The organism is Comamonas odontotermitis, from assembly GCF_014207855.1.
Lineage (GTDB): Bacteria > Pseudomonadota > Gammaproteobacteria > Burkholderiales > Burkholderiaceae_C > Comamonas > Comamonas odontotermitis_A.
On the sequence record NZ_JACHKZ010000011.1, the window covers coordinates 1 to 57,671 of the forward strand.

The window sequence follows — 57,671 nt, forward strand, 5'->3', positions numbered from 1 at the left end:
CACCGAGCTGGGCACGCCCCAAACGGTGGCCGTGGCATAACTACGTCTGGGGTTTGGGGAGACTCAGTCTCAAACCGATTTATGCAACAAAGCCTCTCCAGCTCTGCACGTATCCAGGCCTTAATTTGGGCATGCGGATCGCTGTGCGGCATATCGAGCAGCGCTGGCCTGCTGTCTTGTAGGTACTCATAGAACAGGCCAATTTGCTTGCGGGTGTCGTAGTACGGAAACCAGCCACCATTTAAATCCCGCATATTTTGCCGCCAGGTACGCCACAGCGCAATGACGGTTTTTTGCGTTCAGTATGTAGCATTGGATCTGGGTGCTGAAGTTTTTGCTTTGCGCCAATCCCATGGTGGCATGGGTTCAGAATCCTGCCAAAGGCCGAGTTTAGACAGGCGGGCGCCCTTCTCGATCTCGCGCAGCCCTTCATAGCCCTTGCCGTACTTTACAAAGTGCCAAGCCATGCTGTTGCCACTTGGTGATGACCTGCGTCTAGGTGTGAAGCTTTACAGCCAGCTGCTATGAAAAAAGCGAACCGAATGGTTCGCTTTTCTGTTGTGAGGGTGAGGGCAGGGTGATCCAGACTCAGGGCTTTTTCTTGCCCGTGTCCTTTTTGCCTGCCGCAGGCTTGGTCACCTCATCGACGATGGACTTGAACTGGTCGATGTCCTCGAAGCTGCGGTACACGCTGGCATAGCGGATATAGGCCACCTTGTCGAGCTTTTGCAGCTCGGCCATCACCAGCTCGCCGATCAGATGGGTCTGCACCTCACGGGCGCCCAGGCTGCGCAGCTTGTCTTCCACGTGTTCGAGCGCCATGTCCACCTTGTCGATGCTGACCGGGCGCTTGCGCAGCGCCAGGCTGAACGAGCCGCGCAGCCTGCTTCGGTCGTAATCGATACGGCGGCCGTCTTTCTTGACGATGGCCGGGAAGCTCACTTCCGGCCGCTCATAGGTGGTAAAGCGCTTCTCGCAATGCCCGCACTGGCGCCTGCGCCGAATGAAGCCACCGTCTTCTGCCACACGGGTCTCGACCACCTGGGTGTCGGGATGGTTGCAGAAGGGGCATTTCATAGGCGCTGGCGGTGCGTCAATCAGCGATACACGGGGAAGCGGGCGGTCAGCGCGTTCACCTTGGCGCGCACGGCGGCGATGTTGGCTTCGTCGCGTGGGTTGTCCAGCACGTCGGCGATCAGGTTGGCCGTGAGGCGCGCTTCCTCGTCCTTGAAGCCACGGGTCGTCATGGCAGGGGTGCCGATGCGCACGCCGCTGGTCACCATTGGCTTTTCAGGGTCATGGGGGATGGAGTTCTTGTTGATCGTCATGTGGGCAGCGCCCAGCACGGCTTCCGCTTCCTTGCCGGTGATGCCCTTGGCACGCAGATCGACCAGCATCACATGGCTTTGCGTGCCGCCCGAGACAATACGCAGGCCGCGTTGGGTCAGCGTTTCGGCCACGATGCGGGCGTTGGTCTTGACCTGCGCTGCATATTGCTTGAACTCGGGCTGCAGCGCTTCCTTGAAGGCCACGGCCTTGGCCGCGATCACGTGCATCAGAGGGCCGCCTTGCAGGCCGGGGAACACGGCGCTGTTGATGGCCTTTTCGTGCTCAGCCTTCATCAGGATCACGCCACCACGGGGGCCGCGCAGGCTCTTGTGGGTGGTGGTGGTCACCACATCGGCGTGCGGCACGGGGTTGGGGTACTCGCCAGCGGCAATCAGGCCGGCGTAGTGGGCCATGTCCACCATGAAGATGGCACCCACGTCCTTGGCCACCTTGGCAAAGCGGGCGAAATCGATGGCGAGCGAATAAGCAGAAGCACCGGCAATGATCAGCTTGGGCTTGGTCTCGTGCGCCTTCTTCTCCATGGCGTCGTAGTCCAGCTCTTCCTTGTCGTTCAGGCCGTAGGAGACGACGTTGAACCACTTGCCCGAGATATTGAGAGGCATGCCGTGCGTCAGATGGCCGCCTTCGGCCAGGCTCATGCCCATGATGGTGTCGCCAGGCTTGAGGAAGGCGAGGAACACGGCTTCATTGGCCGAAGCGCCGCAATGGGGCTGCACATTGGCAGCTTCTGCGCCAAACAGCTCCTTGACGCGGTCGATGGCCAGCTTCTCGGCAATGTCCACATACTCGCAGCCACCGTAGTAGCGCTTGCCGGGGTAGCCTTCTGCATACTTGTTGGTCAGTTGGGTGCCCTGGGCCCACATCACGGCAGGCGATGCATAGTTTTCGCTGGCGATCAGCTCGATATGCTGTTCTTGGCGCTGGTTTTCGGCCTGGATGGCCGCAAAGAGTTCGGCGTCGGTCTGTTCGACAAGAATGTTACGTTGGTACATGACGGTCGGTTGAGTCAGAAGTAACCCCCTGCCCGCCAGAAGCTGGCGGTAGAAAGCAAGGGCTGCCCAGGCGCACGGCTAACACGTGGCAAGACACAGGCGGTGATCGTGGCACCGTAGTTCCTCGCACGGTACGCTCCCCGGTGGTTGCTGCAGGACGGGCCTGCATTCCACGTCAACAATCTGGTTGCTCAGATGTCTATCGCCAGTCGCGTACCCGGCTAGTGTAGCCGAGGCTTGGCAGAAGGCTGTTGCTTCTACTGGACTAAGAACGTGTTTACGATCTCCTCGCGCCGCGACAGTGGCTTTGCGGGGCGCCCGGCTAGGGATGGGATGCTAGGCGTAATACCGCAGCAATAGCCCCGCTATTGCGAGGATTTGCAACGAAGCAGACCGCCCCTAGCCGGGCGCCCGCAAACCCACTGTCCCTACGGGTTGGAGTGAAATCGCCCGATTGCACTCCAACGCGGCTGCGTAGAGATCGTAAACACGTTCTATTGCCAGGGCAAAGAAAAAGCACCCCGCAGGGTGCTTGTCTGGTATCCCGGCAGGCGGGCAGCCGCTCTGCGGATCAGGAGCCCATGGACACGGTCGTGGATTCGGTCTTGGCGGGCTGCGCGACTGCTGCGCCGGACTTGTCCACCAGTGCTACGGTTGCAGTAGCGCCGTCTGCTGGTGCAGCGGGCTCTGAGGCCTTGTTTTGCACTGCAGGCATGGTGGTGGCCGGTACGCTGGCCTTGGCCGACAGCGATGGCTTGGCAGGAGGTTCTGCTGGGTTGCTGCGACCATTGGCCACTTGCTTGATGCGGAAATGCTCTGCCAGCACCTTGGCGGCGTACCCGCCGTCGTCCGGCAGGTTGGCGGCGCCTACATAGTATTTCAGGCCACCTTCGAGCGAGCCGGCGCGCTGGATGCATTCCTGCAGCACCTTCACACCTACGCGCAGGTTGGTCACCGGGTCAAAAGCGGCAAAGTGGCCGCCAAAGTGTTCGTACTTGTCGGTATGGATCTTGGTCATCACCTGCATCAGACCCTGGGCGCCCACCGAGCTTTGCGCGAAGGGGTTGAAGCTGGATTCCACGGCCATGATGGCCAGGATCAGCGTCGGGTCGAGCTTGGTTTCCTTGCCAACCTGGAAGGCTTCGGAGACCAGCACCGCCAGCGGTTCAGGCGCCACGCGGTATTTTTTGGCCAGCCAGTAGGCCACCGCTGCCTGGTTCTTGGGCAATTGCTGCGGGTTGGTGGCAGTCGCACGGTCCACCGCTGCGATGATGTTGGTGTCCGTGCCACCGGTGCTGTCGGCGGCTGCATCGCCAGCGTCGATCGCGCTTTCCTGGCGCGCCTGCAACCAGGTGCGCAGGTAATCTTCCCCTGCATTGCGCAAGTCTGCGCGCGAAAACAGGGTGAGCGCACAGAACGCCACCAACAAACCAACCAATGCCAAACTGTTGTGTGCCATGGCCACAATGCCATGGGCTAGGGTGCCGCCCAAAGAGCGCGCACCGGCAGCCACTTTCGCGGAAGCCGTCATACCAATGATTCCTTTCTCAATCCTGCCTGTCCCGATCACCGCCGTAGTGGGGTTGAAGACTGGCAGGTAGCGCAACACCGTCCTGTGCTGCACCCATCAGGCTGCCCGCTGCTTTGCGGGCGGCCCTTGTCGTTTCATGCACGCTGCTCGCGTGTCAGGGGCTACGATCAAAACACCAAGTGAGGTGTGACTAAAAATTCAGCAAAAAATGCAATGGGACGAATTCTAGAAGCTTGCTTAATAAACGGTCAATACTATAGAAGTCAGAAATAAGACAAAAAAGTAGTAAAAAAACGTGTATAGCGCTTCAGTGCCAGATTGCGGTGGGGTGCGTGAAGCAGAAAGGCGATGTACCCCTGCAACTTGGTAAAAACCCTGATTGTTCATCGCGCTCGATCCGAGCGATCTTCTGCTTCATATAGTTGCAATATATGGCAAGTGCCGAGCAGATAAATACGAAAAATCACCCATAACTCTGGTATTTCGATGAATGATCTTGGGTCGCATGCTATGAAGTTATGAGTTACCGGCCTGGCACTTCAGTAAGAATCGCCCCAAAGAAGACGACATGCATGGCTGCGCAAAAGCTGCCTGCCTGCTTCCGCACGGGAAGTTGCCGCTCGGGCTTGTGCGATCAGCCCAACGGCTACGCGCCAATACTTCTCGATGGCATTGGTCAATCACTCTGTATCCGCCAAAATTTCTTATAAAACCAGGGTAAAAATGCCTAATAACCTGTTGCATTCTCAGGTCTATACCTTGTTTTATATGGGTAAATATAAGGATGAGTGCAAGGAAAGCAAGATGCTCGGGAGCGAAAAGCCGGTTTTGGCGAGCAAACTGCCTTGTGTCTACTCTTCTTTCTGAGAAAAGAAGTGGCGGCTGTAGCGAAAGTGCCGCTGATGTAACAGTGGTAAATGGTTGGTCGCCGCAGGAAGCGGTCGCAGGTGGTCTGTGCCCGGAGTTGTACGAAGGGCTGGCAAGGCTTTCCCCAGGGCGATCCGGGTACTGTCTCTCTGATGTCTCTATATATATAAGAGCGGGAATGCATCCCCAGGGATGCACAGAAATGAGTTCCACCGCGTTTAACGATTGTGAAAAGGTGGCTTGGGCTGACGCTGATTCGCTGTGCTGCTATCTATTTAGACGCTTCTTTGGGCACAATGCAGGTGTCGACCCCTGATTGAGGACTTTCGCCGTGAGCGAACAACAAGAATCCCAAAAGAAAACGGGCGCAGGCCTGCGCTGGCTGCGCCGTCTGGCGTGGTGTGTGGTGGCGCTTCTGGCGCTATGGGCACTGTCATGGCTGGCCCTGCCATGGCTGTTGCGCACGCAGGGCGAAAAGATCGCCACTGAGAAGCTCGGGCGCGCAGTGCACATTGGCGCGGTAGAGTTCAAGCCCTGGTCGCTGGAGCTGACGGTGCGGGACCTGCAGATTGCGGGGCCCGCGCCAGACAGCGAGCCCCAGTTTGCCGTGGACCGCGTGTATGTCGATGCCGATATCCAATCGGTCTTGCGGCTGGCGCCCGTGCTAGATGCCATCCAGATCGACAGACCCGTGGTGCGCGTGGCGCAGACCGCGCCCGGCAAATTTGACTTTGACGACATCGTTGCCAGGCTGAAGAACCCGAACCCGCCGCCCGACGATGGCAAGACCGCGCACTTTGCGCTCTACAACATCGAGCTCAAGGACGGTCAGGTGCTGTTCCGCGATGACACCGTAGGCCAGACGCATGACCTGAGCGGCCTGCACCTGGGTATTCCATTCATCAGCAATCTGGAGTCCAAGCGTGAAATCAAGGTAGTGCCGCAGCTGTCCTTTGGCCTCAACGGCAGCCAGTTTGCCAGCCAGGCCGAATCGACGCCGTTTACCGATGACCGCAAGACCGACGCGAGTTTTGCGATCAAGGACCTGGATCTCAAGCCGTATCTGGGCTACATCCCGGCTTCCGTTCCGGTCAAGCTGGTATCCGGCGTGCTGAATGCCAATCTGAAGGTGGCTTTTGAACAGACGGACAAAGCAGCCGTCAAGCTGAGTGGCGATGTGCATGCCACAGGCGTGCAGGTGCATGACGCCAGCAACGACGAGTTGCTGGCCTGGATGCAATTGGACGTGCAACTGGCCGACGTGCAGCCGCTTGCCGGGCAGGTACACATCGCCCGGGTGGCGCTCGATGGCGCGCAACTGTCGCTCAAGCGCGGCAAGGACGGCAAGCTGCGCCTGCTGGACGCGCAAGGTGAGCCCCTGCAGGCCAAGACTGCGACAGCGGATGACACCAAAAATGCTACTGAAAGCATAGCTTCAAGTGAAGAACTGGCAGGTGATGAAGGCATCAAGGATGCCAAAAATTCTGCCCAAGAGCCTGCTGGCTCCGATGCTGTTGCCAGTGCTTCTGCCGCAGCGCCTGCGAAGACCGCCCCGGCAGCCAAGCCAGCCGCATCCCGCGGCGGCGCAGGCAAGCCAGCCTGGAATGTGGTGGTGGACGAGCTTGCGCTCAAGCAGGTGCAAGGCCTGTGGGTGGATGAGAGCGTGCCTGTGCCAGCGCGTGTCCAGCTCAATGATTTTGCGATGACGGCCAGCAAGTTTGCCTGGCCTTTCAAGGAGCCCTTTGCTTTCCAGGGCGAATCGGCCCTGTCTGGAGACAAAGGCGTTCCGTCCACGGGGCACATTGCCTTCAGCGGCAAGGCCACTGACCGGACTGCCGAGGTGGCGGTGAAGACCACCGCACTGCCGCTACAGTTGGGCGCGTCTTACCTGACCGGCGTGATCGAGCCGGGGGTGCAGGGCAGTATTGACAGCGAAATGCAGCTGCATTGGCTGGGCGAGGCTGTGGAACTGAAGCTGGCGCAGCTCACGGTATCGGACGTGGCGCTGCAATGCAACAGCAAGGTCAACTGCGCAGCACCCCATGGCTCGGCCGTAGGCCTGAAGGGCAAAGACAATTTGCTTGAACTGCAGCAAATTCTGGTGAAGGATGCCACGCTCGATACCGCCAGGCAGCAGGTGGTGGTGGGCGCAATCGAACTGCTCAAGCCCGCACTGGGCGTGTCGCGCGACAAGAGCGGGCGCATGATGTTTGAAGACTGGCTGCCTGCGACCAAGGCGGCAAAGGCAGAGAAGTCTGATAAATCTGAGAAAGAGGCGAAAAAACCTGGCAAGGACGCCTCGGCAGACAAACCCTGGGATGTGCAGCTCTCGCGCATTGCGGTCAAGGGCGCTAATGTGGCCTACCAGGACGAGTCCACCCCGCGCAAGGTAGCCGTGCGTCTGGCAGATTTTGATGTGGAACTGCGCGACTACGCGCCGCTGGCGACCAAAGCCAAGCCGTCACCACTGAAGGTGTCGGGCCGCATCGCCACGGGCCGCGCCGAGCCGGGCCGCCTGGTGTGGGATGGCAGCCTGGGCATGAGTCCGCTGTCGGCTGCAGGGCGCCTGAACCTGAGCCAGCTGCCGGTGCACGCCTTTGTTTCCTATGCCGAATCTGCGCTGCCGGTGCGGCTGATGCGGGCGGATGCCAGTTTCAAGGGCAGCATCGATTTTGTGCAATCACCCAAGGGGCCGGTGCTCAGCGTCAAGGGCGACGCCGGGCTGGATGATGTGCGCGTGCGGCCGCTGGCAGCTGCCAAAACGCTGAGAGCAGGCGATGATGCCGTCGATGCTATCGAAAAAGAAGCTTCTGTCGCAGATGGGGCGGGTGCCAAAGCGATAAAAACCTCTTCAAAATCAACGGGTGTCGCGGCGCGCAGCGGTCTGGGTTCCGGCCTGGTTGGCGCCAGCGACGACTTGCTCAACTGGAAGGTACTGAGCCTGCGCGGCCTGGATGTTCAGATGGCGCCAGGGCAGCGTATGAAGGTCAAGGTAGGCGAGACGGCCTTGTCCGATTTCTATGCGCGCCTGATTGTTCAGGAAAACGGCAAGCTCAACCTGCAAGACCTGGGCGGCAGCGAAGGTGCCACAGGTACGCCTGACGCTGCGGTTGCCAATGGCGCTGATCTCGGCAAGGATGCCAAGGAGCCCAATGCTGCAAAGGCGGCCAATGCGGTAGCACCGGCTGTGTCAACGCCAGCGGTACCTGCCGCGACCGGTCCCATCATCGACATGGGCCCCATCACGCTGGCCGGTGGCACCGTCAAGTTCAGCGACCACTTCATCAAGCCCAACTATTCGGCCGACCTGTCGGAGCTGGCGGGCCGCATGAGCGCCTTCTCGTCCGAGCCGGCTGCTGCTGGCGCGCCGCCCCAGCTGGCTGATCTGGAGCTGCGCGGCAAAGCCGAAGGCACGGCGTCGCTCGACATCACCGGCAAGCTCAATCCGCTGGCCAAGCCGCTGGCGCTCAATATCCATGGCAAGGTGCGCGATCTGGAACTGTCGCCGCTCTCGCCCTACAGCATCAAGTATGCGGGCCACGGCATCGAGCGCGGCAAGATGAGTGTGGACGTGCAATACGACGTGCAGCCTGACGGCCAGCTCTCGGCCACCAACAAGCTGGTACTGAACCAGTTGCAGTTTGGCGATGCGGTCGAGGGCGCGCCCGCGAGCCTGCCTGTCAAGCTGGCGGTGGCCCTGTTGGCTGACCGCAATGGTGTGATCGATCTGGATCTGCCGATCAACGGATCGCTCAACGACCCGCAGTTCAAGCTGGCACCCATCATCTTCAAGGTGATCGGCAACCTCATCATGAAGGCCGTCACATCGCCTTTTGCGCTGCTCTCGGGAGCCTTCAGCGGTGGTGCAGAAGCAAGTCAGGTGGCATTTGCACCCGGCAGCGCGGTGCTTGATGCTGCGAACAAGGCCAATCTGGACAAGATTGCCAAGGCCTTGCAGGACCGCCCGGCACTGCAGATGACCGTGACCGGCCAGGCAGACCTTGCCAAAGAGAAAGACGGCTGGCGCAAGGCGCGCATCGACGACATGGTGCTGGCGCAGAAGCGCCGCGCGGCCATCCGCGCCGGTGGCAAGGCCGACGAGGTGGCCTCCGTGAGCGCGGCAGAATATGCAGCCTTGCTCAAAGACGTGTACAAGCGCGCTGATATCAAGAAACCCCGCAACATGGTTGGCCTGGCCTCCGACATTCCGCAGGCCGAAATGGAAACCCTGCTCATGACCAGCGTGGATGTGCCTGACAGCGCCATGCGTGAGCTGGCACTGGCGCGCGGCGTGGCGGTGCGCGATTACCTCGCCGGGCAGGGCGTCAAGCTTGACCGCCTGTTTCTGGGCAATGTCAAGACGGAAGGCCAGGACAAGGACTGGACGCCGCGGGCCGAGCTGAGCCTGGCGCCCCGCTAAACCGCGGGCGGGCCGGACGGAGAGAGGGCGGGAGTGGCATCCCGCCCTTGTTTTTGCCCGGTCAGCAAAGGTAAAAGCGGTTTCTGCCTCCTGCTTGCTTGGAGACCTTGCCAAACCCGGTCAAAATAGGAGCCTGGCAGCGGGCGGAATGCCGTCGGCGCCTTTTTTATTTTGTGCCAATGGCTGCACTGTCCAAAATCGCAAAGCGCATTGGGGCAGTGCAGGCCGTATTTACACTGAGCTGAGCCATGTTTCCCTCCTTCCTCTCACGCAACAAGACGCCTGAAACTCCTGAACCCGCCCCAGCACCTGCCAAGGCTGCTGCTGCGCCGCATCCGCTCGACGGCCTGACGGGCGGCGCCTTTTCGGCGGCCACATCGGGCGAGCGTGCAGCCAAGGTGCGCGAATGGCTGGCCACCAACCCAGGCGCCGAGCAGTTGCAAGAGGTCTTCAAGGAACTGTCAGCCCGCGACAAAGGCGCTGCCAAGGCCATCCGTGAGCGCATTGAAGAACTGCGCCGTGCCAAGGGCCAGGAAGCCATTTCGGCCGAATGGGCGGACAAGGCTGGCAAGCTGCTGGCCGCATCCAAACTGAATATTGCCGATGCCCTTGCTTGGCAGCGTGATGCCGCCAAGGCGGGCGCTCCCTTGTCCAAGGAGCCCTTGACATCGCTCAAGGCCCAACTGGCCGAGCGCGTCAAGACCATCGAAGACCTGCAGCACCGCGTGCAAGTGCAGCGTGAGGCAGCGGTGCTGCTGGCCCAGCGTGTCGAAGTGCTGTCCACCAAGTCATACAAGGATGCACAGGCCGCCGACAGCGCACTCGCAGCCGATGTGCAGCACTGGCAGGATCAGGCGGCCTCTTTGGAGAGTGACGCCAGCTGGAGCAGCGTGGAAGCGCGCTACCCCACGATGCTGGAAACGTCCAAGAGCCAGTTGCTGGTGGTGTGGGAGGCTTTCCAGTCAGCGCTGCAGCAAACGCTCAAGGCTGCCGAAGACGCCCAGGCGCCATTGCCTGCTGTTCCCGTATGGGCAGATGAGCTGCGCGCTGCCCGCGGCCTGCCCACCGAGGCGGAGCTGGCGGCAGCCCGTGCTGCGGCCAAACCCGCAGGCAAGCCTGCCGCCGATCCGCAAGAGGCCAAGCGCGCCAAGCAGGCCGTGCAAGAGGCCCTGAAAAAGCTGCAGGAACAGACTGCGGAAGGCCATGGCAAGGGCGCATCGGGCGCGGCCCAGCAGTTGCGTGCCGTGCTCAAGCAGCACGGCAAGCAGATCGATGCCGAGCTGGAATCCCAGGTCAACGCAGCGCTGATTGCTGCTGGCGAGCTGGAAGGTTGGCAGCGCTGGAGTGCCGACAAAGTGCGCGAAGAACTGCTCGCCAAGGCCCAGGGCCTGCTGGCGCGTCCCGAAGGGCAGGAGCTGGGCGGCCGAAAGCTGCAGGAAGCCCTGCGCCAACTGCGTGAAGACTGGAAAAAGGCCGACCAGAGCGGCCCCACCAACCATGCGCTGTGGAAGAAATTCGACGACGCATGCAACGCTGCCTACAAGCATGTCGAGGTCTGGCTTGCCAAAGTGCGTGAAGAAGGTGCCCAGCACCGCGCTGAGCGCGAGGCGCTGATTGCCGAACTCAAGGCATGGACACAGGCCCACAATGCATCGACCGAGTGGAAGGCCATGCAGCGCGACCTGTTCCAGTTTGGCGACCGCTGGCGCGCCAGCGGACACGTGGGTGAAAAGGCCTATGCCGAACTGCAGGCCGCCTGGAAGGCTGCGCACCACGAAGCATCTGCACCTTTGCACACTGCGCAGAAAACCAGCATCGCCCGCCGCGAAGCCATGATTGCCCAGGCCACCGAACTGGCCGCCGCACCGCACCTGAACATTGACGCCGTGCGCGAACTGCAGCGCCAGTGGCAAACCGAGGCGCAGGGCGTGCCCATGGACCGCCGCCATGAACAGAAACTGTGGGATGCCTTCCGCAAGCCACTTGACGAGGCTTTTGCACGCAAGACGCAGCAACGCGAGCGTGTGGCGCAGCAACTGAGCGCCCGCGATCAGGCCGTGCTGGATGCCTCCAAGGCGTTGGAGGCGGCCAACCACAGCGGCGATGCGCAGCAGATCCAAAACGCCATTGAGGCCTTGCAACAGGCGCTCAAGGCCCAGCGAGAGCAGGCGCCGGCTACTTCCGAGGCAGTATCGGCGCCAGCAGCCGCACATGCACCCGTGGAGGCTGTTGCGGAAGAGGCAGCTCCGGCTGCCGAAGCGAGCGCAGCTGAATCCTCCGCGGCAGAAGAGGGTGCTGAGGCTGTGGAAGCCCCAGTGCCAGCGCCTGCGGCACCAGCCCCCAAGCCGGTCATTGCCCAGCGCAGCGGCGACGACCGCCCTGGCATGAAGCGCGATGCGCCCGTGGCTGCGGGCCGTGGCGGCAAGCCAGGTGACCGGCGCGACGGACGCGATGGGCGCGACAGCCGTGGCCCGCGTGGCGATCGCAATGAGCGCCGTGGTGATGACCGCTTTGGACGTGGCGACCGTTTTGACCGTGCACCACGAGAAGACCGTGGCCCACGCCTTGGCGACGCTGCTTTCCGTGCCCAGCGTGACGCACTCGACCACGCCCAGGCTGCACTGCGCAAGCTGGCAAGCCAGGCCCATGGCCAGGCGCTGACGCAGATGATGGAGGCCTGGAACAAGCGTGATGCTTCCTTGCTGCCGCCTGCCCAGGAGCTTGGCCGCATGGCGGGCACAGTGCGCGCCACCTGGGGCCAGGCCATTGCGGCCCCCGCCGCAGGTGATGCCCGCGAAGCGCTGCTGCGCCTGGAAATGGCTGCCGAAGTGCCAACGCCGGCTGACCACATCGATGCGCGCCGCGCACTGCAGCTGCAATTGCTCACGCGCCGCAATGACCCATCGCCGCAGGAAACCTGGCAGCAGGATGTGGCCAAGGTGTTGCAATCGGGCAGCGATGATGCATCTGCCCGTCGCCTGCAGAATGCGCTGAAATCGCTTCTGAAAAAGTAAGGCGGTCTAGCATCTGAGATGCACAAACGCCCCGCGCCACTGGCCGGGGCGTTTTTTCTTTGCCGTGGCGCCTGCGCAATGCGCTGCTGAAAAAGCCCTGGCCTGAAGAAGTGGTGGCCGTTAACTAGATACGGTGCCCTTGCGATGCTTGCTGCGGGGGTTGACTTTTTCGCTACTCCTTCAGACAAACATGGGCAGGGAAACGGGCAAACAAAAAGCCGCTGCACTTTCGTGCAACGGCTTGTGTGTTGGTGCCCAGGAGAAGACTCGAACTTCCACGATGTTACTCGCTAGTACCTGAAACTAGTGCGTCTACCAATTCCGCCACCTGGGCCTTCAGGATGGATGAATTATAGCGGCGCGCCGAGGGCGGTTTTGGGCAAAACCCAAACTATTTTTCAAAAAAGATAGCTGGTAGTGCTCGTGGGCCGTGCACCGCTGGCCGAAAAGACCAAAGCCACAAGCAGAAAAGCCGCTGCACGGTGTGTGCAGCGGCTTGCTGTTTGGTGCCCAGGAGAAGACTCGAACTTCCACGATGTTACTCGCTAGTACCTGAAACTAGTGCGTCTACCAATTCCGCCACCTGGGCTTTCAGGAAGGCTGAATTATAGAGTGATTTTTTTGGCTCGGCAGCCAAAGTCGAGAAATTAAGAAAGAGGGCTGCATGAGAGTGCCGGGTGCGCTTTGCGGGCTCTGGCAGGCAAAGAAAAAGCCGCTGCACTTGTGTGCAACGGCTTGTATGTTGGTGCCCAAGAGAAGACTCGAACTTCCACGGAGTTACCCGCTAGTACCTGAAACTAGTGCGTCTACCAATTCCGCCACCTGGGCTTGTGATTCAGAGCCGGGCTCTTCGTCAACTTTCCTGAAAACCGCTGTTTGTTTGGTAAGTGAAGACCGATATTTCACCGTTTTCACAAAACAAGTAAGTACTTGTCGTTAAACTTGGTGCCCAGGAGAGGACTCGAACCTCCACGGAGTTACCCGCTAGTACCTGAAACTAGTGCGTCTACCAATTCCGCCACCTGGGCATTTCAGGAAAGAATGCGATTGTATATCAAAAAAACGGCTGCCAACACAGGAGCAGATAATTTGTCAGAAGAAATTGAAGGTGTAGTCCAAGGCCACCGTGAAGGCCACGGCTTCGTGATCCGGGATGACAACGAGAGCGACATCTACATACCGGCCAACGAAATGCGCGCAGTACTGCACCGCGACAGGGTCCGCGCCCGTATCGTGCGCACCGATCGCAAAGGCCGTCCGGAAGGCCGCATTGTAGAAATCATCGAGCGTCCCCCGCATCCCATCATTGGCCGCCTGCTGCAGGAAAGCGGCGTGTGGCTGGTTGCCCCCGAGGACAAGCGCTACGGGCAGGACATTCTCGTCCCCGGCGGCGCCATCGGTGCTGCCAAGACGGGCCAGGTGGTGGTGGTCGAGCTGACCGAGCCACCTGCGCTATTCGGTCAGCCCGTGGGGCGCGTGGTGGAGGTGCTCGGCGAGATCGACGATCCCGGCATGGAGATTGAAATTGCCGTGCGCAAGTATGGCGTGCCCCATGAATTCTCGGACGAGTGCCTGGCCCTTTCCAAGAAGCTGCCCGACAAGGTGCGCGCCATGGATCGCAAGGATCGGGTCGATCTGACCGATATTCCGCTGGTGACCATTGATGGTGAAGACGCGCGCGATTTTGACGACGCGGTTTATTGCGAGCCGATGCGCATCGGCCGCACCAAGGGGTGGCGCCTTCTGGTGGCGATTGCCGATGTGAGCCACTATGTGCAAACCGGCAACGCCATTGATGTGGACGCCTACGACCGCGCCACCAGCGTGTATTTCCCGCGCCGTGTGATTCCGATGCTGCCCGAGAAGCTCAGCAACGGGCTGTGCTCGCTCAATCCAGATGTGGAGCGCCTGTGCATGGTGGCCGACATGGTGGTCACTGCCAGTGGCGATATCCATGCCTACCAGTTCTACCCGGCGGTGATGCACAGCCATGCGCGCTTTACCTATACCGAGGTGGCGGCCATTCTGGCCAACACGCGCGGGCAGGAAGCCATGAAGCGCCAGGAACGTGTGCCTGATCTGCTGAACCTGCACGACGTGTACAAGGCCTTGCTGGCTGCGCGCGGGCGCCGTGGCGCCGTGGATTTCGAGACGACGGAAACCCAGATCGTCTGCGATGAAAACGGCCGTATCGAAAAAATCGTGCCGCGCACGCGCACCGAGGCGCACCGCCTGATCGAAGAGGCCATGCTCGCGGCCAATGTCTGCGCGGCAGATTTCATTCAGGAGGGCGGCCAGCCGGGTCTGTTCCGCGTGCATGAAGGCCCGACGCCGGAAAAGCAAGACATCTTGCGTGGCTACCTCAAGGCCATGGGGGTGGGCATGTCGATCAGCGATGATCCGCAGCCCGCCGAATTTCAGGCCATTGCGCAGGCCACCAAAGACCGCCCGGACGCGCAACAGATCCACACCATGCTGCTGCGCTCGATGCAGCAGGCGATCTATACGCCGATCAACAGCGGCCACTTTGGCCTGGGGTACGAGGCGTACACACATTTCACCAGCCCCATTCGCCGCTATCCGGACCTGCTCGTGCACCGGGTCATCAAATCGATCCTGGCTGGCAAGCGCTACCAGTTGCCGGCGCTGCCGACGCCGGGCGAGGCCGAAGCCAAGCTGGCCAAGCGCCTGGCATCGCGGGTGGCAGCACCCACCAAGCAACTGGCGCAGCGCACGCAGCGCGTTTCGCGTGAAATGCAGGCCTGGGAGGCCGCGGGCCTGCACTGCAGTGCCAATGAACGCCGTGCCGATGAAGCCAGCCGCGATGTGGAAGCCTGGCTCAAGTGCAAGTACATGCGTGAGCACCTGGGCGAGGAATACAGCGGTGTAGTCTCGGCAGTCACCACGTTCGGCCTGTTCGTCACGTTGGACCAGTTGTATGTGGAAGGCTTGATTCACATCAGCGAACTGGGCGGCGACTACTTCCGGTTCGACGAAATGCGCCAGGAATTGCGCGGCGAGCGTACCGGCATTCGTTACACCATCGGCACGCGCCTGCAGATCCAGGTCAGCCGTGTGGATCTGGACGCCCGCAAGATCGACTTCCGCCTTGTGCACGAAGGTGAGGACGCGGCGGCTTCTGCACCGCGATCTGCCAAGTCCACCAAATCGGCCAAGGCGCGCCAGCGCAATGCAGCAGAGGAGCAGCCAGGCCGTGGCCCGCGCAGTGGCAGCGAGGAGGCCTACGCAGCCCAGCGCGCTGGTGTGAAACGGTCCAAGACCGCCTCGCGCGAAGCGGGTAATGCGCGCCGCAAGGAGCAGCGCAATGCTGGCGCCAAGCAGGCTGCCAAAAAAGCGGCTCGCAAAGGCAGGCGCTGATGTGCTGAGCGCCGCGTGCGCGCCACTATGATAAGAGCCAGGTCTCCTGCGGAAGGTGCCTGGCTTTTTTATTGCTTTTCTATTGAATGGACAACAACAAGGAGTACAAGAACATGACCAATCCAACCCGAAAGATTGCCGTGGTGACCGGTGCGGGCACCGGCATTGGCCGCGCTGCCGCACTGGCCTTGATGAATGACGGCTGGGCGGTGGTGCTGGCGGGCCGCCGCCCCGAACCGCTGCAGGAGGTGGCCAGCCATGCCAGTGACGCAGCGCAGGCGCTGGTGGTTCCGACCGATGTGGCAGACCCGGTGGCGGTAAAGGCTCTGTTTGACACTGCGGTAGAGCGCTTTGGCCGGGTGGACATGCTGTTCAACAATGCTGGTCGCGGCGCGCCTGCTGTGCCCATTGACGAGCTGCCCATCGAGACCTGGAACGATGTGGTGAATGTGAACCTGAACGGCATGTTCTACTGCCTGCAGCAGGCGTTCCGTGTGATGCGCCACCAGTCTCCCATGGGGGGGCGCATCATCAACAACGGCTCTATCTCGGCGCACACACCGCGCCCCATGTCGATTGCGTATACATCGACCAAGCATGCGGTGATGGGGCTGACCAAGACGGCGTCGCTCGATGGCCGCAAGTACAACATTGCCGTAGGCCAGATCGATGTGGGAAATGCCGGCACCGAACTAGCCATGCGCATGACGCAGGGCGTGATGCAGGCGCATGGCGAGGTAGCACCTGAGCCTTTGATGGATGTGGATGTGGTGGGGCAGTCCGTGCTGTACATGGCCAACCTGCCGCTGGAGTGCAATGTGCTTTTCCATACGGTCATGGCAACCAAGATGCCCTTTGTCGGGCGCGGTTGAGGGCCTGCTCAACAGAGGTTGATGTAACTCAAGCCTGGCGAGGCAGGGCTTCTGCCAGGCGAGATGCGGTCAGCGTGGGTTGTGCGCGGTGCTGCAAATCCCAGGTGTTTGCCACATGGCCGTGCAGCCACACGGCGTTCAGAACACGTTGCCAGGTCTGGGTCCACAAAGGGGGGTGGGCGGCCTGTGCTTCGCTTGGCAGGCTGGCAAGATGCGCGGCGATGCAGCCGGCCAGCACATCGCCAGTGCCGCCAATGGACAGCCGTGCATTGCCGCTGTGGTTGATGGCGCAGCTACCATCCGGTGCGGCAATCACCGTGCCGCTTCCCTTGAGCGCCACGATGCATTGCAATTGCTGTGCGGCCTGCCGCGCGGCGCTGATGCGGTCGGCCTGGATCGCGGCTGTCGTGCAGGCCAGCAGCCGTGCCAGTTCCAGTGGGTGGGGCGTCAGGACGGTAGCGCCATGGGTTGCACGCTCTGCCAGGGCCTGTTTCAGCGCAGGGGCGGCGGCAATGGCGTTGAGCGCGTCGGCGTCCAGTACCAACGGCCCGCTGCGTGCGAGAACCTGCAGCAGCACGGCTGCAATGGCGGTGCCGCCGCCACAACCGCAGACCAGGGCGCCACGCTGGGCCAGTAGATCACTCAGGCCGCGCACCATGATGTCGGGTGCCAAAGGGCTTGGCCGGGCGCCCGTGCTGCCGATGAGGTGCAGCATGACTCGGCCCGCGCCGCTGTGCAGGGCTGCACTTGAAGCCAGCATGGCGGCCCCTTCCATGCCTGGAGCACCTCCCAGCACGCCCACATCGCCAAACTCGCCTTTGTGGGTGTTTTGCGATTGCAGGCGTCGTTGGGGGCGGGTGACTAAGTGGATCGGGGCGGCACTGCATGCCAAATCGGCTTCTGCCGAGCATCGGTCAAGTGCAGGGTCGTCAATTTTTATAGCATTGCTGTCGTTCCGCAGTGGCGCGAGCCAGACCTCGCCGGCCCAATCACGGCCCTGGTGGGTAAACAGCCCCGGTTTGAGGCCAATCATGCTGAGCGTAAAGCGCCGCCCCTGTGGGGCAGGCGGTGCAAGCGCTGCAAATGCGGGCGCCAGCGCGCCAGTGTTGCACAGCAGGCCGGACGGGGTGTCCACGCTCAGCACATCGCTGTCCGTGTTCAGCAGGGCATGCACGCAGCGCGCAGCGGCCGAGTCGGGCGGTAACGCCATGTCGCTGCGCAGCCCGATGCCCCAGAGTGCGTCAATTGCCAGGTCGTAGCGGGGTGGCGGTTCGCTGCTAATGGCCAGCCCGGCTGCGTTGGCGCGTTGCAGGGCGTGCGCAGCGTCTTCTGGCAAGGCCTTGCCTTTTACTTGCAGCAGTGTGATGTAGACGTTTTTGCCTGCGGCGGCCAGATGTACTGCGGCTTCCAGTCCGTCGCCACCATTGTTGCCGGGGCCGCAGGCGAGCCAGATGGTTCTGGCATGCGGCGCCAGGGCCAAGGCGAGGCGGGCAGTGGCTTCGCCCGCGCGGTGCATCAAGGTGTAGGGAGCGAGATGTGCTGCCAACGCCCGCTCTGCAATGCGTGTTTGCTCTGCATTCAGCAGCAACGGATAACTGGCTGCCAGAGACGATGGGGTGGCTTGGGGGGTGGATGCCATGCGCTATCGTAGCGCGGCTCAGTGCGGGCTGGATGCGATGTCCTCAGTCGAAGCGACCGAGGGCAAAGGCGGCAGCATCGACCGTGGATGTTTGCCCCATGAGGAGCTGGCGTACATGGTGGGCACAGCCTATGGACAGGCCCCAGCCGTAGCCGCCATGCGCCGCATTGATCCACACTCCGGGCGCGCCAGTGGCGCCCAATACTGGCAGGCCATCGGGTACGGCCGTGCGAACGCCGCGCCAGGTCTGCAGCACCGACTGGCTGCGCTGAATGCTGCCGGGAAACCATTCGAGCAGCACGCTGATGAGCTGGTGCCGGGCTTCTTCAGTGCGCTCCGGGCTGTCCTGCCAGCCTAGTTCGGCGCCGCCGCTGATGCGCAGTCGGGTGCCCTGCCGGGTCAAGACCATGCTGTTTTCGAGATCGATGATCGAGCCGCGCGGTGCCAGCGACTGCTCTGCAATCTGAATGCTGACGCTATAGCCATGGATGGGCGCCGCTGGCAGGCGTATGCCCACTGCCTGCAGTAACGCTGTGGTGTGCTCGCCTGCGCACAGCACTACGGCGTCATGGTCGCGCTCGCCAGCGCTGGTGACCAGGCGCACGCCCTGGTTTTGCGGCTGGATGCGGGTGACCGCATGCTGGGTGAGCAGTTGCAGTCCATGGCCCTGCAAAGCTTGGAGCAGGCCCTGCGAGAACAGCCGCCCGTTGCCGGCCCAGGCTTGGGGCAGGTGCAGGGCACCTGCCATGCGGATCTCGGTTGCGAGCCCCGGCTCCAATGCGCGGGCCTCGGCCTCGGTGCATTGCTTGTAATCCACATGCGCGGCCGACAGGCGCCGCGTCAGCTCATAGAGTGCTGCTGCATTGGGTTCCTTGCGAAGTGGCAGCAGCAGGCCGGCGTTGAACTGGGCATCGATATCGAACAGTTCCTGCGCATGCTGTAGGCGCTGCATAGATAACAGCTCAAGCTCCTGCAATGCACCGATGGATTCAACGTCGTTGTGTTTTTTAGCAATGGCGTGGTATTTGCGAGCCCAGCGGCGGCTTGCGGACAGCACACTGCCATGCGTATCCAGCTCGGCGAATGCAGGTCGGTGCAGCCCCAGACGCAAGGCTTGCTGGAAAGCAGTGGCGCCCCAGGGGTTGATCGCGCAGGGCCACATCAGGCCGGCTGGGGCAAAGCTCGCTTCCTCGCCAGCGGTGCGGTGCTGCTCATAGATGCAGACCTCGTTTCCGGCTTCCATCAGTTCAAAAGCGGTAGCAATACCCGCTATGCCTGCACCAACGACTGCAATTTTCATAGATGCCAATAGACCGGCCGGTTCGATTTTTTGGGGGCGTGCCTGCGTTCTCTGAATGCGACTGCTGCAAGAAATTGCAACATTCGTGCATTCCATTACCAGATTGTGCCCAGATTTTGGTCTGTTCAAATCAAGCGGGCATCGATTGTTCATTGAAATTCACAATCGAAGCAGATGGCCCAGGATGGGCTGCTCGGCGCCTCTAAGGAATATGCTAGAATCCTAGGGTTTTGCCGAATGCTGTGCACATGGTGTGCCTGCGCTTTGAGCAGAACAAATCGCAAACCCGTCCGCCAAGGTGTTGCAAAGCCGCTTGCGGTGCATGCAATTGTTGGACGGGATTTTAGACCTAACCTTCGGAGAAGACTATGTCCGTTACGATGCGCGAGATGCTGGAAGCCGGCGTCCACTTTGGCCACCAAACCCGTTTCTGGAACCCCAAGATGGGCCAGTACATTTTTGGTAGCCGCAACAAGATTCACATCATCAACCTGGAAAAGAGTCTGCCCCTGTTCCAGGAAGCCCAAAAGTTCGTCAAGCAACTGTCGGCTAACCGTGGCACCATCCTGATGGTTGGTACCAAGCGCCAAGCCCGCGAAATCCTGGCTGCTGAAGCCCAGCGCGCAGGTGTTCCTTATGTTGACCAGCGTTGGCTGGGCGGCATGCTGACCAACTTCAAGACCGTGAAGACCTCGATCAAGCGTCTGAAGGACATGAAGGCTCAGCAGGAAGCCGGTCTGGAAGCGATGAGCAAGAAGGAACAACTGATGTTCTCGCGCGAGCTGGAAAAGCTCGAAAAGGACATCGGCGGTATTCAGGACATGAACGCTCTGCCTGATGCCATTTTCGTGATCGACGTGGGCTACCACAAGATTGCAATCGCAGAAGCCAAGAAGCTGGGCATTCCTCTGATCGGTGTGGTGGATACCAACCACAACCCAGAAGGCATCGACTATGTGATCCCTGGTAACGATGACTCTGCCAAGGCCGTGGAACTGTACGCCCGCGGTATCGCTGACGCGATCCTGGAAGGCCGTGCCAACGCCGTTGCAGAAGTGGCCAAGGCTGCTGCTGGCGAAGAAGGCGACGAGTTTGTGGAAGTGGAAAATTCCGCTGCTTAATCCACAGGGCTACCCTCAGGGTCGCGAATAAAAAGCGGGGCTCCTCATTGGCCCCCTTTTTTTTACCTACGTTTCCAATCATCCAATTGAACTGAATACGGAGAATCAAAATGGCAATTACCGCAAGCATGGTGGCAGAACTGCGCGCTAAGACCGACGCGCCCATGATGGAATGCAAGAAGGCACTGACCGAGGCTGATGGCGACATGGCCAAGGCTGAAGAGTTGCTGCGCGTCAAGCTGGGCACCAAGGCTGGCAAGGCTGCTTCGCGTATTGCTGCAGAAGGTGTGATCGCCGCTTTCGTGAATGGCAACGAAGGCGCCATGATCGAAGTCAACAGCGAAACCGACTTCGTGTCCAAGAACGACAGCTTCATCTCCATGGCCAACGCAGCGGCCAAGCTGGTGACGGAAAAGAACCCTGCTGATGTGGAAGCGCTGGGCGCCCTGGCTTACGAGCAGGACACCTTCGGCCCCACGCTGGAAGACGTGCGCAAGGGCCTGATCGGCAAGATCGGTGAAAACATGTCGTTCCGCCGCTTCAAGCGTTTCTCGGGCAGCAACCTGGCTGTGTACCTGCACGGCACCCGTATCGGCGTGATGGTCGAGTACGAAGGTGACGCCCAGGCTGCCAAGGATGTGGCCATGCACGTGGCTGCAATGAAGCCGGTGGCGCTGAGCTCCGACGACGTGCCTGCTGACCTGATCGAGAAAGAGCGCAGTGTGGCGATGGCCAAGGCCCAGGAATCGGGCAAGCCTGCCGATATCGCTGCCAAGATGGTTGAGGGCTCGGTGCAGAAGTACCTCAAGGAAGTCTCGCTGTACAACCAAGTGTTTGTGAAGGCCGCTGACGGCAAGCAGACCGTGGAGCAGATGCTCAAGGCTGCCAACACCAAGATCACCTCGTTCACGCTGTACGTGGTGGGTGAAGGCATCGAGAAGAAGGTTGACGACTTCGCTGCTGAAGTGGCCGCACAGGTTGCGGCTGCCAAGGGCCAGTAATCATCCTGACAAAGGGGCTTAGGCCCCTTTGTTTCACCTGTCGTTTTTGCATACCCACCACCTTCCGGAGTTTTCACCATGTCCAACAGCCCAGCCCATAAGCGCATTCTTCTCAAACTCTCTGGTGAAGCCCTGATGGGTGATGATGCGTTCGGTATCAACCGCGCTACCATCGTCCGTATGGTGGAAGAGATTGCGGAAGTCACTCGCCTGGGTGTAGAAGTGGCTGTGGTGATCGGTGGTGGCAATATTTTCCGTGGTGTTGCAGGTGGCTCCGTCGGTATGGACCGAGCCACGGCCGACTATATGGGCATGCTGGCGACGGTAATGAACGCCCTGGCATTGGCTGATGCCATGGACAAGCAGGGTTTGACGGCGCGTGTGATGTCGGCCATTGGTATTGAGCAGGTGGTGGAGCCTTATGTGCGTCCCAAGGCCCTGCAGTATCTGGAAGAGGGTAAGGTGGTGGTGTTTGCTGCGGGTACCGGCAATCCGTTTTTCACCACCGATACCGCAGCAGCATTGCGTGGTGCTGAAATTGGCGCAGAATTGGTGCTCAAGGCCACCAAGGTGGATGGTGTGTACACCGCCGATCCGATGAAGGACTCAACGGCCACCCGCTATACCCAATTGACGTTTGACGAGGCCATGAGTCGCAATCTGGGCATCATGGATGCGACTGCTTTTGCATTGTGCCGCGACCAGAAGCTGCCGATCCGTGTGTTCTCGATCGTCAAGAGCGGCGCGCTCAAGCGCGTGGTCATGGGTGAGGATGAGGGTACGCTCGTTTACGCGTAATGGATGTACGCAGTTCTGAACATGCGCGGTATTGAGGAGTAGACAATGACAATCGCTGAAATCAAGAAGAATCTCGAAGGCAAGATGGACCAGTCGATCGCGGCCTTCAAAAACAACCTGACCAAGATCCGTACCGGTCGCGCCAATCCTGCGCTGCTCGACACCATCCATGTGGATTACTACGGCTCGATGGTTCCCCTGTCGCAGGTGGCGAATGTGGCCTTGATCGACAGCCGCACCATCAGTGTCACGCCATGGGAAAAGAACATGGCTGCAAAGATCGAAAAAGCCATCCGCGAAAGCGAGCTGGGCCTCAATCCTGCAGCCATGGGCGATCTGATCCGCGTTCCCATGCCTCCAATGAGCGAAGAGCGCCGCAAGGAAATGACCAAGCTGGTCAAGGCCGAAGGTGAAAACGCCAAGATCGCCGTGCGCAACCTGCGTCGTGACGCCAATGAAGGCGTCAAGAAGTTGGTCAAGGACAAGGAAGCATCCGAAGACGATCAAAAGCGCTCGGAAGCGGAAGTGCAGAAGATCACCGACAAGCACATTGCGTTGATTGATCAGCTGGTGGTGGAAAAAGAAAAAGACATCATGGCGGTCTAAGCCTTGGTGGGTGTCGCATGAAGTCTGCAGTCATTCCTCATCACATTGCCATCGTCATGGATGGCAATGGGCGATGGGCCAAGCGCCGGTTTCTGCCCCGCCTGGCAGGCCACAAGCAAGGGGTGGAGTCGCTGCGCCGCTGCGCCAAGGCATGTGTGGAGCGTGGCGTGAAGGTGCTCACGGTCTTTGCCTTTTCGTCGGAAAACTGGAACCGTCCCACCGATGAGGTGGATGGCCTGATGCAGTTGCTGGCTGGCGCCCTGGCAAAGGAAGTCCCTTCGCTCGCGCGTGATGGTATCCGCCTGTTTTTTGTCGGAGAGCGAGCGTCGCTTTCGGCCAAGGTGCAAGCGGGTCTGGTGCAGGCGGAAGAGGCCACGGCCAGTAACGACCGCATGGTGCTCAACGTCTGTTTTAATTACGGCGGTCGCTGGGATATTGCGCAGGCCGCAGCCAGGTTGCAGGCAGCGGGTAGTGCCATCACCGAGGCATCCATGGCGCAGGCCATGGCCTTGTCCCATGTGCCTGACCCGGATCTGCTGATCCGCACCGGCGGAGAAATGCGCATCAGCAACTTTCTGCTGTGGCAGGCGGCCTACTCGGAACTGGTTTTCAGTGACAAGTGGTGGCCTGATTTTGATGAACAGGCCCTGGATGCATCGATTGCCGAGTTCAATCAGCGTGAGCGTCGGTTTGGCAAGACTTCCGAACAAGTCGCACCCGGTGCAAGCAGTGTGACAGTGTGATCGTGAGCGGTGGGGTGCCACCGCTTTTTTACTGGAGAAGCCATTTGCTCAAGCAACGCGTCATCACCGCCATCGCTCTCTTGCTGGTACTGATTCCGGCCATTTTTGCCGCCAATCCCTTGCCCTTTGCGGCCCTGATGCTGCTGGCCATGGGGGCTGCAGCCTGGGAATGGGCGCGCTTGAATGGTTTGATGGGTGCAACCAGCTATGTGGTTGCCGCAGTCTGCCTGGCTTTGTGCGGTATTGCCTGGCAGCAGGGCTGGACGCAGGCTGCGCTGCCCGGATTGTGGTTGGCTGCTGGCGCTGTGTGGGTGCCGATGGCTGCATACCTCCTCAAGGCTGGTGTGGCTGGCTGGCCGAATATTGCGCGCTCCGTTCGCATTGTCGTCGGCGTGCTGGCCTTGTGGGTGGCGTGGCTGGCGGTGGCGCAGGCCAAGTGGATGGGGGTCAACTTTCTGCTGTCGGTCTTTGCGCTGGTATGGGTGGCTGATATTGGTGCTTATTTTGCGGGCCGTACTTTCGGGCTGCGCTTTACCAAGAACAAGCTGGCTCCCGCCATCAGCCCCGGCAAAAGCTGGGAAGGTGTGTGGGGCGGCGCGCTTGGTGTGCTGGTTCTGGCAGGGGTGTGGTGTCTGGCGGACCGCTATTTTGGCGCTGCAGTACCAAGTCTGTATTCACGTCTTTGGGCTTTCTCGCCCTGGCTGATGGTGGTGGCCTGCATTTTTCTGGCTGGAATGAGTGTGGCAGGCGATCTGGTGGAGTCCCTGGTCAAGCGCAGTGCAGGCATGAAGGACAGCAGCAATCTGCTGCCTGGCCATGGCGGTGTGCTGGACCGCATCGACGCTCTGCTGCCCACGCTGCCGCTGGCAATGATGTTGCTGCAATTTTTGCATAAGTGAATTCCGCAATGACGATGCAAGTAACCGTCCTCGGATCGACGGGCTCGATTGGAACCAATACCCTGGACGTGGTTGCACGCCATCTGGATCTCTATCAGGTGTTTGCGCTCAGTGCACATTCCCAGGTGGATTTGCTGCTGGCACAGTGCCTGCAGTTCAAGCCGCGTTACGCGGTGATGACCAGTGCAATCCATGCCCGGGATCTTCGTGATCGTCTGGCCCAGGCGGGTTGCCGGACCGAGGTGCTGGACGGGGTCGATGCCCTGGAGCAGATTGCCTCTCATCCCGATGTTGATGCTGTGATGGCTGCCATTGTGGGGGCGGCAGGCCTGCGGCCTGCGGTAGCTGCGGCCCGGGCGGGCAAACGGCTGCTGCTGGCCAACAAGGAAGCCCTGGTCGTGGGCGGGCAGGTCTTCATGGACGCGGTGGCCCAGGGGGGGGCAACACTGCTGCCGATCGACAGCGAGCATTCGGCCATCTTTCAGTGCCTGCCTGAAGACGCCAGTGTGTGGCCTCAGCGCGTGGATCACATTATTCTTACCGCATCGGGTGGGCCATTTCGCACCCGCGAGCCTTCCAGTCTGCGGGATGTGACGCCGCAGCAGGCATGCAACCATCCCAATTTCTCGATGGGCAGGAAGATTTCCATCGATTCGGCCACCATGATGAACAAGGCGCTGGAAGTGATCGAGGCGCGCTGGCTGTTCAACATGCGGCCCGAGCAGATCAAGGTGGTGATCCATCCGCAGCAGATCGTGCATTCCATGGTGCAGTTCAATGATGCGTCGATTCTGGCGCAACTGGGAACGCCAGACATGCGTGTACCCATCGCTTGCGGCCTGGCCTGGCCTGAGCGCGTGGCGAGCGGCGCGGCGCCACTGGATTTCTCGAAGCTGGCGGCACTCACCTTTGAAGAGGCGGATGCGCGCCGCTTCCCAGGCCTGCATCTGTCATGGCAGGCATTGCGGGCTCCCGAGGGGACGACGACGGTATTGAATGCCGCCAATGAAGTGGCTGTTGCCGCATTTCTGGGTGGGCGCATGCGTTTTGACCAGATCTACCACGTCAATGCACAGGTGCTGGAGGGTATGCAGCCGCAGTCGCCTGATGGTGTCGAAAGTCTGCTGGAGCTCGATGCAGAAGTGCGCTCTTATGCAGAAGGTGTCATTGCCGCGTGCGCGGCATGAGCGAGAATGCGCGACGGGGCTGAAATCGCTTCTATAAAAAAGAGAGCGGCTGGCGCTTGATATCTCCAGGTTTCAATATGTTTTATGCCTGGGGTGGAATGAATGATTGCGCGGCAAGCTATGATTTTTATACTTTGACAGCAAGGACTTGAGCAATGTTGACCGTTGTTGCATTTGTCGTTGCACTGGCCATTCTGATTGCCGTGCATGAGTACGGCCACTACCGGGTGGCAGTCGCCTGCGGCGTGAAGGTGCTGCGTTTTTCTATCGGCTTTGGCAAACCTTTGCTGCGCTGGCAGAAGAAAGGCGCTGATACCGAATTTGTGATTGGCGCCATCCCCTTGGGTGGCTATGTGCGGATGCTGGATGAGCGCGAGGCACCTGTGGCCGCCGAGGAGCGCCACCTCGCCTTCAATGCGCAGCCTCTGCGCTCGCGTGCTGCCATTGTTGCTGCAGGGCCGTTGGCCAATCTGCTGTTGGCCGTTGTTTTGTATGCATGTGTCAACTGGATGGGAGTACGCGAGCCTGCCGCCATCGTTGGCGCGCCTCCCGCTGCCAGTCTGCTGGCGCAGGCAGGCGTGCAAGGCGGCGAAAAGGTTGTGGCAATGGCTCTGGAGGGCGAGGAGCAGCAGCCTGTACGCTCACTGGAAGATCTGCGCTGGTTTGTCGCCCAGGCAGCGCTGAATGGCAAGGATGTGGTGTTGGGTGTTGTGCCGGGTGTGGCATCGGGTATTGCCCCGCGCGCAGGTGCTGCACAGCGCGAGTATCGGCTGCCCCTGTCTCGCCTTGACGCTGCAGACGCAGATGCCAAGCTGCTCGAAAAGATTGGCCTGACCCATCCGTGGACCGAGGCGGTGCTCGGCGATCTGGAGCCCGGCAGTGCCGCAGAGAAATCGCAGCTGCGCAAGGGTGACAAAGTGCTGGCGATTGATGGAGTAGCCGTTGGCGATGGCGGGCAACTGCGCAGCATGATTCGTGCTTCGGGCAAGGAGCAGGCACCTGCCTTGCAAGACTGGCTTGTCTCTCGTGAGGGTGCTCAGATCCATGTGGCAGTGCAACTGGTTCAGAGTGAAGATGGCGGCGCCAGAATTGGCCGCCTGGGCGCCTATATTGGCGCGCCTGTAGCCATGGTGAACGTGCGCTATGGGTTGTGGGAAGGCTTTGCCAAGGGTGTGCAAAAGACCTGGGAGGTCTCCACGCTCACCCTCAAGATGATGGGCAAGATGGTGATCGGCCAGGCATCGCTGCAGAACATCAGTGGCCCATTGACGATTGCCGAGTACGCAGGCAAGTCTGCGCAGATCGGCTTGACGCAGTACATTGCATTTCTGGCGCTGATCAGCGTCAGCCTGGGTGTGCTGAACCTGCTGCCGTTGCCCGTCCTGGATGGCGGGCACCTGATGTATTATCTTTGGGAGGCGATCACCGGCAAGCCACCCACTACGCAATGGCTGGAGCGCCTGCAAAAAGGCGGTGTCGCTGTGCTGCTGCTCATGATGTGCATTGCGTTCTTTAACGATTTGTCTCGGCTATTGGGCTGAAATTCGCGGCTCTACTGCATAATGAGCGGCTCTTGTTGCTATCACAAATGACATATTCCATTCCTACATCGCTTCTTCGCAAGACCACTGCCGCGGCTGCGCTGATGCTGATTGCCAAGCTGTCTTGGGCACTGGACCCGTTCACCATTCAGGACATTCGCGTCGAGGGCCTGCAACGTGTGGAGCCTGGAACCATTTTTGCCTCCATGCCTTTGCATGTGGGAGATGACTACAACGACGAAAAAGGCTCGGCAGCCATTCGCTCACTGTTTGCGCTGGGCCTTTTCAAGGATGTGCGCCTGGAAGCCAACGGCAACGTGCTCGTGGTCGTGGTGGAAGAGCGCCCCACGATTGCGAACGTCGATTTCCTGGGTACCAAGGAATTTGACAAGGACGCGATGAAAAAGGCCATGCGCGATGTGGGCCTGACGGAAGGGCGTCCTTACGACAAGGCATTGACCGACCGCGCCGAGCAGGAACTCAAGCGCCAGTACATCAACAAGAGCATGTACGCCGCCGATGTGGTGACCACGGTGACGCCTATTGAGCGCAACCGCGTCAATCTGACGTTTACGGTGACCGAGGGCGAGGCAGCCAAGATCAAGGAAATCCACATTTCGGGCAACCGCGATTTCAAGGAATCGACGCTGACGGATCTGTTCGATCAGGACACCGGTGGCTGGCTTAGCTGGTACACCAAGAGCGACCGCTATTCCAGCTCCAAGTTCAATGCAGACCTGGAAACGCTGAAGTCGTTCTACCTGTCGCGTGGCTACCTGGAGTTCCGCATCGACTCGACCGAAGTATCGATTTCGCCGGACAAGGAGCGCATCTCGATCAATCTGCAGGTGCACGAAGGCCCCAAATTTGTGGTCTCCGGTGTCAAGCTGGAAGGCAATTACCTCGATCGTGACGACGAGTTCAAGTCGCTCGTCTCCATCAAGCCTGGTGAGCCCTACAACGCGGACCGCGTGACCGAAACCACCAAGCGTTTCACTGACCACTTTGGCAGCTTTGGCTATGCGTTTGCTCGTGTGGAGGCGGTGCCGGAAATCGATCGCGAAAACAACCGCGTCGAGCTGGTCCTGAAGGCAGAGCCATCGCGCCGTGCCTATGTGCGCCGTGTGAACATTGCAGGTAACAACCGTACCCGCGATGAAGTTGTGCGCCGCGAAATTCGCCAGTACGAAGCTTCATGGTACGACTCGGACAAGATCAAGCTCTCGCGCGACCGTGTGGACCGCCTGGGCTTCTTCAATGATGTCTCCGTCGACACCCAGGAGGTGCCCGGCGCGCCGGATCAGGTCGACGTGAACATGACGGTGCAGGAAAAGCCGACAGGCTCGCTGCAGCTGGGTGCTGGCTACTCCAGCGCAGAAAAAGTCTCGCTCACCTTTGGTATCAAACAGGAAAACGTGTTTGGTTCCGGTAATTACCTGGGTGTGGACGTGAATACCAGCAAGTTTCACCGAACCCTGGTGGTGAGTACCACCGATCCGTACTTCACCAAGGACGGCATCTCGCGTACTTACGATCTGTATTACCGCACCGACCGCCCGTATGACGAGCAGGGTGGTAACTACCAGATCATAACGACGGGCGGCAGTGTGCGTTTTGGTATTCCCTTCAGCGAATCCGACACGGTGTACGTGGGCGGCGGCTTGGAGCATACCAAGATCAAATTGGGCACCAACATGCCTGCAGCTTACCTGGATTACGCCATGCGCTATGGCGATACGAGCCTGAACTTCCCGCTGACCGTGGGTTGGTCGCGCGACAGCCGTGACAGTGCGTTGGCGCCAAATTCAGGGCGTTTCCAAAAGCTCAATTCCGAATGGTCGCTGTTCGGCGATGCCCGTTATCTCAAGGCCAACTACCAGATCCAGCAGTATCTGCCGCTGAACAAGCGCTACACCATTGCGCTCAATGGAGAGGTGGGCTGGGGCAAGGGCATGGGGGGCAAGGCGTTCCCGGTGTTCAAGAACTACTTCTCTGGCGGCTTGGGCTCGGTGCGTGGCTTCGAGCAAAATACGCTGGGTCCGCGTGACGTGACGGGTGCCACCTTGGGCGGCCCCAAGAAGGTCACTTTGAATGCGGAGTTCATCGGCCCTATGCCGGGTACCGGCAATGACCGTACCTTCCGCTGGTTCGCGTTCGTTGACGCAGGCAATGTCTGGGGAGATGAACAAGATCTGAAACTGAATGAAATGCGTGCGTCTGCTGGTATCGGGTTGAGCTGGATTTCCCCACTGGGGCCGCTGCGATTGGCGTATGCTCAGCCGGTGCGTAAATTTACCGGCGATAAAATCCAGAAATTGCAATTCCAAATCGGAACATCCTTCTAATGAAAACCCTTTCTCGTCCCTTTCCGTTGATGGTGTTGGCTGCTGCCCTGTCGTTTGGTGCTGCAGCACAAGCCCAAGAGTTCAAGGCTGGTTTTGTGAACACGGATCGCATCTTCCGTGAAGCCAATGCTGCCAAGGCAGCCCAGACCAAGCTGGAAGCCGAATTCTCCAAGCGCGAAAAAGAACTGCTCGACCAAGGCAACTCCCTCAAGGCTGCCGGCGAAAAGTTCGAGCGCGAAGCGCCCACCATGTCCGAGAGCCAGCGCGTGACGCGCCAGCGCCAACTGGTGGATCAGGACCGTGAATTCCAGCGCAAGCGCCGCGAATTCCAGGAAGACCTGAGCGCCCGCAAGAGCGAAGAGCTGGCTGCCGTGCTGGAGCGTGCCAACAAGGTCGTCAAGCAGGTTGCTGAGCAGGAGAAATATGATGTGGTGCTGCAAGAGGCGGTCTACATCAATCCCAAGTACGACATCACCGAAAAGGTTCTCAAGGCCTTGAACGGCGCTCCTGCTGCCAAATAAGCAGGGGGCGGTGTGAGCTTGCAGCTGGGACAGATTGTTGATGCCCTGGGCGGGCGCCTGGAAAACGGTGACCGGCATCTGCAGATTGATGCCATCGCGTCGCTGGAAGATGCGGGTCCGCAGGACATCAGCTTTCTGAGCAACCCCAAGCTGCACCTGCAAATGCAGGCATCGCGTGCGGGCTGTGTGGCAATTGGCCCGCGCGTGGAGGCAGAGGCGCGTAAGCGCGCTGGTGCCTATCTGGTGGTGGATGACCCCTACCTGTTCTTTGCCCGGCTGACCCAGTTGTGGCGCAGGCATCATCAGCTCAGACCCACGCCTGCCGGCGTGCATCCGTCTGCCGTGGTGGAAGAGGGAGCCCGGGTACACCCAACGGCGTCCATCGGGCCGTTATGCCATGTAGCCAGCGGTGCTGTGATTGGCGAAGATTCGGTATTGACCTCCCGTGTGACGGTGGGCGCTGGCTGTGTGCTTGGCAGGCGTGTACTGGTGCAGCCCGGTGCGGTCATCGGTGGCGATGGCTTTGGCTTTGCCAACGACAAGGGGCGCTGGGTCAAGATCGAGCAGCTGGGTGGTGTACGGATCGGTGACGATGTGGAAATCGGCGCCAATACCTGCATTGACCGCGGAGCATTGCAAGACACGGTGATTGCGAGCGGTGTGAAGATCGACAACCAGGTGCAGGTAGGCCATAACGTCGAGATTGGCGAGAATTCGGCCATGGCAGGTTGCGTCGGCATTGCGGGAAGCGCCAAGATAGGGCGCCAATGCACGATTGGGGGGGCCGGAATGATCCTGGGTCACCTCGAAATCGCAGACAATGTGCATATTTCGGCGGCGACTGTGGTCAGCCGCTCAATCAAGCAGCCAGGGCACTACACCGGCTTCTTCCCTATCGACGACAATGGCCGATGGGAAAAGAACGCCGCAACCTTAAAACATCTCCATGCATTGAGGGACCGCATCAAGGCCTTGGAGCAAACACAGAAAAACGGCTAAGCCGAGTTCACTATGATGGATATTCAAGGAATTCTCAAGCAACTGCCCCATCGCTACCCATTTTTGCTGGTGGATCGCGTGCAGGAGCTGGAGCGCAACACCCGCATCAGGGCAATCAAGAACGTCACGTTCAACGAGCCGTTCTTTACGGGCCATTTCCCTGGCCGCCCCGTAATGCCCGGTGTGCTGATCCTGGAAGCCTTGGCTCAGGCAGCAGGCCTGCTGGCGTTCGATGCCATGGGGCAGGTTCCCGACGAGAACAATATCTACTACTTTGTCGGTATCGACTCTGCGCGCTTCAAGCGGCCTGTGGTGCCAGGAGATCAGCTGGTGCTGGAAATCACGATTGATCGCGTGCGCGGTGGTATCTGGAAATTCAAGGGCGTCGCCAGCGTGGACGGCGAAGTGGCTGCTGAAGCCGAGCTGATGTGCACCATGCGTCACGTGGAATGACCGTCGATGACGGCTGTCAGTTCCATTCATCCCACCGCGATTGTTGATCCTGCGGCCCAGCTTCACCCTACGGTGGCGGTTGGGCCGTATGCCGTTATCGGCCCGCAGGTGCGTATTGGCGCCCACACGAGCATTGGCGCCCATTGTGTGATCGACGGCATCACCACCATTGGTGAGTCCAACCAGATTCATTCACATGCTGCCTTGGGTGGCGGTCCGCAGGACAAGAAGTATGCGGGTGAGCCCACCCGCCTGGAAATCGGCAACCGCAATACCATCCGTGAGTTCTGTACCTTCAACACAGGCACCATCCAGGATCAGGGTGTAACCCGCATCGGTGACGACAACTGGATCATGGCGTATGTGCACATTGCTCATGATTGCCAGGTGGGAAACAACACCATCCTTGCCAACAATGCAACGCTTGCGGGCCATGTACAGGTAGCAGACTGGGCCATTATCGGCGGGCTGACTGGTGTGCACCAGTTCAGCAAGGTTGGGGCTCATGTAATGGCCGGTTTTGCCAGCCATATCAGCCAGGACGTGCCGCCCTTTACCATGGTGGATGGCCATCCGCTGGCGGTGCGCGGCCTGAACCTGGAAGGATTGCGCCGCCGTGGTTTCAGTGCCGAGCGCCTGGCTGTCATCAAGCAGGTCTACCGGGTTCTGTACCGCAGTGGCCTGACCTTGCAGGCTGCCATGGATGCCTTGCAGAACCTGCACGGCAGCTGCGAGCCCGAGGCGCAGGCCGATGTGCAGTTGATGCTCGATTTCCTGGCGCAATCGACGCGCGGCATTGTGCGCTAGAGCGCAAGGCTGCCATGCAAGCTCCGTCTCATCCATTTCTGGCCATGGTCGCCGGAGAAACCTCCGGTGATCTGCTGGCGAGCCTGGTGCTTCAGGGTCTGCGGACTGACTTTCCTGATCTGTATGCTGCTGGTATCGGCGGGGTGCGAATGGCGGCCCATGGCTTTGATGCCTGGTGGCCGAGCGAGCGCCTTGCTGTGCATGGTTACAGTGCAGAGCTGGTCAGGCGTATCTGGGGAATCCTGCGTATCCGCAAGCAGCTGGTGCAGCGCCTCACGGCACAGAAGCCGCAACTGTTCATGGGAATTGATGCGCCCGACTTCAATCTGGGCGTTGAAGAGCGCTTGCGCGTGAATGGCATCAAGACCGTGCACTTCGTCTGCCCCTCCATTTGGGCCTGGCGGCCTGAGCGGGTGGAGAAGATTCGCCGCGCTGCAGACCATGTGCTCTGCATCTTTCCATTCGAGCCGGCCTTGCTCGCGCAGCACGGTATTGCAGCAACCTATGTGGGGCACCCGCTGGCCAATGTGATTCCGTTGGAGCCCGATCGCAGTGCTGCCCGCCGCAAGCTCGGGCTTGTTGAAGAGGGCGAAGTTCTGGCCGTGCTGCCTGGCAGCCGGGCGTCAGAAGTGGGCTATATCGCCAAGCCATTTTTTCAGGCGGCGGCTATGCTTTTGCGAGCACGCCCTTCGCTTACAATCCTGGTCCCTGCTGTTCCGGCTTTGCGTGCGCGTATCGATGCACTGGCTGCTGAGTGCGGGATATTGGATCGCATCAGGGTTCTTGATGGTCAGTCGCACCTCGCCTTGGAAGCGTGCAATTGCACCTTGATTGCCAGCGGCACTGCCACCTTGGAGGCGGCGCTGTTCAAGCGCCCGATGGTCATCAGCTACCACATGCACCCCATCAGCTGGCGGCTGATGAAGCGCAAGCAGTTGCAGCCCTGGGTGGGCTTGCCCAATATTCTGTGCCAAGATTTTGTGGTGCCTGAGTTGCTGCAAGATGCAGCGACGCCGCAGGCGCTGGCCGATGCGGTTGCGCAGTGGCTGGATGCGCCAGTGCGCGATCCATCGAGACTCGCTTTGCTGGAGCAGCGTTTTAACGACCTGCACCTAGAATTGCGCAGGGATACACCGAAGCTTGCCACCGATGCCATCCAGAAAATACTTGCTGCCTGACCAGGCTCCTTTGCCATGGCATCCGCCAGGCCTGGTCGCGGGGGTGGATGAAGCGGGACGGGGGCCGCTTGCGGGGCCGGTAGTGGCTGCCGCAGTCATTCTGGATGAGCGTGCACCGATTGAAGGGTTGGCGGACTCCAAAAAATTGACGGCGCTTAAGCGCGAAAAGCTCTACGACGAAATTCGCGCCAAGGCCCTGTGCTGCTCGATTGCCCTGGCCACTGTGGAAGAGGTGGACGCCCTCAACATCCTGCAGGCCACCATGCTGGCCATGCAGCGTGCGGTTCTTGGGTTGCGGCTCAAGCCGGTATGCGTTCTGGTGGATGGCAACCGGCTGCCGCAACTCGATGTTCCTGCGGAAGCCATTGTCAAGGGTGATGCATTGGTGCCGGCGATTTCGGCGGCATCCATTCTGGCGAAAGTACACCGGGATCGCTGGTGCGAAGAGATCGACCGCGCCCATCCGCAATACGGTTTTGCCACGCACAAGGGCTATGGCACGGCTCTGCATATGGCCGCTTTGCATACCTATGGCGCGTGCCCTGAGCACCGCCGCACCTTTGCGCCGGTGGCGCAGGTGTTGGCCATGAAGCTGGGTGCCAGCGGCCTGGCAAAATGAACACATGCCCGAGCAAGCATGCTGGCTTGCCAGGCCTATGAACGTGTTTATGATCTCCTCGCGCCGCGACAGTAGCTTTGCGGGATGGGGTGCGAGGCGCAATACAGCAGCAATAGCCATGCTATTGCGAGGATTTGCAACGACGCAGACCTCCCCTAGCCGGACGCCCCTAACCGGGCGCCCCTCGCCGGGCGCCCCAAACTCACTGTCCCTCCGGGTTGGAGTGAAATCGGGCAATTTCTGCGCGCAGGCCCTTGCTTGCACCCCGGTGCAACCTGCGGCCCAGCGCTTCGACTCATCCCGATTGCACTCTAACGCGGCTGCGTAGAGATCGTAAACACGTTCTAAGGAAAATCTGTGCACACTGACAAACAGGCAACTCACATCCAGTCTCGCGACAACGCACTCGTCAAAGAGCTGCGCCGCTTGATGGAGGATGGCGCGGCCTACCGCAAGCACGGCAGAGTCTGGATTGAGGGAGATCATTTGTGCCGCGCGGCACTGGCACGCGGCAAGCAGCCCTCTGTCGCCGTCTTTTCCGAGAAATTCTGGCAGGTGGCGCCCGTTGAATATACGCAGGCTGCTCCAAAAAACATAGTTATCGGAGACGACTTGTATGCCAGCCTTTCACCGCTGCCATCTCCCGCACCCTTCGGGTTTCTGATGGATTTGCCCACAGAGGCCACTTCTGCTGTACAGGGCAAGGCTGCTGTTGTGCTTGACCGTGTGCAGGATGCAGGCAATGTAGGCTCCATTTTGCGCAGTGCTTCGGCCTTTGGCTTTGGTCAGGTGATTGCCATCAAAGGCAGTGCGGCGCTGTGGAGTGCCAAGGTGCTGCGCGCTGGCATGGGGGCGCATTTTGCGTTGCATCTGGTAGAGAGTGCTTCAGTGGAAGATGTGCTTGCGCTGCAGCAGCCATTGCTGGTTACCAGTTCACACCAGGGGGACTGGCTGCACAAGGCCAGCTTGCCCTGGCCGTGCACCTGGGTAATGGGCCATGAAGGGCAAGGAGTGTCAGAGGCGCTGCAGCAAGGCGCCAAACAGCACATCCGCATCACGCAGCCCGGCGGGGAAGAGTCGCTGAACGTGGGTGCTGCCGCGGCCATTTGCCTGCACGCCAGTGCCGCGGCACTGGCAAAATGATGCAGTATGCCGAATATGCGCTTTGCGTTTAAAAACTAGGATGTATACGCAATGTGTAGAGTGAAAGCTGCGCAGAGTGTGTAATTTTTGCCCGAAAACCCCTGTATTCGGTACCTCTGCTGACTCAGGATGCAGCTTCCACGCTACAATGGGTGGCTTTCAAGTAATCACGTCGCCCGGCTGCACTCAAAGCAATCTCTCATAAGCACAGTCTTCACTGGTGAATCAAAAATTCGCCGAAGGCTCCGGGCGACCCGTAACCATCCGGAGAACCCAGTGTTTTTGTCTCAACAGGGCGCGTTTCCCCCCGCCATCCTGGCGCTCGCAGACGGCACGGTCTTTATTGGCAACTCGATTGGTGCGCAAGGCACCACGACCGGTGAAGTGGTGTTCAACACCGCCATGACCGGCTACCAGGAAATCCTTACCGACCCCAGCTACTGCCAACAGATCGTGACGCTCACGTATCCGCACATTGGCAACTACGGGATCAACGGAGAGGATATTGAGTCCGACAAAGTCTATGCCGCAGGCTTGATCATCAAGAATCTGCCACTCCTGGCCAGCAACTTCCGCAGCACCGAAACGCTGTCTGCCTACCTCAAGCGCACCAAGACCGTTTCCATCGCCAATATCGACACCCGCAAGCTCACCCGCCTGCTGCGCGACAAGGGCGCACAGAATGGCGCTATCGTGGGGCTGGCAGAGGGTGAATCCGTATCGCAGGCACGTATTGACGAAGCCATCGCCGCAGCCAAGGCCGCGCCCAGCATGAAGGGCCTGGATCTGGCCAAGGTGGTGAGCGTTACCGAAGCCTACGAGTGGACGCAGACCGAATGGCAACTGGCCCGTGCCGACGGCACGCCCGGTTACGGCAAGCTGCAGAACCACGAATTCCATGTGGTGGCCTATGACTATGGCGTCAAGAGCAACATCCTGCGCATGCTGGCCCAGCGTGGCTGCCGCGTGACCGTGGTGCCTGCCCAGACCTCTGCTGCCGATGTGCTCAAGTACCAACCCGATGGCGTTTTCCTGTCCAACGGCCCTGGCGATCCAGAACCCTGCGATTACGCCATTGCAGCTGCGCGCGAGATCATGGACAGTGGCGTGCCCACATTCGGCATCTGCCTGGGTCACCAGATCATGGCCCTGGCCGTGGGAGCCAAGACTTTCAAGATGCAGAACAGCCACCATGGCGCCAACCATCCGGTCAAGGATCTGGACAGTGGCCGCGTCTGCATTACCAGCCAGAACCACGGCTTTGCGGTGGATGTGGAGAGCTTACCTGCCAACGCCCGCGCCACGCATGTCAGCCTGTTTGATGGCACCTTGCAGGGCATGGAGCGCACCGACAAGCCTGCCTTCTGCTTCCAGGGCCACCCAGAGGCATCGCCGGGGCCGCACGATGTGTCGTACCTGTTCGACCGTTTTGTGAACCTGATGCGCAAGCACAAGAAGGCGTAAGCACAGGCATAAAAAGGCAATCAGCCAGGCCTGATCAAATTGATGAAGAGAGGGATTTTGCTGCCATGAAACTGTTTTCTTTTCCAGTCGCTACGCTCGAAAAAGCCATCAGCAAGCGCATCATGACGTTATCACCAGACCACAAGGAATGGTTCATGGCGCGCTGGCAGCAAAAGCCCTACAAGAAATCCTTCCTCGACAACAAGGCCTTGCCTCTGGTCACCATCGTGGCCAAGTGCAAGACCATGGAAGACGAGGAGTTCAACCAGGTGATGGCGGAGTGGGATGCCAAGTTCTACGACGCCGAAGCTGAAGTGCTGCGCCCCATGGTGCAGGGTGATGGCCTGCTGCAGTTGATGCAGAAGAACCTGCCCGAAGCCCGCGTGCAAGCCATTTTGAATAAATTAGATACCGACCGCGTGTGAATAAAGCGCTGGTAGCTATACAAAATATAGCGCTCCAGCGTACGCGATTGCAAGGCGAGCCCTATGTCTAAACGCACAGACCTTAAAAGCATTCTTATCATTGGCGCTGGCCCGATCATCATCGGCCAGGCCTGCGAGTTCGACTACTCCGGCGTCCAGGCCTGCAAGGCACTGCGCGAAGAAGGCTACAAAGTCATCCTGATCAACAGCAATCCTGCCACGATCATGACCGACCCGGCCACTGCCGACGTCACCTACATCGAGCCCATCACTTGGCAGACGGTCGAGAAGATCATCGCCAAGGAGCGCCCCGATGCGATCCTGCCCACCATGGGTGGCCAGACCGCGCTCAATTGCGCGCTGGACCTGTGGAAGAACGGCGTGCTCGACAAGTACAAGGTCGAGTTGATCGGCGCCAAGCCCGAAGCCATCGACAAGGCTGAAGACCGCCTGAAGTTCAAGGACGCGATGACCAAGATCGGCCTGGGCTCGGCACGCTCGGGCATTGCCCACAGCATGGAAGAGGCCTGGGAGGTGCAGAAGAACGTGGGTTTCCCCACCGTGATTCGCCCCAGCTTTACCTTGGGCGGCACCGGTGGCGGCATTGCCTACAACCCGGAAGAGTTCGAAACCATCTGCAAGCGCGGTCTCGAAGCCTCGCCCACCAACGAGCTGCTGATCGAGGAATCGTTGCTCGGCTGGAAAGAGTACGAGATGGAAGTGGTGCGCGACACCGCGGACAACTGCATCATCGTCTGCTCGATCGAAAACCTCGATCCGATGGGCGTTCACACCGGCGATTCGATCACCGTGGCACCTGCGCAGACCCTGACCGACAAGGAATACCAGATCATGCGCAACGCCTCGCTCGCGGTGCTGCGCGAGATTGGCGTGGACACGGGTGGCTCCAATGTGCAGTTCTCGGTCAATCCGAAGGACGGCCGCATGATCGTCATTGAGATGAACCCGCGCGTGTCGCGTTCGTCCGCGCTGGCCTCCAAGGCGACGGGCTTCCCGATTGCCAAGATTGCTGCCAAGCTGGCCGTGGGCTACACCCTGGATGAACTCAAGAACGACATCACCGGCGGCAAGACGCCTGCATCGTTCGAGCCCACCATCGACTACGTGGTCACCAAGATTCCACGTTTCGCATTCGAGAAGTTCCCTGCTGCCGACAACCGCCTGACCACGCAGATGAAGTCTGTGGGCGAGGTGATGGCCATTGGCCGCACCTTCCAGGAATCCTTCCAGAAAGCCCTGCGTGGCCTGGAAGTGGGCGTGGACGGCATGAACGAGAAAACCCAGGACCGCGAGATTCTGGAAAAGGAACTGGGAGAGCCCGGCCCCGATCGCATCTGGTACGTGGGCGACGCCTTCGCTGCCGGCTGGTCGCTCGACGAAGTGCACAGCATCACCAAGATCGACAAGTGGTTCCTGGTGCAGATTGAAGAAATCGTCAAGCTGGAGCTGGCGCTTGACAAGCACACCGAAGCGCAGGGTGACAAGGCATTGTCGTCGCTCACGGCGCAAGACCTGCGCGGCCTCAAGCAAAAGGGCTTCTCGGACCGCCGCCTTGCCAAGCTGCTGCATACCACCGACAAGGCCGTGCGCGAAGCGCGCAAGGCTCTGAACGTGCGCCCCGTGTTCAAGCGCGTGGACACCTGCGCGGCCGAGTTTGCCACCAACACCGCCTACATGTACTCGACGTACGATGAAGAGTGCGAAGCGCAACCGAGCGACAAGAAAAAGATCATGGTGCTGGGTGGTGGCCCCAACCGTATCGGTCAGGGTATCGAGTTCGACTACTGCTGCGTGCATGCCGCCCTGGCCATGCGCGAAGATGGTTACGAAACCATCATGGTCAACTGCAACCCCGAAACCGTCTCGACGGATTACGACACGAGCGACCGCCTGTACTTCGAACCAGTGACGCTGGAAGACGTGCTGGAGATCGTTGACGTCGAAAAACCAGCTGGCGTGATCGTGCAGTATGGGGGGCAGACGCCTCTGAAGCTGGCTCTGGCGCTGGAGGCCGAAGGCGTGCCTATCGTCGGCACCTCGCCGGACATGATCGACGCCGCGGAAGACCGTGAACGCTTCCAGCAACTGCTGCAATCGCTGAGCCTGCGCCAACCACCCAATGCCACGGCACGTACCGAGGCACAGGCCATGGAACATGCGCGCGAGCTGGGCTACCCGCTGGTGGTGCGCCCCAGCTACGTGCTGGGTGGCCGCGCGATGGAAATCGTGCATGAAGAGCGCGACCTGGAGCGCTACATGCGCGAAGCCGTGAAGGTGAGCAACGACTCGCCGGTGCTGCTGGATCACTTCCTCTCCAACGCCATCGAATGCGATGTGGACTGCGTGCGTGACCGTACCGGCAAGGTCTTCATTGGCGGTGTGATGGAACACATCGAGCAGGCCGGCGTGCACTCCGGCGACTCGGCCTGTTCGCTGCCACCGTACTACCTCTCCAAGGCAACGGTCGATGAAATCAAGCGCCAAACCGCAGCAATGGCCGAAGGCCTGAACGTGGTTGGCCTGATGAATGTGCAGTTCGCCATTCAGGAAAGCGACGGCAAGGACATCATCTACGTGCTGGAAGTGAACCCGCGCGCTTCGCGTACAGTGCCATTTGTCTCCAAGGCCACAGGCATTCAACTGGCCAAGGTGGCCGCGCGCTGCATGGTGGGCGACACTCTGCAAGAGCAGGGCATTACCCAGGAAGTGACGCCGCCTTACTTCAGCGTGAAGGAAGCCGTGTTCCCGTTTGTCAAATTCCCTGGTGTGGACACCATCCTCGGCCCCGAGATGAAATCGACCGGCGAAGTGATGGGCGTGGGCAAAACCTTTGGCGAAGCCTTTGTGAAGAGCCAGCTGGGTGCGGGAACCAAGCTGCCGCGCTCGGGCAAGGTGTTCCTGACTGTGAAGAATGCTGACAAGGCGCGCGCCGTGCAGATCGCCAAGGAACTGGCTGCCATGGGCTTTACCCTGTGTGCCACCCGTGGCACGGCTGCGGCAATTGCCGAAGCTGGCGTCGAGGTGCAAACAGTAAACAAAGTTACTGAAGGCCGCCCACACATCGTGGACATGATCAAGAACAATGAAATTGCAATGGTCATCAACACGGTGGAAGAGCGTCGCAATGCGATTGCCGATTCGCGCGCCATTCGCACCAGCGCCTTGCTGGCGCGGGTGACGACCTTTACCACCATTTTCGGTGCCGAAGCTGCCGTGGAAGGCCTGCGCAACATGGACAACCTGGATGTCCATTCCGTGCAGGAACTTCATGCCAGCCTGAAGTCCTGATTCCTGCTACACGCCTGTGCGCCGATTTTGTGCCGGAGCACAAAAATCGGCATAATAGGGACTGACTCGCAACCGCCGCGCTCCCAGCGCGGCGGTTTGCTTTTGAACCATCCGCCGCAGGGCGGGACGTATGAATGCCACATGCCAGCAAATGCTGGCATTGAACATGTTTGTGGAGACCGAGATGGCCACTATTCCGATTACCAAGCGCGGAGCAGAAAAGCTCAAGGAAGAGCTGCAGCGCCTCAAAACCGTAGAGCGCCCGGGTGTGATTGCAGCGATTGCCGAAGCGCGCTCGCACGGCGACCTGAGTGAAAACGCCGAGTACGATGCCGCCAAGGATCGCCAGGGCTTCATCGAAGGCCGGATCCAGGAGGTCGAGGCCAAGCTGTCGGCTGCGCAGATCATTGACCCCAGCCAGCTCGATGCTGGCGGCAAGGTCGTGTTTGGCGCCACCGTGGATCTGGAAGACGAAGAAAGCGGTGACCCCGTCACCTACCAGATCGTGGGCGAAGATGAGGCAGACCTGAAGCAAGGCCTGATCAATGTATCGAGCCCGATTGCTCGCGCGCTGATCGGCAAGGAAGAGGGCGACACCGCCGAAGTTCAGGCCCCGGGGGGCGTGCGCCGCTACGAAGTGGTGGGCGTGCGCTACCTCTAATTGCCCAAAGGCGATGCCCATGATTGCCAGCATGAAAGAACGCCTGCCGATTTTTGCTGCCGCACTATGGTGGGGAAGCCTGTCGGTCATTGGCTTCATGGCAGTGCCCATGCTGTTTGCCAATCTGCCACTGGCCGCGATGGCAGGCTTCATGGCAGCCAAATTGTTTGCGGCGCAGACCTGGGTGTCGGTAGCCTGCACCTTGTTGCTACTGGTGATGGCCAAGGACAAGCAGGCCAATGCGCTCTATCCGTGGGCTCGGACAGCCATCGGCTTTGTTCTGGCAGGCATGCTGCTGGCCCTGGTGGTGCAGTACGGTATTTCGCCCAAAATTGTGGCCCGCCAGAATCTCAAGCTCTGGCACAGCCTGGGCACGCTCATGTATGCACTGCAATGGCTGTGTGCTGCCATCGTCCTATGGCACGTATCTGGCCGTGTACAAGGGGCGGCCTCGATGGACCAGAAGGCTTGACCTGCGCCAAAACAGTGGCAGGTGACCAGGGTACACTGGAGCCGCCATGCAATCTCAAATCCTCAAAATCGACGCAACGGACTGGAACCAGGTTCACGGTTGCGATGAATGGACGGCGGCCGTCGAGGCCGGCAAGGTTCTGTATTTCCCGCAGCTGCGCTTTGCACTGTCAGACCACGAGAAAACGCTGCTGCGCCCGGATGTGCGCGATCCCAAGACACGCAATATCAGCCTGAACGTGGATGGCTCCATCAAAGGCGTGGCAGGAGACACGGCCACACAGGCGGCGGTTGCAGCCATGGTGGCGCGCTTTCGCGAGCAGGCCACGGCGCTGATTGGCGGGCTTTTCCCGCAATACATGCCTGTGGTGCGGATGGCGCCCACCAGCTATCGCCCATCTCAGGTGGAAACACGTGCCCAGTCCTGGCGCGCAGACGACAAGCGCATGCATGTCGATGCCTTTCCCTCACGCCCCAATTACGGCGAGCGCATTCTGCGCGTGTTCACCAATGTGAACCCCGATGGCCAGCCGCGTGTATGGCGAGTAGGGGAGCCATTTGAAGACGTGGCAAAGAAATTCTTGCCCCGCGCCAAGCCCTACAGTGCCTGGCAGGCCAAGGCGCTGGAGCTGCTCCACGTCACCAAATCCTATCGCAGTGAATACGACCACCTGATGCTGCAGCTGCACGATGGCATGAAGGGCGATCCGGATTACCAGAAGAATGCGCCGCAGGAAACCGTGCCTTTCGCAGCAGGCTCTACCTGGGTGTGCTTTTCGGACCAGGCGGTGCATGCCGTGATGTCCGGTCAGTACATGCTGGAGCAGACCTTGTTCCTGCCGCCTGGCAGCGAGTACAACCCGGCGGCCAGCCCGCTGTCGATACTGACGCGCATGAAAGGCCACCCGTTGGTAGATGCAGCGCAGCGCTAGCAGGTGCACAGGCAGACGCATATTGACGCGTGCAGACATTGAAAAGGCGTTGATCGGGAGATCAACGCCTTTTTCTTTTTTCCTTTTGTATTCGCGGCTATGTCTTTAACGAGAACGAGCGCTGGTTGCGGCTATTCGCCAGGGGCCTGAATCCCGTTTGCACTTCCAACCCTTCAAAGACGGGCGCCATCAGCGATGGTTCTTGAAGAGTCAATACGGTGTGCCGTTCAACCCCAGGCCTTCTCGATCCATTTTGCCGGTTGAATATGGTGAAAGCGCTTGTTGCGGCGGCCTTCCAGCGCGTCGGGCGGATTTACTTCACCGTGGAAGATGACGATCCGCGCATCGGAGGGGGGCACCGGCTCCTTCCAGTAATTGCTGGGCCAGGCGGGAATACAGTAGTACTTGAAGCTTGGGCACCACTGTGCGGGCCAGTACTGCAGCTTGCCCTGCTGGTGCAGAAAATGGGAAAGGTATTCCTGCTCGTTGCGGTACTGGACACGCAGCTGGTCGGTATTGCTGCGAAAGTGTTCCAGTACATCGGCATGCGCTCCCAGGGTGAACCGGTAGACCGAAGAATTGCCGACAATGCGCTTGCCAAAACGCCAGAAGCGCGGGTAGTCGTGAATGATGCGGAACTCGCCTGGCAGGGTGAAAAAATCATCCAGGCTGCCGACAATCACCACATCCAGATCCAGAAACAGGGCCTGGCCCTGAAGACCGTAGAGGTCGCGCTCGAAGGTGGTGAGTTTCTTCCAGGCGCCATCGCGCTGGCCGGGGGCCAGATGGATGTTCAGGTCGGGGATGGGAAAGCACTCCACCTCGCTGCGGATGCCTTGGGTATCGTCCGTCAGACACACAAAACGAAAATCGCCACGGAGGTGGCGACGGACCATCGCATAGAGTCGGTTGACATACTCGGGGCCGTATTTGGTACCCCATTTCATGCAAAGGATGTGGCGATCGGTCACACTATCAGCCCTGCTGTTTTTTGACGGACTTCTGTTTGGGCTTGGCGCGCTTGATCTGGCCGCCAGAGGTCAGGCGTTGGTTGCCGAGGATGCGAATCTGCTTGACCTCGGGCTTTTGCCAGCTGTTCTTGCTGAACTTGAGCACTTTGACCTCGCGCGGGCCGGGCTTGCGGTCTTCGTCGTGCTGCTTTTCTTTGGCGGCCTTGGGGCGCCACAGCACCAGCAGCTTGCCGATGTGCTGAATGGGAGCGGCGTTCAGCTCGTCGGCCAGCTTTGCATAGATGGCTTCGCGGACAGCACGGTCGTCGGAGAACACGCGGATCTTGATCAGACCATGCGCATTGAGGGCCAGATCGACCTCTTTCTGGACGGCCTCGGTCAGGCCGTCGCCGCCAATCAGCACCACGGGGTCAAGATGGTGGGCTTCGGCGCGGTGTTCGCGTCGCTGGGCGGGGGTGAGTTGTATTTGGGGCATGCCCGTATTATCGGGGTTCCTTGGAGTAAACATGAAATTAAGTACTAAAAGCAAGAAGATCAACAAGGCGTGGCTGAACCAGCACGTCAATGATCCCTATGTGCGCGCGGCGCAAAAAGACGGTTACCGCGCCCGCGCGGTCTACAAGCTCAAGGAAATTGACGAGCATTTCAAGCTCATCCGCCCCGGTGACGTAGTGGTCGATCTGGGATCGACCCCTGGCGCTTGGAGCCAGTACGTCCGCCGCCGCCTCTCACCCGATGGCGCAGCAGTGGGCGAGCTCAATGGCGCCATCATTGGCCTCGACATGCTGCCGATGGACCCCATCGAGGGTGTGGACTTCATCCTGGGCGATTTTCGAGAAGAAGAGGTGCTGGTGCAGTTGGAGGAAATTCTGGGCAACCGCCAGGTGGATGTGGTGATATCCGATATGGCGCCTAATTTATCCGGGGTAGAAAATGTGGATGCCGCACGCATCTCTCATTTGATCGAATTGGCTGTCGATTTCACCATCAAGCACATGAAGCCCGAGGGGACGCTGGTCGTCAAGCTGTTCCATGGCAGCGGCTATTCGCAGCTGGTGGACTTGTTCAAGCAGACTTTTCAGGTGGTCAAACCGTACAAGCCCAAGGCTTCACGCGACAAGTCGTCGGAAACCTATTTGCTTGGTATGCGTCTGAAGAAGTAGGCTGTCGCTGTCAGCCATGGCCTCATTTCCGGGATTCCGCTCCGGGGCCAAGGGGCAAACAGGGGACTGGGCCCTTGAAAGTCCTAAAATAGCGCATACCTGACACATCAGTTTCCTGTGTCTTTCCTGCAGGGCTTGTGCAAACAAGGATGTACACAGGCTATTTGCCCCGGGCAAATAGCCTGTCTGAACCGGATTTGCGCAAGCCGTGCCCTGATTTCCTACTACTGGAGCCCCCTTGAACAATCAGTGGTTTTCTAAGATTGCCGTTTGGCTGGTTATCGCCATGGTGCTGTTCACGGTGTTCAAGCAATTTGACAACCGTGCAGGCGCTGGCGCGACCAAGGTACCGTATTCCGAATTCCTGCAGGACGTGCGCAATGGCCGCGTCAAATCTGCCACCTTGCAGGAAAGCCCTTCGGGAACGGTGATTCTGGCCACGACCGGTGACGACCGCAAACTGCAGACTACCGCGACCTTCATGGATCGTGGCCTGATTGGCGATCTCATCAACAACAATGTCAAGTTTGATGTGAAGGAGCGCGAAGAAGGTTCGCTGCTGATGAGCTTGCTGATCAGCTGGGGCCCGATGCTGCTCCTGATCGGGGTGTGGGTCTACTTCATGCGGCAGATGCAGGGCGGCGGCAAGGGCGGCGCCTTCAGCTTTGGCAAATCCAAGGCGCGCATGCTCGATGAGAACAACAACACCGTCACATTTGCCGATGTGGCTGGTTGCGACGAGGCCAAGGAAGAAGTCAAGGAAGTTGTGGACTTCCTCAAAGACCCCAACAAGTTCCAGAAGCTCGGCGGTCGCATTCCGCGTGGTCTGCTGCTGGTCGGGCCTCCTGGCACGGGTAAGACCTTGCTGGCCAAGTCGATTGCTGGTGAGGCCAAGGTGCCTTTCTTCAGCATCTCGGGCTCTGATTTCGTGGAAATGTTTGTTGGCGTGGGTGCGGCCCGCGTGCGCGACATGTTCGAAAACGCCAAGAAGAATGCACCATGCATCATCTTCATCGATGAAATCGATGCAGTCGGCCGCCAGCGCGGCGCAGGCATGGGTGGTGGCAATGACGAGCGCGAGCAGACCCTGAACCAGATGCTGGTCGAAATGGACGGTTTTGAGACCAACCTCGGCGTGATCGTTGTGGCGGCGACCAACCGTCCCGACATTCTGGACGCTGCCTTGCTGCGCCCAGGCCGTTTTGACCGCCAGGTGTATGTCACGCTGCCCGATATTCGTGGCCGCGAACAGATCCTGAACGTGCACATGCGCAAGATTCCTGTCGGCCAGGATGTGAATCCAGCCGTGATCGCCCGTGGCACGCCCGGCATGTCCGGTGCCGATCTGGCCAACCTGTGCAACGAAGCTGCACTGATGGCAGCGCGTCGCAATGCGCGTACCGTCGAAATGCAGGATTTCGAGAAGGCCAAGGACAAGATCATCATGGGCCCCGAGCGCAAATCCATGGTCATGCCCGAGGAAGAGCGTCGCAACACGGCCTACCACGAGGCAGGCCATGCGCTGATCGGCAAGCTGCTGCCCAAGTGCGATCCGGTACACAAGGTCACCATCATTCCGCGTGGCCGGGCGCTGGGCGTGACGATGAGCCTGCCCGAGAAGGATCGCTACTCCTACGACAAGGAGTTCATGCTGAACCAGATCGCCATGCTGTTCGGTGGCCGCATTGCCGAAGAGGTGTTCATGAACCAGATGACCACTGGTGCTTCCAACGACTTCGAGCGTGCAACCCAGATTGCCCGTGACATGGTGACGCGTTATGGCATGACCGATGCGCTGGGCCCCATGGTGTATGCCGAGCAGGAAGGCGAGCCTTTCCTGGGCCGCTCGATGAGCAAGCCGAGCAACATCAGTGAAGAGACCATGCAGAAGGTGGATGCCGAAGTGCGTCGCATCATCGACGAGCAGTACCACCTGGCACGCAAGCTGATCGAGGACAACAGCGACAAGATGCATGCCATGGCCAAGGCCATGCTGGATTGGGAAACCATTGATGCCGAGCAATTGGACGACATCATGGCCGGCAAGGAGCCTCGCCCGCCCAAGGACTGGACACCGCGCAATCCGCCCTCCAACAACGATGGTGGCAGCAGCGGTGGCAACACCTCCGTGGTGACTGATCATGCGCCCAATGCCGCCTGATGGGGCCTGCCTGATTCTCTGTTGAATCGAGACACACACCGAAAAGCGCTCCTGGAGCGCTTTTCTCTTTTGTGAAGGATCTATCCATGCCAATCTGGCAAACCAGCCGTTTTGCGATTGACCTGACCCAGCCCAGGATCATGGGCATCGTCAATGTCACGCCCGATTCCTTCTCGGACGGAGGCTCCCACCAGGGCGTTGCGGCTGCCATGGCACATGCGGAAAAGCTGCTTGCCGATGGCGCGCACATTCTGGATATCGGTGGTGAATCCACGCGCCCAGGCAGCCCCGCCGTGCCGCTGGATGAGGAGTTGCGCCGCGTGCTGCCGGTGGTTCAGGCGGCGGTGGCCTTGCAGGTGCCCATTTCCGTCGACACCTACAAGCCCGAAGTGATGCAGGCTGCGCTCGATGCCGGAGTCGACATCATCAATGACATCTGGGCGCTGCGCCAGCCGGGCGCCCGTGCCGTGGTGGCGGCTCACCCCCGTTGCGGTGTATGCCTGATGCACATGCATGCCAATCCGCAGACCATGCACCTGCAGCACATGGACACCGCACAAGATGTGACAGCGCAAGTGCTGCAATTTTTGCAGCAACAGACACTTGAGCTATGCGCGCAGGGTGTGCAAAAGAGCCGCATTGTGTGGGACGCCGGTACCGGCTTTGGCAAAACTGTGGAGCAGAACTTTGCCTTGCTGCAGCAGCAGCCTGTGCTGGCGGCGACAGGGTATCCGCTGCTGGCGGGTTGGTCGCGCAAAGGTTCGCTGGGCAAGGTGACGGGGCGCGAAGTGGGCGAACGCATGCCCGCCAGCATCGCAGCGGCGCTGCTGGCCGTGGAGCACGGCGCGGCTGTGGTGCGTGTACATGATGTACGCGAAACCCGCGATGCGCTGGCTGTGCTGGCAGCCATGCGGCGGCCCGAGGCCTGGCATGTTTAACGAATGACAAGCGGGAGCTTCGCTTTCAACTGGAAACGTGGCACAAACGTTACACTTGACCAGAGAGCCGAAATAGTCAAAAAAACCTGCAGCTGACAAGACAGGTACTTACTTTCTTGCTACGGAAACAAAGAATATGCCACGCCAGTATTTTGGAACCGATGGAATTCGCGGCACGGTCGGTAAATCGCCCATCACTCCTGATTTCGTGCTGCGGCTGGGCCACGCCGTAGGCCGTGTGTTACGGCGTGGCGAGGATCGCCCAACGGTGCTGATCGGCAAGGACACGCGCATCTCGGGCTACATGCTGGAGAGTGCGCTGGAATCGGGTTTCAACTCCGCAGGCGTTGATGTGGTGCTGCTCGGGCCGTTGCCTACCCCCGGCGTGGCTTACCTCACGCGGGCCTTGCGTGCCAGCCTGGGCGTGGTCATCAGCGCGAGCCACAATCCATTCGAAGACAACGGTATCAAGTTCTTCAGCGCGGAAGGCACCAAGCTGCCCGATGCCTGGGAGGAATCGGTGGAGGCTGCGCTGGCCGAGAGCCCGGTGTGGGTGGAATCCGCACAGCTGGGCAAGGCGCGCCGCCTTGATGACGCTCCAGGCCGTTACATCGAGTTTTGCAAGAGTACGTTCGACAACCAGCTGTCCCTGCATGGGATGCGGGTGGTGGTGGATGCGGCACATGGCGCGGCCTACCAGATTGCACCCAAGGTTTTCCATGAGCTGGGGGCTGATGTGATCACCATCGGCTGCAACCCCGATGGCCTCAATATCAACCAAGGCGTGGGCGCAACCCACCCCGAAGCACTGGTGCGGGCCGTGCGCGCCAACAATGCAGACGTTGGTGTGGCGCTGGATGGCGACGCCGACCGGCTGCAACTGGTGGACGCCAATGGCCGCCTCTTCAACGGTGACGAATTGCTCTACCTGATGGCGATGGATCGCCTGCACCGGGGCGAAAAGGTGGTGGGCGTCGTCGGCACCCTGATGACCAACCTGGCCGTGGAAGCGGCCCTGCGCACGAAAGGCATCGAGCTGGTGCGGGCCAAGGTGGGTGACCGCTATGTGCTCGAAGAGCTACAACGGCGCAACTGGATACTGGGCGGTGAAGGCTCGGGCCATCTGCTGGCGCTGGACAAGCACACCACGGGCGATGGCCTCATCAGCGCGCTGCAGGTGCTGCAAGCCTGTGTGAGCCGCCAGCAAGGCATTGCCGAGCAGCTCAAGGGTGTAGATCTGTGCCCGCAGGTTCTGCTGAACGTGCGCCTGCAACCAGGCCAGGACTGGAGCCGAAACCAGAAGCTGGCCGATCTGCAGCGCGACATCACCGAGCGTTTTGGCGGCCAGGGGCGTGTGCTGATCCGCGCAAGCGGCACCGAGCCGCTGCTGCGTGTGATGGTGGAAGCCTTTGATGCAGCCCAGGCCAGCCGCTGCGCGGAACAATTGGCCGATGTGGCCCGCCAATCCTGAGCTGAGCTATGCAGGCAGCCCGCTTGCGCAGGTGTTGCATGGCCACCATGTCATGCAAGCGTCATGAAATGCACATTGCGCTGTCATGTGGAGACGAGAAACTGGCGGGGCTCTGTGATAGCCCTGTGTGGGCACGAGGCGCGGCATAGCGGCTGGTGTACAGCAAAGGGCGGCAGGGCTATAGAGGAGCCCTGCCATGCACAACAAGCCCGAATTCTCCAGCGCATCCGACATCCTTGTCTCCAGCCCGGCCGCCGCCAAGCATGCGCCCGCCTTGCCTGCCGCAGCGGCAGTCGCTGATATCGAGGTGTCCTGGGCGCGCCATCTGGACGAAGTGCGCGAAGCCCAGCGTCTGCGCCACCAGGTATTTGCCGGTGAAATGGGGGCGCAGTTGCAAACGACCATGCCCGGCCACGATGTGGATGGCTTTGACGACTACTGCGAGCACCTGCTGGTGCGCAACAGCAGCACGCAACAGGTGATCGGCACTTACCGCCTGCTCACGCCAGCCCAGGCCCTGCGCGCCGGACGCACGTATTCGGACGGTGAATTCGACCTGACCGCCATCGATGCACTGCGCCCGCGCATGGTGGAGCTGGGTCGCAGCTGCGTACATGCCGATTTCCGCCAGGGCGGCGTCATCATGGCGCTGTGGGGCGCATTGGCCAGCTTCATGCAGCGCAACAGGCTCGATGTCATGATGGGCTGCGCCAGCATTCCGATGTGGCACAACGGCATCGTCAGCGGCGATGCAGCGGCCAGCATCTGGCGCCAGTTGCGGGCCAAGAAGCAGGTATCGTCGGAGTACACAGTTACCCCACGCCTGCCGCTGCCACTGGAGCAACTGGATGACCAGGTTGATGTGGAGCCACCGGCGCTCATCAAGGGTTACCTGCGTGTGGGCACCGAGGTGATTGGCGCGCCCGCCTGGGATCCGGATTTCAACACCGCCGATCTGCCCATGCTGATGCAGCTCGATCGCCTGCCGGCACGTTATCGCAAGCATTTTCTGGGCTGACTGGAACAGTCCGCGGGGTGCTTCTGGCCACGCTGCGCCAGAGAACAACCCTGTCGGCAAAAAGCCTTCATAATCAAAAGAGCCGCATGTGCATGTTGCAAGCGGCTTTTTTGCTATCAATGAAGGAGTTGTGGTGAGCCAGTCCTCGCATTCCCCGATCACGCTGCTGGTCTTCAATCCCATGGCCGAGCAGCATCTAGACCAGATTCGCCAGCATGCGACGGTCATCTACGCGCCCACGGCGGCACAGCGCACGCAGGCTGTCGCAGAGCAGGGCGCCGAGGTGGATGCGGTGCTCACCATCGGCTCCATCGGTTTGACAGCTGATGAGGTGGCCCGCATGCCGCGCCTGCGCCTGGCCTGTACCCTGGGCGCGGGCTACGAAGGGCTGGCGCTGGATGCCTTGAAGGCGCGCGGCGCCGTCGTGGCAACCGGGGCAGGTACCAACGACACCAGCGTGGCCGACCATACCTTTGGCCTCATACTGGCCACGGTGCGCAATTTCCGCTCGCTGGACCAGCAGGCGCGTTCCGGGGTCGATCGCTTCACGATTCCGCACCCGCCGGGCGTATCGGGCAAGAAGCTGGGCATCATCGGCCTCGGCCACATTGGCCTCAAGATCGCCAGGCGCGCTGCAGGTTTCGACATGCCGGTGGGCTACCACAATCGCAAGCCCAAGGCCGATGTGCAGCACCCGTACTTTGATTCGGCGCTGGCGCTGGCTGCCTGGGCCGATGTACTGGTGTGCGCCACACCGGGCGGGGCAGGCACCCGGCACCTGGTCAATGCGCAGGTGCTGCAGGCGCTGGGCCCGCAAGGCTATCTGATCAACATCGCGCGCGGCTCGGTGGTGGATACCGAGGCGCTGGCTACGGCGCTGAAAGAAGGCCGTATTGCGGGCGCAGGCATTGATGTGTACGAGAGCGAGCCGCACCGGCCCGAGCCTCTGATCGACCTGCCTAATATCCTGATCACCCCGCATGTTGCAGGCTGGTCGCCGGAGGCGACGCAGGCCAGCGTGGACCAGTTCATCGGCAATCTCACGGGGGTGTTTTCCGGCCGAGGCGCTGTGGCGCCGGTAGACCTGGGTTGATGCATCAACGCATGCCTGACGGAATTTTTTTTCGGCAATTTTTTGCTATATAAAAAATAGCTGCTAGTGTCTAACGAATGAGAACTAGCAGCTATTTTTATATGTGAATGCCAATCACTTGGCCTGGATGTTGCCCGCCTGCTTGAACTGGAACACATACGGTGTCTTCTGCCAGGCAAGCACTTCCTCGCCCAGCAAGTAGGCCGATTGCGGAAACTGCTCCGACCAGCCGGCCTGTGCCTTGAGCGACCACTTCTCTGGCTTGTCGCGCAGGTTCAACTGCTCCAGCTCCGGATCGCGGCGGGCATGGCACAGCACGGTTGCCAGGCGCAGGCACAGCAGTTCCAGTGCAAACTCGGGGTTCTGCAAGAAATCCTCCACCTTGCGCAGTTTGCCGCGCTGCGCCAGTACCAGGGCGGCGAGGTGTGAGAGCTCGGTCTGTGTAAAGCCCGGCACGTCGCTGTGGCTCAGTACATAGGCGCCATGGTGGTGGTAGTCGTTATGCGAGATGAGGCAGCCCATTTCATGCAGTTGGCTGGCCCAATCCAGCATGGGCGATTTCAGCTGCGCAGGGTCGGTCACGCCGGTATAGCGTTTGGCCTGTTCAAAGAGAATGGCTGCGGTCTGCTGAACGCGCGCCGCTTGCGTGCCGTCCACGTGGTAGCGCTCCATCAAGGTGTTGATGGTACGGTTGCGGATATCGGAATACTCTTCGTGCTGCACCATGTCGCGCAGCAGGCCTTGGCGCAGGGCCCCGCTGGCAATGCGCAACTCGTCGATCTGCAGCAGGTCGAAGATGGCACACAGCGCGGTCACGCCGCCGCCGATTACGGCGCGTCGCTCTTCCTTGAGACCGTCGAGCCGCACATTGGCCGCATTGCCTGCGGCCAGCAGTTGTTCGCACAGCCAGTACAACTGCTCGCGGCGCACCACGTCAGGCTCTCCGCCATAGGCGGCCAGCACATCTGCAATGGCGTTTGCCGTGCCCGATGTGCCATAGGCCATGTCCCAGCTGTTGGGGGCAAAGTGCAGGGCGGCCTCTTCCATGACGGCTTGCGCGGCAATGTGTGCCGTTCTCAGGCTGGCCTTGGTGAATTCGCCATTCGGAAAATAGCGCAGCGACCAGGCCACGCTGCCCACGGGGTACGAGGCCACGCGCTCGGTCAGAAAGCGCTGGCCCAGGATCAACTCGGTCGAGCGTCCCCCAATATCGACAACCAGCCTGCGTTCGTCAGAGGGCGGGAGCGAATGCGCGGCGCCCTGGTAAATCAACCGGGCCTCTTCCGGGCCGGAGATCACGCTGATCGGGTAGCCCAGAATCTGGTTGGCCTGCTGGATGAAGATGTCGCGGTTCTTGGCCTCTCGCAGCGTCTGGGTGGCTACGGCACGCACCTGGGCGGGCGGAAAACCCTTCAGCCGCTCGGCAAAGCGGGCCAGGCAATCCCAGCCGCGCTGCATGGACTCCACCGAAAGGTTGCCTGCCTCGTCCAGGCCAGCGCCCTGGCGCACCATTTCCTTGAAATACTGCACGCGTTCGATATGGCCGAAGGCGTAGCGTCCAACCTCCAGGCGAAAACTGTTGGATCCCAGATCCACGGCGGCAAGCAGGGTTCCATCAAGCATAGGTGTCGTCATCAATCAAGTCTGCAAAAAAGGAATCTGCTTCACAAAATACAATGAAGCGGATGCGGCTGGCCGCATCAGTCCACCCCATCCCTTGGCCTCGCATGGCCGACAAAAGCATTCCAGGGCAGGCAGCATAGCACTGCGGCAGTTGTTCACCGCAAAGCCATTCGTTATGCTGACAAAACTTTGAAATTAAGTCTTTTGCATGACTGAAATATGACATTTGCCTATCTGTTGCTCAGGGGCATCGATTGATTTCCATGGGAAATATGACGGAATATGTCATATCAATGTCATAAAGGTTTTTTACAGTCCACTCCATTGCGTTTCATTACCAACAGGAGTTTTCATGAAACTGTCCGCGATTCGAGTGCTGGTTGCTGGTTTGGTTGCTGCGGGTGCGTTTGCCCAGGTTCAGGCGGAAGAGGCCACCGGCGCAGGCGCGAGCTTCCCCGCTCCGCTGTATTCCAAGTGGGCAGCTGATTACAACAAGGCAACTGGCGTCAAGATCAACTACCAGTCCGTGGGCTCCAGCGCTGGCATCAAGCAGATCGATGCCAAGACGGTGGATTTTGGTGCTTCCGACATGCCGCTGAAGGACGATGAGCTGAACCAGAAAGGTCTGGTGCAGTTTCCTACGGTGATCGGCGGCATTGTGCCCGTGGTCAACATCAAGGGCATCAACCCCGGCCAGCTCAAGTTGTCGGGCCAGGTGCTGGGCGATATCTTCCTGGGCAAGATCACGAAATGGAACGACCCGGCCATCACCGCAATGAACCCTGGCGTGGCTTTGCCGGACGCTGTCATTGCCCCTGTGCGCCGCGCTGACGGCTCGGGCACGACATTCGGCTTTACCAACTACCTCTCCAAGGTCAACACCGAATGGAAGGACAAGGTCGGTGAAGGCGCAGCCGTGAACTGGCCTACGGGTGCCGGCGGCAAGGGCAACGAAGGTGTTGCAGCGTATGTGGGCCGCCTGCCCAACTCCATCGGATACGTGGAGTACGCCTACGTCAAGCAGAACAAGATGACCTTTGCCCAACTGAAAAATGCAGAAGGCAATTTCGTCAGCCCTGATGACACCAGCTTCAAGGCAGCAGCCGCTGGAGCGGACTGGACCAAGAGCTTCTACCAGATCCTGACCAACCAGCCAGGCAAGGATTCGTGGCCGATCACCAGCGCCACCTTCATCCTGATGCACAAGACCCAGGACAAGCCAGCGCAGGCTGCCACTTCGCTGAAGTTCTTTGAGTGGGCCTACAAGTCGGGTGACCAGACGGCCGATGGCCTGGATTACGTGCCTATGCCCGCAAGCGTGAAGGACATCATCTACAAGTCCTGGAACAACATCAAGGACAGCAGTGGCAAGGCTGTAGTCGCCAAGTAAGTCGCAAATATCACAGGCCGCTCGGGTAGCGGCCTTTTCCACCTTCCATGGAATTTACAAGTGTCGACATCTTTTCCAGTACAAAACAGCGCGGTGGCGGGGGATAAAGCAGACATGCAATCCAGCCAGCCTCCCTCGCGAAAGCCCTGGCTTTCCAACTCTGTCGCCGACGGCCTGTTTGCCTTGCTGGCGCGTGGCGCGGCGGTGCTGACCCTGGCTTTGCTGCTGGCCATCATGGGCTCCCTGGTCGTGGGTGCCTGGCCCGCCATCCGTGAGTACGGAATCGGCTTCTTCTTCCGCAGCGAATGGGATCCGGTGCAGAACCAGTACGGTGGCCTCGTGATGATTTATGGCACCTTGGCCACATCGGCCATTGCCTTGCTGATTGCGGTGCCTGTGAGCTTTGGCATCGCCCTGTTTCTGACGGAGCTCTCGCCCGTCTGGCTCAAGCGTCCTTTGGGTACGGCCATTGAGCTGCTGGCGGCCGTGCCCTCCATCGTGTATGGCATGTGGGGTCTGATGGTGTTCGGCCCGCTGCTGGCTACCTATGTGCAGCAGCCGCTGCAAACCCTGTTCAAGGGCATTCCGGTGCTGGAAGGCCTGGTATCCGGCCCACCCGTGGGTATTGGTATTTTTTCCGCAGGCGTCATCTTGGCGATCATGGTGATTCCGTTCATTGCCTCCGTGATGCGAGATGTTTTCGAGGTGACCCCAGCGCTGCTCAAGGAATCGGCCTACGGCCTGGGCTCTACCACCTGGGAGGTGATGTGGAAGGTCGTGCTGCCTTACACCAAAACCGGCGTGTTCGGCGGCGTGATGCTGGGGCTTGGCCGCGCACTGGGCGAAACCATGGCTGTCACTTTCGTGATCGGCAATATGAACCAGCTCAATTCTCTGTCGCTGTTTGAGGCGGCCAATAGCATCACCTCGGCGCTGGCCAATGAGTTTGCGGAGGCCGGTGAAGGCCTGCACCAGGCATCGCTGATCTATTTGGGGCTGGCGCTGTTCTTCATCACGTTCATTGTGCTGGCCTGCTCCAAGCTGCTGCTCAACCGCCTGCAAAAGAATGAAGGAGCCCGCGCATGACCACCGGAGAACGTTTGATCAAGGCTTCGGATCTCGCAGCCGTGCGCGCAGCCAAGTACCGCGGCCGCAACCGCATCAACAAGATTGCGATTGGCCTGTCGCTGGCGGCCATGGCCTTCGGTGTGTTCTGGTTGATCTGGATTCTGTGGGAAACCCTGCGCCTTGGCATTGGCGGCCTGAGCGTTGCGCTGTTGACCGAGATGACGCCTGCACCCAACGAGCCGGGCGGGATTGCGAACGCGATCTGGGGATCGCTGGTGATGGTGTTCCTGGCGACCTGTGTGGGCACGCCCATCGGCGTGATGGCTGGCGTGTATCTGGCCGAATACAACAAGACCGGCTGGCTCGCCTCGGTCACCCGCTTTGTCAATGACATCCTGCTGTCTGCGCCGTCGATCGTGATCGGTCTGTTTGTCTACACCGTGATCGTGATCAAGCTCAGGAGCTTCTCCGGCTACGCGGGTGTGATGGCGCTGGCGCTGATCGTGATTCCCGTGGTGATTCGCACGACCGAGAACATGCTGGTGCTCGTGCCATCCAGCCTGCGCGAAGCTGCCTATGCCTTGGGCACCCCCAAATGGAAGGTGATCAGCATGGTGACCCTGCGTGCCGCCCGTGCCGGTGTGATCACCGGTGTGCTGCTGGCGGTGGCGCGGATTGCTGGCGAGACCGCTCCGCTCCTCTTTACCGCGCTGAACAACCAGTTCTGGAATACCGATCTGTCCAAGCCGATGGCGAGCCTGCCGGTGACCATCTTCAAGTTCGCCATGAGCCCCTATGAAAACTGGCAGCAACTGGCCTGGGCCGGCGTCTTCCTGATCACGCTCGCCGTGCTCGGTCTGAACATTCTGGCGCGCAGCTTTGCGCGTCAAAAATAAATACGGATGAACATCATGCTGACGAAAACCAATGCAGCCAATGCCAGTGCACTGAATTCCAAGATTTCGGTGCGTGACCTGAACTTTTACTACGGCAAATTCCACGCCCTCAAAAACATCAACCTGGAAATTCCGGAAAAGAAGGTGACGGCCTTCATCGGCCCATCGGGCTGCGGAAAATCGACCTTGCTGCGTACCTTCAACCGCATGTATGAGCTCTATCCCGAGCAGCGCGCGGAAGGCCAGATCGTGCTGGATGGCGAGAATCTGCTCACCAGCAAGCAGGATGTGGCGCTGATCCGTGCCAAGGTGGGCATGGTGTTCCAGAAGCCGACCCCCTTTCCGATGTCGATCTACGACAATATCGCCTTCGGGGTGAAGCTGTTCGAGGACCTGAGCAAGAGCGACATGGAAGAGCGCGTGGAATGGGCACTGCGCAAGGCCGCGCTGTGGTCCGAGGTCAAGGACAAGCTGGGCCAGAGCGGCTCCGGCCTGTCGGGCGGTCAGCAGCAGCGCCTGTGTATTGCCCGCGGCATTGCCATCAAGCCTGAAGTGCTGCTGCTGGATGAGCCCTGCTCGGCACTGGATCCGATCTCGACCGCCAAGGTGGAGGAGCTGATCGCAGAGCTCAAGGACGAGTACACCGTGGTCATTGTGACCCACAACATGCAGCAGGCCGCCCGCTGCAGCGACTTCACCGCATATATGTACCTGGGCAGCCTGATGGAGTTTGGCGCCACCGAGCAAATGTTCTTCAAGCCCCAGCGCAAGGAAACCGAAGACTACATCACAGGCCGTTTCGGCTGATCCACCAGAACCTGAAAGAGTGGCATGACTGAAAAACATCTATCGTCTCAATTTGACAGCGAGCTCAACAATATTTCGTCCCGCGTGATGGAGCTGGGCGGTCTTGTGGAGTCGCAGATTCAGCAAGCGATCTACGCGCTCTCGCAGTTCAGCATGGAGGCCGTGCAACGCGTCGACGAAGCTGAAAAGCGCGTGAACCAGCTCGAAGTAGACATCGACTACGAGCTGTCGACCATCATCGCCCGCCGCCAGCCGACGGCACGCGACCTGCGCCTGCTGATTGCCTTTTCCAAGGCGACCGCCAACCTCGAGCGCATGGGCGACGAGGCCCACAAGATGGCGCGCATGGTGGGCTCCATCATCGAAAGCGGCGCGGCGCGCTCGCTGCCTACGACCGATCTGCGTGTGGCGGCCGAGCTGGCCTCGGGCCTGCTGCGCAAGACGCTGGACGCGTTTGCCCGCCTCGACACGGCGGCTGCAGTCTCT

Annotated in this window: 46 protein-coding genes, 4 tRNA genes and 1 riboswitch (1 of these 51 running past the window's edge); of the genes, 37 read left to right on the top strand and 13 right to left on the bottom strand. The window is 60.0% G+C overall.

All coding sequences use genetic code 11. The features are described 5' to 3' along the window. Nucleotides 1-588 precede the first annotated feature (588 nt). From nrdR to HNP33_RS10430, 3 genes are all read right to left on the bottom strand, one after another. On the bottom strand, nt 589-1,077 hold the full coding sequence (gene nrdR, locus HNP33_RS10420; RefSeq protein WP_184708101.1) for a transcriptional regulator NrdR: 489 nt from the start codon (nt 1,075-1,077) through the stop codon (nt 589-591). Nucleotides 1,078-1,097: 20 nt separating this feature from the next. Further along, a complete protein-coding gene (gene glyA / locus HNP33_RS10425) occupies nt 1,098-2,342 on the bottom strand; it encodes a serine hydroxymethyltransferase (protein WP_184708103.1) in 1,245 nt (414 codons plus the stop codon). Between the two features lie 57 nt (nt 2,343-2,399). After that, nucleotides 2,400-2,565: riboswitch (ZMP/ZTP riboswitch) on the bottom strand. Nucleotides 2,566-2,913: 348 nt separating this feature from the next. Then, the gene (locus HNP33_RS10430; protein ID WP_184708105.1) at nt 2,914-3,873 is read right to left on the bottom strand and encodes a lytic transglycosylase domain-containing protein; all 960 of its coding nucleotides are present in this window, start codon (nt 3,871-3,873) and stop codon (nt 2,914-2,916) included. A 1,198-nt stretch (nt 3,874-5,071) separates the two neighbouring features. Here HNP33_RS10430 and HNP33_RS10435 point away from each other — a divergent pair. Next, nucleotides 5,072-9,160, top strand: a complete 4,089-nt coding sequence (locus tag HNP33_RS10435) for a DUF748 domain-containing protein (RefSeq protein ID WP_325064924.1) — start codon at nt 5,072-5,074, stop codon at nt 9,158-9,160. 248 nt (nt 9,161-9,408) lie between these two features. Next, the gene (locus HNP33_RS10440; protein WP_184708107.1) at nt 9,409-12,174 is read left to right on the top strand and encodes a DUF349 domain-containing protein; all 2,766 of its coding nucleotides are present in this window, start codon (nt 9,409-9,411) and stop codon (nt 12,172-12,174) included. Between the two features lie 249 nt (nt 12,175-12,423). Here HNP33_RS10440 and HNP33_RS10445 read toward each other — a convergent pair. From HNP33_RS10445 to HNP33_RS10460, 4 genes are all read right to left on the bottom strand, one after another. Beyond that, nucleotides 12,424-12,508, bottom strand: a tRNA-Leu gene (locus HNP33_RS10445). A gap of 170 nt (nt 12,509-12,678) precedes the next feature. Beyond that, nucleotides 12,679-12,763: transfer RNA gene (locus tag HNP33_RS10450), tRNA-Leu, on the bottom strand. Between the two features lie 154 nt (nt 12,764-12,917). After that, nucleotides 12,918-13,002: transfer RNA gene (locus HNP33_RS10455), tRNA-Leu, on the bottom strand. A gap of 115 nt (nt 13,003-13,117) precedes the next feature. Continuing rightward, nucleotides 13,118-13,202: transfer RNA gene (locus HNP33_RS10460), tRNA-Leu, on the bottom strand. Nucleotides 13,203-13,221: 19 nt separating this feature from the next. Here HNP33_RS10460 and rnr point away from each other — a divergent pair. Beyond that, the gene (rnr, locus tag HNP33_RS10465; protein ID WP_184708278.1) at nt 13,222-15,552 is read left to right on the top strand and encodes a ribonuclease R; all 2,331 of its coding nucleotides are present in this window, start codon (nt 13,222-13,224) and stop codon (nt 15,550-15,552) included. A 113-nt stretch (nt 15,553-15,665) separates the two neighbouring features. Then, on the top strand, nt 15,666-16,424 hold the full coding sequence (locus HNP33_RS10470; RefSeq protein WP_184708109.1) for an SDR family oxidoreductase: 759 nt from the start codon (nt 15,666-15,668) through the stop codon (nt 16,422-16,424). 28 nt (nt 16,425-16,452) lie between these two features. On the opposite strand, the gene HNP33_RS10475 is transcribed toward HNP33_RS10470, so the two are convergent. Continuing rightward, nucleotides 16,453-18,063, bottom strand: a complete 1,611-nt coding sequence (locus HNP33_RS10475; RefSeq protein WP_184708111.1) for an NAD(P)H-hydrate dehydratase — start codon at nt 18,061-18,063, stop codon at nt 16,453-16,455. A 43-nt stretch (nt 18,064-18,106) separates the two neighbouring features. Then, nucleotides 18,107-19,363 carry an NAD(P)/FAD-dependent oxidoreductase gene (locus HNP33_RS10480; protein ID WP_184708113.1) on the bottom strand — a complete coding sequence of 419 codons (1,257 nt, stop codon included), beginning with the start codon at nt 19,361-19,363 and terminating at the stop codon, nt 18,107-18,109. Nucleotides 19,364-19,731: 368 nt separating this feature from the next. On the opposite strand from HNP33_RS10480, the gene rpsB reads away from it, so the two are divergent. The 22 genes from rpsB (at nt 19,732) to HNP33_RS10590 (ending at nt 42,586) form a co-directional block, all read left to right on the top strand. Then, on the top strand, nt 19,732-20,484 hold the full coding sequence (gene rpsB, locus HNP33_RS10485) for a 30S ribosomal protein S2 (RefSeq protein WP_184708115.1): 753 nt from the start codon (nt 19,732-19,734) through the stop codon (nt 20,482-20,484). 110 nt (nt 20,485-20,594) lie between these two features. Next, nucleotides 20,595-21,485 carry a translation elongation factor Ts gene (gene tsf / locus HNP33_RS10490; protein ID WP_184708116.1) on the top strand — a complete coding sequence of 297 codons (891 nt, stop codon included), beginning with the start codon at nt 20,595-20,597 and terminating at the stop codon, nt 21,483-21,485. Between the two features lie 78 nt (nt 21,486-21,563). Next, nucleotides 21,564-22,283, top strand: a complete 720-nt coding sequence (pyrH, locus tag HNP33_RS10495; protein ID WP_184708119.1) for a UMP kinase — start codon at nt 21,564-21,566, stop codon at nt 22,281-22,283. A gap of 45 nt (nt 22,284-22,328) precedes the next feature. Then, entirely contained in the window at nt 22,329-22,889 is a 561-nt protein-coding gene (gene frr / locus HNP33_RS10500; protein ID WP_184708121.1) for a ribosome recycling factor, read from the top strand. A 17-nt stretch (nt 22,890-22,906) separates the two neighbouring features. Then, the gene (uppS, locus tag HNP33_RS10505) at nt 22,907-23,632 is read left to right on the top strand and encodes a polyprenyl diphosphate synthase (protein WP_184708123.1); all 726 of its coding nucleotides are present in this window, start codon (nt 22,907-22,909) and stop codon (nt 23,630-23,632) included. Nucleotides 23,633-23,676: 44 nt separating this feature from the next. Beyond that, nucleotides 23,677-24,531: a phosphatidate cytidylyltransferase gene (locus HNP33_RS10510; RefSeq protein WP_184708125.1), complete on the top strand. Its 855-nt coding sequence runs from the start codon at nt 23,677-23,679 to the stop codon at nt 24,529-24,531. A gap of 8 nt (nt 24,532-24,539) precedes the next feature. Beyond that, complete coding sequence (gene ispC / locus HNP33_RS10515; RefSeq protein WP_184708127.1) at nt 24,540-25,718, top strand: 1-deoxy-D-xylulose-5-phosphate reductoisomerase; 1,179 nt, start codon at nt 24,540-24,542, stop codon at nt 25,716-25,718. A gap of 155 nt (nt 25,719-25,873) precedes the next feature. After that, nucleotides 25,874-27,259, top strand: coding sequence for an RIP metalloprotease RseP (gene rseP / locus HNP33_RS10520; RefSeq protein ID WP_184708129.1), 1,386 nt, complete (start codon nt 25,874-25,876; stop codon nt 27,257-27,259). 104 nt (nt 27,260-27,363) lie between these two features. After that, nucleotides 27,364-29,604 (top strand): outer membrane protein assembly factor BamA, encoded by a 2,241-nt coding sequence (gene bamA / locus HNP33_RS10525; protein ID WP_418903836.1) that lies wholly within the window; start codon nt 27,364-27,366, stop codon nt 29,602-29,604. Further along, a complete protein-coding gene (locus tag HNP33_RS10530; RefSeq protein WP_184708134.1) occupies nt 29,604-30,125 on the top strand; it encodes an OmpH family outer membrane protein in 522 nt (173 codons plus the stop codon). The genes bamA and HNP33_RS10530 overlap by 1 nt, the downstream gene beginning before the upstream one ends. A gap of 12 nt (nt 30,126-30,137) precedes the next feature. After that, the gene (lpxD, locus tag HNP33_RS10535; protein WP_184708136.1) at nt 30,138-31,124 is read left to right on the top strand and encodes a UDP-3-O-(3-hydroxymyristoyl)glucosamine N-acyltransferase; all 987 of its coding nucleotides are present in this window, start codon (nt 30,138-30,140) and stop codon (nt 31,122-31,124) included. A 12-nt stretch (nt 31,125-31,136) separates the two neighbouring features. Then, on the top strand, nt 31,137-31,577 hold the full coding sequence (gene fabZ, locus HNP33_RS10540) for a 3-hydroxyacyl-ACP dehydratase FabZ (protein ID WP_184708138.1): 441 nt from the start codon (nt 31,137-31,139) through the stop codon (nt 31,575-31,577). 6 nt (nt 31,578-31,583) lie between these two features. Then, on the top strand, nt 31,584-32,384 hold the full coding sequence (gene lpxA, locus HNP33_RS10545; RefSeq protein WP_184708140.1) for an acyl-ACP--UDP-N-acetylglucosamine O-acyltransferase: 801 nt from the start codon (nt 31,584-31,586) through the stop codon (nt 32,382-32,384). 14 nt (nt 32,385-32,398) lie between these two features. Beyond that, the gene (gene lpxB, locus HNP33_RS10550; protein ID WP_184708142.1) at nt 32,399-33,562 is read left to right on the top strand and encodes a lipid-A-disaccharide synthase; all 1,164 of its coding nucleotides are present in this window, start codon (nt 32,399-32,401) and stop codon (nt 33,560-33,562) included. Continuing rightward, complete coding sequence (gene rnhB, locus HNP33_RS10555) at nt 33,534-34,181, top strand: ribonuclease HII (RefSeq protein ID WP_184708144.1); 648 nt, start codon at nt 33,534-33,536, stop codon at nt 34,179-34,181. The genes lpxB and rnhB overlap by 29 nt, the downstream gene beginning before the upstream one ends. 357 nt (nt 34,182-34,538) lie before the next feature. Further along, the gene (locus tag HNP33_RS10560) at nt 34,539-35,324 is read left to right on the top strand and encodes an RNA methyltransferase (protein WP_325064925.1); all 786 of its coding nucleotides are present in this window, start codon (nt 34,539-34,541) and stop codon (nt 35,322-35,324) included. A 276-nt stretch (nt 35,325-35,600) separates the two neighbouring features. Then, nucleotides 35,601-36,788 carry a glutamine-hydrolyzing carbamoyl-phosphate synthase small subunit gene (gene carA, locus HNP33_RS10565; protein ID WP_184708146.1) on the top strand — a complete coding sequence of 396 codons (1,188 nt, stop codon included), beginning with the start codon at nt 35,601-35,603 and terminating at the stop codon, nt 36,786-36,788. Nucleotides 36,789-36,853: 65 nt separating this feature from the next. Continuing rightward, the gene (locus tag HNP33_RS10570) at nt 36,854-37,213 is read left to right on the top strand and encodes a hypothetical protein (RefSeq protein ID WP_184708148.1); all 360 of its coding nucleotides are present in this window, start codon (nt 36,854-36,856) and stop codon (nt 37,211-37,213) included. A 63-nt stretch (nt 37,214-37,276) separates the two neighbouring features. Next, entirely contained in the window at nt 37,277-40,522 is a 3,246-nt protein-coding gene (carB, locus tag HNP33_RS10575) for a carbamoyl-phosphate synthase large subunit (RefSeq protein WP_184708150.1), read from the top strand. Nucleotides 40,523-40,706: 184 nt separating this feature from the next. Then, a complete protein-coding gene (greA, locus tag HNP33_RS10580) occupies nt 40,707-41,183 on the top strand; it encodes a transcription elongation factor GreA (RefSeq protein WP_184708283.1) in 477 nt (158 codons plus the stop codon). A gap of 31 nt (nt 41,184-41,214) precedes the next feature. Next, nucleotides 41,215-41,655, top strand: a complete 441-nt coding sequence (locus HNP33_RS10585; protein ID WP_184708152.1) for a DUF4149 domain-containing protein — start codon at nt 41,215-41,217, stop codon at nt 41,653-41,655. A 46-nt stretch (nt 41,656-41,701) separates the two neighbouring features. Next, nucleotides 41,702-42,586, top strand: a complete 885-nt coding sequence (locus HNP33_RS10590) for a Kdo hydroxylase family protein (protein WP_184708154.1) — start codon at nt 41,702-41,704, stop codon at nt 42,584-42,586. 227 nt (nt 42,587-42,813) lie between these two features. On the opposite strand, the gene HNP33_RS10595 is transcribed toward HNP33_RS10590, so the two are convergent. Beyond that, complete coding sequence (locus HNP33_RS10595; protein ID WP_184708156.1) at nt 42,814-43,533, bottom strand: glycosyltransferase; 720 nt, start codon at nt 43,531-43,533, stop codon at nt 42,814-42,816. A 28-nt stretch (nt 43,534-43,561) separates the two neighbouring features. Next, entirely contained in the window at nt 43,562-44,032 is a 471-nt protein-coding gene (locus HNP33_RS10600; protein ID WP_184708159.1) for a YhbY family RNA-binding protein, read from the bottom strand. A 31-nt stretch (nt 44,033-44,063) separates the two neighbouring features. Between HNP33_RS10600 and HNP33_RS10605 the strand changes: the two genes are divergently transcribed. From HNP33_RS10605 to HNP33_RS10630, 6 genes are all read left to right on the top strand, one after another. Next, nucleotides 44,064-44,720: an RlmE family RNA methyltransferase gene (locus tag HNP33_RS10605; RefSeq protein WP_184708161.1), complete on the top strand. Its 657-nt coding sequence runs from the start codon at nt 44,064-44,066 to the stop codon at nt 44,718-44,720. Nucleotides 44,721-44,958: 238 nt separating this feature from the next. Beyond that, nucleotides 44,959-46,881 carry an ATP-dependent zinc metalloprotease FtsH gene (ftsH, locus tag HNP33_RS10610; protein WP_184708163.1) on the top strand — a complete coding sequence of 641 codons (1,923 nt, stop codon included), beginning with the start codon at nt 44,959-44,961 and terminating at the stop codon, nt 46,879-46,881. Between the two features lie 86 nt (nt 46,882-46,967). After that, entirely contained in the window at nt 46,968-47,819 is an 852-nt protein-coding gene (gene folP / locus HNP33_RS10615; protein ID WP_184708165.1) for a dihydropteroate synthase, read from the top strand. A 136-nt stretch (nt 47,820-47,955) separates the two neighbouring features. Continuing rightward, on the top strand, nt 47,956-49,290 hold the full coding sequence (glmM, locus tag HNP33_RS10620) for a phosphoglucosamine mutase (protein WP_184708167.1): 1,335 nt from the start codon (nt 47,956-47,958) through the stop codon (nt 49,288-49,290). A gap of 196 nt (nt 49,291-49,486) precedes the next feature. Then, complete coding sequence (locus HNP33_RS10625) at nt 49,487-50,308, top strand: GNAT family N-acetyltransferase (RefSeq protein WP_184708169.1); 822 nt, start codon at nt 49,487-49,489, stop codon at nt 50,306-50,308. A 133-nt stretch (nt 50,309-50,441) separates the two neighbouring features. Next, the gene (locus HNP33_RS10630) at nt 50,442-51,401 is read left to right on the top strand and encodes a 2-hydroxyacid dehydrogenase (protein ID WP_325064926.1); all 960 of its coding nucleotides are present in this window, start codon (nt 50,442-50,444) and stop codon (nt 51,399-51,401) included. A gap of 114 nt (nt 51,402-51,515) precedes the next feature. Here HNP33_RS10630 and HNP33_RS10635 read toward each other — a convergent pair whose 3' ends face one another. Next, nucleotides 51,516-53,024 (bottom strand): Ppx/GppA phosphatase family protein, encoded by a 1,509-nt coding sequence (locus HNP33_RS10635; RefSeq protein WP_184708287.1) that lies wholly within the window; start codon nt 53,022-53,024, stop codon nt 51,516-51,518. Then, nucleotides 53,017-53,250, bottom strand: coding sequence for a hypothetical protein (locus tag HNP33_RS10640; RefSeq protein ID WP_184708171.1), 234 nt, complete (start codon nt 53,248-53,250; stop codon nt 53,017-53,019). The genes HNP33_RS10635 and HNP33_RS10640 overlap by 8 nt, the downstream gene beginning before the upstream one ends. Before the next feature lie 126 nt (nt 53,251-53,376). Between HNP33_RS10640 and pstS the strand changes: the two genes are divergently transcribed. The 5 genes from pstS to phoU all read left to right on the top strand — a co-directional run. Then, nucleotides 53,377-54,414, top strand: a complete 1,038-nt coding sequence (gene pstS, locus HNP33_RS10645) for a phosphate ABC transporter substrate-binding protein PstS (RefSeq protein ID WP_184708173.1) — start codon at nt 53,377-53,379, stop codon at nt 54,412-54,414. A 114-nt stretch (nt 54,415-54,528) separates the two neighbouring features. Next, nucleotides 54,529-55,500 carry a phosphate ABC transporter permease subunit PstC gene (gene pstC / locus HNP33_RS10650; protein ID WP_184708175.1) on the top strand — a complete coding sequence of 324 codons (972 nt, stop codon included), beginning with the start codon at nt 54,529-54,531 and terminating at the stop codon, nt 55,498-55,500. Further along, on the top strand, nt 55,497-56,378 hold the full coding sequence (gene pstA / locus HNP33_RS10655; RefSeq protein ID WP_184708177.1) for a phosphate ABC transporter permease PstA: 882 nt from the start codon (nt 55,497-55,499) through the stop codon (nt 56,376-56,378). Before pstC ends, pstA begins: the two co-directional genes overlap by 4 nt. A 15-nt stretch (nt 56,379-56,393) precedes the next feature. Then, nucleotides 56,394-57,185 (top strand): phosphate ABC transporter ATP-binding protein PstB, encoded by a 792-nt coding sequence (gene pstB, locus HNP33_RS10660; RefSeq protein WP_184708179.1) that lies wholly within the window; start codon nt 56,394-56,396, stop codon nt 57,183-57,185. A 24-nt stretch (nt 57,186-57,209) separates the two neighbouring features. Beyond that, nucleotides 57,210-57,671, top strand: partial view of a phosphate signaling complex protein PhoU gene (gene phoU, locus HNP33_RS10665; protein ID WP_184708181.1) — the 5' portion only. It continues 240 nt past the right edge of the window; only the first 462 of its 702 coding nucleotides appear in the window; it begins with the start codon at nt 57,210-57,212; the stop codon falls past the right edge of the window.

What these genes read in the sequence shown, in the direction of transcription:
- HNP33_RS10480 (WP_184708113.1), bottom strand. Translation starts at nt 19,363, where the DNA reads ATGAAAATTGCAGTCGTTGGTGCAGGCATAGCGGGTATTGCTACCGCT.
- bamA (WP_418903836.1), top strand. Translation starts at nt 27,364, where the DNA reads ATGCTGATTGCCAAGCTGTCTTGGGCACTGGACCCGTTCACCATTCAG.
- lpxA (WP_184708140.1), top strand. Translation starts at nt 31,584, where the DNA reads ATGACGGCTGTCAGTTCCATTCATCCCACCGCGATTGTTGATCCTGCG.
- HNP33_RS10600 (WP_184708159.1), bottom strand. Translation starts at nt 44,032, where the DNA reads ATGCCCCAAATACAACTCACCCCCGCCCAGCGACGCGAACACCGCGCC.
- HNP33_RS10440 (WP_184708107.1), top strand. Translation starts at nt 9,409, where the DNA reads ATGTTTCCCTCCTTCCTCTCACGCAACAAGACGCCTGAAACTCCTGAA.
- HNP33_RS10625 (WP_184708169.1), top strand. Translation starts at nt 49,487, where the DNA reads ATGCACAACAAGCCCGAATTCTCCAGCGCATCCGACATCCTTGTCTCC.
- nrdR (WP_184708101.1), bottom strand. Translation starts at nt 1,077, where the DNA reads ATGAAATGCCCCTTCTGCAACCATCCCGACACCCAGGTGGTCGAGACC.
- HNP33_RS10595 (WP_184708156.1), bottom strand. Translation starts at nt 43,533, where the DNA reads ATGAAATGGGGTACCAAATACGGCCCCGAGTATGTCAACCGACTCTAT.
- HNP33_RS10475 (WP_184708111.1), bottom strand. Translation starts at nt 18,063, where the DNA reads ATGGCATCCACCCCCCAAGCCACCCCATCGTCTCTGGCAGCCAGTTAT.
- folP (WP_184708165.1), top strand. Translation starts at nt 46,968, where the DNA reads ATGCCAATCTGGCAAACCAGCCGTTTTGCGATTGACCTGACCCAGCCC.
- greA (WP_184708283.1), top strand. Translation starts at nt 40,707, where the DNA reads ATGGCCACTATTCCGATTACCAAGCGCGGAGCAGAAAAGCTCAAGGAA.
- tsf (WP_184708116.1), top strand. Translation starts at nt 20,595, where the DNA reads ATGGCAATTACCGCAAGCATGGTGGCAGAACTGCGCGCTAAGACCGAC.
- HNP33_RS10635 (WP_184708287.1), bottom strand. Translation starts at nt 53,024, where the DNA reads ATGCTTGATGGAACCCTGCTTGCCGCCGTGGATCTGGGATCCAACAGT.
- pstC (WP_184708175.1), top strand. Translation starts at nt 54,529, where the DNA reads ATGCAATCCAGCCAGCCTCCCTCGCGAAAGCCCTGGCTTTCCAACTCT.
- glmM (WP_184708167.1), top strand. Translation starts at nt 47,956, where the DNA reads ATGCCACGCCAGTATTTTGGAACCGATGGAATTCGCGGCACGGTCGGT.
- HNP33_RS10605 (WP_184708161.1), top strand. Translation starts at nt 44,064, where the DNA reads ATGAAATTAAGTACTAAAAGCAAGAAGATCAACAAGGCGTGGCTGAAC.
- pstA (WP_184708177.1), top strand. Translation starts at nt 55,497, where the DNA reads ATGACCACCGGAGAACGTTTGATCAAGGCTTCGGATCTCGCAGCCGTG.
- pyrH (WP_184708119.1), top strand. Translation starts at nt 21,564, where the DNA reads ATGTCCAACAGCCCAGCCCATAAGCGCATTCTTCTCAAACTCTCTGGT.
- pstS (WP_184708173.1), top strand. Translation starts at nt 53,377, where the DNA reads ATGAAACTGTCCGCGATTCGAGTGCTGGTTGCTGGTTTGGTTGCTGCG.
- rseP (WP_184708129.1), top strand. Translation starts at nt 25,874, where the DNA reads ATGTTGACCGTTGTTGCATTTGTCGTTGCACTGGCCATTCTGATTGCC.
- glyA (WP_184708103.1), bottom strand. Translation starts at nt 2,342, where the DNA reads ATGTACCAACGTAACATTCTTGTCGAACAGACCGACGCCGAACTCTTT.
- uppS (WP_184708123.1), top strand. Translation starts at nt 22,907, where the DNA reads ATGAAGTCTGCAGTCATTCCTCATCACATTGCCATCGTCATGGATGGC.
- frr (WP_184708121.1), top strand. Translation starts at nt 22,329, where the DNA reads ATGACAATCGCTGAAATCAAGAAGAATCTCGAAGGCAAGATGGACCAG.
- HNP33_RS10640 (WP_184708171.1), bottom strand. Translation starts at nt 53,250, where the DNA reads ATGTCATATTTCAGTCATGCAAAAGACTTAATTTCAAAGTTTTGTCAG.
- ispC (WP_184708127.1), top strand. Translation starts at nt 24,540, where the DNA reads ATGACGATGCAAGTAACCGTCCTCGGATCGACGGGCTCGATTGGAACC.
- HNP33_RS10430 (WP_184708105.1), bottom strand. Translation starts at nt 3,873, where the DNA reads ATGACGGCTTCCGCGAAAGTGGCTGCCGGTGCGCGCTCTTTGGGCGGC.
- carB (WP_184708150.1), top strand. Translation starts at nt 37,277, where the DNA reads ATGTCTAAACGCACAGACCTTAAAAGCATTCTTATCATTGGCGCTGGC.
- HNP33_RS10590 (WP_184708154.1), top strand. Translation starts at nt 41,702, where the DNA reads ATGCAATCTCAAATCCTCAAAATCGACGCAACGGACTGGAACCAGGTT.
- HNP33_RS10585 (WP_184708152.1), top strand. Translation starts at nt 41,215, where the DNA reads ATGAAAGAACGCCTGCCGATTTTTGCTGCCGCACTATGGTGGGGAAGC.
- HNP33_RS10530 (WP_184708134.1), top strand. Translation starts at nt 29,604, where the DNA reads ATGAAAACCCTTTCTCGTCCCTTTCCGTTGATGGTGTTGGCTGCTGCC.
- pstB (WP_184708179.1), top strand. Translation starts at nt 56,394, where the DNA reads ATGCTGACGAAAACCAATGCAGCCAATGCCAGTGCACTGAATTCCAAG.
- rpsB (WP_184708115.1), top strand. Translation starts at nt 19,732, where the DNA reads ATGTCCGTTACGATGCGCGAGATGCTGGAAGCCGGCGTCCACTTTGGC.
- lpxB (WP_184708142.1), top strand. Translation starts at nt 32,399, where the DNA reads ATGCAAGCTCCGTCTCATCCATTTCTGGCCATGGTCGCCGGAGAAACC.
- rnhB (WP_184708144.1), top strand. Translation starts at nt 33,534, where the DNA reads ATGCCATCCAGAAAATACTTGCTGCCTGACCAGGCTCCTTTGCCATGG.
- HNP33_RS10570 (WP_184708148.1), top strand. Translation starts at nt 36,854, where the DNA reads ATGAAACTGTTTTCTTTTCCAGTCGCTACGCTCGAAAAAGCCATCAGC.
- fabZ (WP_184708138.1), top strand. Translation starts at nt 31,137, where the DNA reads ATGATGGATATTCAAGGAATTCTCAAGCAACTGCCCCATCGCTACCCA.
- HNP33_RS10470 (WP_184708109.1), top strand. Translation starts at nt 15,666, where the DNA reads ATGACCAATCCAACCCGAAAGATTGCCGTGGTGACCGGTGCGGGCACC.